Origin of the sequence: Pantoea sp. RIT-PI-b, assembly GCF_001187905.1 — a bacterium.
Classification (GTDB): Bacteria; Pseudomonadota; Gammaproteobacteria; order Enterobacterales; family Enterobacteriaceae; genus Pantoea; species Pantoea nemavictus.
Genome location: NZ_LGIS01000020.1, coordinates 1 through 57,671 on the forward strand (window position 1 = coordinate 1; position 57,671 = coordinate 57,671).

A 57,671-nucleotide genomic window follows, 5' to 3' on the forward strand; every position below is an offset into this window, starting at 1 on the left:
AGATTCCCGTAAAAATTTATGGCAAAATGCGGAAGCAGGCATAGTGGCGATCTTATTTTTTGTTGGCGCAATAATTAGATCATTTTTCCACTGTGCCTGCTTCGTTTTTGTGGGGATTCATCAGCCCTACGTGTAGGGTGCGCATTTATGCGCACCTGGCTGTCATCCTTATCCTATGGTCATCAAACTCGCATTACCGCCCGCTGCGGCGGTATTGACGCTCAGCGAACGCTCAATCAATAAACGCTCCAGCAGCAGATTGGTTTCGCCGCGCGCGAAGCCCTGCACCGAGACAATCGCGCCATCGCGTGCCGCCACCTGCTCGCACAGGCTGCGCAGTTGGTCGGCATCACCGTGATAAATCACCGCATCAAACTCGGCCGCCAGCGCATCCTTCACCAGCTTGACGTGCGCCTGCACCTCCGCCGGTAACGACTGGCGCAGCGCACGATGCAGTTCATCATCCTGCCATAGCGCCTGGCTGCCGACGCTGGTCACCGCAGCCAGCTGGATCAGCGCATCTTCTTCATTATCTGCCATGCACAGCAAATGTTCGCGCGGCAGCAGGGTGAAGGTATTGCGTTCACCGGTTGGACCCGGCAGCAGACGCACGGTGCCGGCCTGCGCCAGCTCGTCGTAACGCTGGCACAGCGCCAGCAGTTCAGGTTTATCTTTTGCCCACTGCTGCAGCGCCTGATGCGCGCGCATCAGTTCTGCGCGCACCGAGCTGTCGACCGGACGCTCAGCATCCTGGCGATCAAAGGTGGTGCGCAGCGCACCGTCTGGACGATTGGCCAACAGGCGATAGAGATAGAGCGGACCACCGGCTTTCGGCCCGGTACCGGACAAGCCTTCGCCGCCGAACGGCTGCACGCCGACCACCGCGCCGACCATATTACGGTTGACGTAGAGGTTGCCGACTTTGGCGTTCGCTGTCACCTGCGCGATGGTTTCATCAATGCGCGTATGTACGCCGAGCGTCAGGCCGTAACCCGAGGCATTAATCTGCTCAACCAGCTGCGGCAGCGTGCTGCGCGAGAAACGCACCACGTGCAGCACCGGGCCAAACACCTCTTTATCCAGATCGCTCACCTTATCCAGCTCAATCAAGGTTGGCTTGATAAAGGTGCCGCTGTTCCACTCTTTGCTATCCTGTGGATTCTCCTGCGCTGCCTGGTAGACGTTGAAACCTTTATTGCGCAGCGCCTGAATGTGACGTTCGATATTGGCTTTCGCTTCGGCATCAATCACCGGACCAATGTCGGTCGACAGACGTTCCGGGTTACCCATGCGGCACTCGGCCATCGCGCCACGCAGCATTTTCAGCGTGTGGTCAGCCACATCATCCTGCACGCACAGCAGACGCAGCGCCGAGCAGCGTTGACCGGCGCTATCAAACGCCGAGGCAACGATATCCACCACCACCTGTTCGGTCAGCGCCGACGAATCGACGATCATCGCGTTCATGCCGCCGGTTTCGGCGATCAGCGGCGTTGGGCGACCCTGCGGATCCAGACGACCGGCCAGATTGCGTTGCAGCAGCGTGGCGACGGCGGTTGAGCCGGTAAACATCACGCCACGCACGCGCTCGTCGCCGGTCAGTTGTGCTCCGACGGTTTCGCCCTGGCCCGGCAGCAGTTGCAGCACACCCGCTGGCACGCCAGCATCCAGCATAATTTGTACCGCCTGCGCGGCAATTAACGGCGTCTGCTCGGCCGGTTTCGCCAGCACGCTGTTACCGGCCGCCAGCGCGGCAGCAATTTGTCCGGTGAAAATCGCCAGCGGGAAGTTCCATGGGCTGATGCACACCACCGGGCCGAGCGGACGATGGGTTTCATTATCGAAATCATCGCGCACCATGCCGGCGTAGTAGTAGAGGAAATCGACCGCTTCACGCACTTCGGCGATGGCGTTGTTGTAGGTTTTCCCGGCTTCACGCACCAGCAATCCAATCAGCTGCTGCATCTGGCCTTCCATCGCTTCGGCAGCACGCTCGAGAATGGCGGCGCGCTCCTGCGGTGGCGTGGCGAACCAGATTGGACCGGCGTTCACTGCCGCATCCAGCGCGTCCGACACTTCGGCTTCGCTCGCATCACGTACGCTGCCCACCACGTCCGCTGGCGCGGCAGGATTGAGTACCGGGCGGCTAACGCCTGCACCTAATTCACCTTCGACCAGCGGCTGCGCGATCCACGGCTGGCTGGCACTGTTGAGCAGCGCACTAGACAGCGATGCCAGTCGATGTTCGTTGGCCAGATCGAGACCGGCAGAGTTGGCACGCTTCGCGCCATACAGGTCGCGCGGCAGCGGAATTTTCGGATGTGGTAAACCGATCGCGCCTTCGGCAGCGCCCATCTTCTCCACGGCGGCAACCGGATCGGCCACCAGCTCATCCAGCGGCAAGGTGTTATCGGCGATGCGGTTAACGAATGAGGTATTGGCACCGTTCTCCAGCAGACGACGTACCAGATAGGCCAGCAGCGTTTCATGGGTGCCGACCGGTGCGTAGATACGGCACGGACGATTAAGTTTGCCGTCAGCGACTTTGCCCACCACCTGCTCATACAGCGGTTCACCCATGCCGTGCAGGCACTGGAATTCATACTGGCCGGGATAATAGTTGTTACCCGCCAGCTGATAAATTGCCGCCAGCGTATGCGCGTTGTGGGTGGCAAACTGCGGGTAGATCAGGTTTGGCACCGCCAGCAGTTTGCGTGCACAGGCCAGATAGGAGATATCGGTGTAAACCTTGCGCGTATAGACCGGATAACCTTCCAGGCCGTCGATCTGTGCGCGTTTGATTTCGCTATCCCAATAGGCGCCTTTTACCAGGCGGATCATCAGGCGGCGGCGGCTGCGTTGGGCCAGGTCGATCAGCGAATCAATCACAAACGGGCAGCGCTTCTGATAGGCCTGAATCACAAAGCCAATGCCGTTCCAGCCTTCCAGTTCCGGCTCGAAGCACAGCTTCTCCAGCAGATCGAGCGACAGCTCCAGACGATCCGCCTCTTCGGCATCGATGTTGATACCGATGTCATAGGAGCGCGCCAGCAAGGTTAACGATTTGAGGATCGGATAGAGCTCGTCCATCACGCGCTCATACTGCGCGCGGCTGTAGCGCGGATGCAATGCCGACAGCTTAATCGAGATGCCCGGACCTTCATAAATGCCGCGCCCGTTGGAGGCTTTGCCGATGGCGTGAATCGCCTGCTGATACGACACCAGATAGGCTTTGGCATCGCTGGCGGTCAGCGCCGCTTCACCCAACATGTCGTAGGAGTAGCGGAAACCTTTCTCCTCCAGCTTGCGCGCATTGGCTAGCGCTTCGGCGATGGTTTCGCCGGTGACAAACTGCTCGCCCATCAGGCGCATCGCCATATCCACGCCTTTGCGGATCAGCGGCTCGCCGCTCTTGCCAATAATGCGGTTAAGCGAGCGCGACAGATTGGCTTCGTTATGGGTGGACACCAGACGACCGGTAAACAGCAGGCCCCAGGTTGCCGCGTTGACAAACATCGACGGGCTGCGACCGAGGTGCGACTGCCAGTTACCGTTACTGATTTTGTCGCGGATCAGCGCATCGCGCGTTGGCTTATCCGGGATGCGCAGCAGGGCTTCCGCCAGGCACATCAGCGCCACGCCTTCCTGTGACGAGAGCGAGAACTCCTGCAGCAGGCTTTGCACCATGCCTGCGCGGCCGGTTGCACCTTTCTGATGCCGCAGCTTATCGGCAAGGCTATAAGCCAGCTGATGGGTTTTCTCCGCCAGCGGGGCAGGGAGACGCGCCTGTTCCAGCAGCATCGGCACCGCATCCGTTTCCGGACGACGCCATGCGGCGGTGATCGCCGAGCGGCTCACCGACTGCGGTAAAATGTGTTCGGCGAAATCGAGGAAAGGCTGCAGCGCCTCTTCTGGCACGCCTTCATCACTGGCGGCATCGATCAGCAGTTGCGGAATTTCTGGCATGGATTCACCGGCTTCCAGCTGCTCCAGATAGTTAAAAATCGCCTGCTTGATCAGCCAGTGTGATGTGCGGTCAAGCTTCTGTGCTGCCAGTTTAATGCGATCGCGGGTGGCCTCATCCAGCTTCACCCCCATGGTCGTACTTGCCATGATGTCCTCGTCCTCGAAATAGTGGTTCAACGCTTGCGTGGCAGCAATATCACCCATGTTGCAACTTTGTGCAACCGTGTTAAATGTGACCCAGGCTGCACGTTTTAAACCGCTCCATCTGTTAACACGATAAAAGCGGCATGGAACTTGCTGCAAGAAGCTCGCCAATGTTGCAACCGGCGTCTACAAGACGGCTCTTGTTTACCTAAAGGTGCAACTCAAACTGTGAGCAAGTGCAACCTATCAGCACGCGATACGCGAAGTGAGGTGAAACCGGTGTGACAGCTGTGTTAAATGCATTGTGCGCGCCGCACCTTTGCGGCAGGATACCGCGCCTTAAGGGAAATCGCTTTCTCTGGATGCGGTTCAACCTTGTCGCTACCCCGTTCCGGTGGCGCAGGTTTTAAAAGATTTCTCTTGATGGATTAAATAATAAGTGGAGAGACTGATGAGTGTAAGCACACCGATGTTGGTGACTTTTGTAGTGTATATCCTTGGGATGGTGTTAATAGGATTCATTGCCTATCGTGCGACCAAGAGTTTTGACGACTACATTCTTGGCGGCCGCAGTTTAGGCAGCGTGGTCACCGCGCTCTCTGCCGGTGCGTCTGATATGAGCGGATGGTTATTGATGGGCCTGCCGGGCGCCATCTTCCTTTCTGGTATTTCTGAAAGCTGGATCGCCATCGGCCTGATTATTGGTGCATGGCTGAACTGGCGCATCGTTGCTGGCCGTCTGCGCGTGCAGACCGAACATCATGATAACGCGTTAACCCTGCCTGATTTCTTCTCCAGCCGCTTCGAAGATAAAAGCAAGCTGCTGCGTGTGATCTCGGCGGTGGTGATTCTGATCTTCTTCACTATCTATTGTGCTTCTGGCGTAGTGGCCGGTGCGCGTCTGTTTGAAAGCACCTTCGGTATGGATTATCAGACCGCGCTGTGGGTGGGTGCTGCAGCCACCATTCTGTATACGCTGGTGGGCGGTTTCCTCGCGGTGAGCTGGACCGATACCGTGCAGGCGAGCCTGATGATCTTCGCGCTGATTTTGACGCCGGTGATGGTGATTATCGCGGTAGGGGGGGTGGACCATTCACTGGCAGTGATCGAAGCCAAAAGCCTCGAAAATCTCGACATGCTGAAAGGCTTGAACTTTGTTGCGGTGATATCGCTGCTCGGTTGGGGCCTGGGCTACTTTGGCCAGCCGCATATTCTGGCGCGCTTTATGGCGGCGGATTCACACCATACCATTCGTAACGCACGCCGTATCAGCATGACCTGGATGATCCTGTGCCTCGGCGGTGCGGTGGCGGTCGGTTTCTTTGGTATCGCTTACTTCCAGAACCATCCCGACCAGGCGGCGGGCGTGAGCCAGAACGGCGAACGTGTGTTTATCGAACTGGCGCGTATCCTGTTCAACCCGTGGATTGCCGGTATTTTGCTGTCGGCGATTCTGGCGGCGGTAATGTCGACCCTGAGCTGCCAGCTGCTGGTGTGTTCCAGCGCGTTAACGGAAGATTTGTATAAAGGCTTCCTGCGTAAAAATGCCAGCCAGAAAGAGCTGGTGTGGATTGGGCGCTTGATGGTGCTGGTGATTGCGTTGATCGCTATCGCACTGGCGGCGAATCCGGAAAACCGCGTACTCGGCCTGGTAAGCTATGCCTGGGCGGGCTTTGGTGCGGCCTTTGGTCCGGTGGTGCTGTTCGGCGTGTGCTGGAAGCGTATGACGCGCAACGGTGCGCTGGCCGGCATGGTGATTGGTGCGCTGACCGTACTGCTGTGGAAAGATTATGGCTACGCGGAGCTGTACGAAATCATTCCAGGCTTTGCCTTCGCCAGTATCGCCATCGTGGTATTCAGCCTGCTGGGTCGTGGCCCCTCTGAGGCCGCGCAGCAACGCTTTGCCGCCGCAGAAGCGCAGTATCAAAGCAAATAATCTATAGGGTCGCCATTCATGGCGACCAGGTGCGCATAAATGCGCACCCTACGAATTCAGCAACGTTTCGTTGTAAGGTCGCCATTCATGGCGACCAGCCCAAATATTCCCCCTCTGCAAACCGCAAAAGCAAAATTAATTTCACGCAGTGACTTGTATTTCTCCCTTCGATAATGATAATCGATATCGTTCGCACTTTACGTTTTTTTACCTAAGTTTTACCCTTCTTAAAATTCAAGAGGTTGGTGATGTTCGTTCCGTTTCTCATCATGCTGCGCGAAGGTCTGGAAGCAGCGCTCATCGTCAGCCTGATTGCCAGCTATCTTAAACGCACCCAGCGCACCCAATGGTTCCCGGCGATGTGGGCGGGGGTATTTATTGCCGCCGCGCTGTGCCTGGCACTCGGCATCTTCATTAATGAAACCACCGGCGAGTTCCCACAGAAACAGCAGGAGCTGTTTGAAGGCATTGTTGCCGTGGTTGCTGTGGTGATCCTTACGTCGATGGTGTTCTGGATGCGCAAAGTCTCGCGCAATATCAAAGCCACGCTGGAAAAATCGGTGGATAACGCGCTGCAGAAGCGGGGCGGCAGCGGCTTTCCGCTGGTGCTGATGGTCTTTCTGGCGGTGGCGCGTGAAGGGCTGGAGTCAGTGTTCTTCCTGCTCGCCGCCTTTACGCAAGACGTCGGCTATGCGCCGCCGATGGGTGCGGTACTCGGTCTGGCGACCGCCGTGGTGCTGGGCATGCTGCTTTACTACGGCGGCATTCGCCTCAATCTGGCGCACTTCTTCCGCTGGACCAGCCTGTTCATTCTGTTTGTTGCCGCAGGACTTGCCGCCGGCGCTATCCGCGCTTTCCACGAAGCCGGTTTATGGAATCATTTCCAGGACGTGGCGTTTGATCTCAGCAACACGCTCTCAACCCATTCGGTATTCGGCACGCTGCTGGAGGGTATTTTGGGTTATCAGGAGACGCCAAGCGTGAGCGAAGTGGCGGTGTGGCTGATCTACCTGATTCCGGCACTGCTGCTGTTTTTCTTCCCGGCGCGTCCTTCGGTCAACGCGGCACGCACCACACGCTGAATTCAATCAGGCGCGATTGCGCGCCTGTTCTTCCATGTAACAGGGATATCACTATGACGATTCGCTTCCGCCGCAAGGCGCTGTTGGTTGCTATGCTGGCGCTTTCCGGTGCCGCTGCTGCTGCCGTCCCGCAAGTCACGGTAACGGTGACCGACCAGCAATGTGAGCCGATGTCGCTCAATGTGCAGGCCGGTAAAACCCAGTTCATCATCAAAAATAACAGCCAGAAAGCGCTGGAGTGGGAGATTCTGAAAGGGGTGATGGTGGTGGAAGAGCGTGAAAACATCGCGCCAGGCTTCAGCCAGAAACTCACCGCGAATCTGGAAGCGGGGGAATATGACATGACCTGCGGCCTGCTCAGCAACCCGAAAGGTAAGTTGGTGGTCAGCGGTGACGCGAAGAAAGCGGCGACCGGTAAACCGGACCTGCTGGAGCTGGTCGGCCCCATCGCTGATTACAAAGTCTATGTGATGAATGAAGTGAAAGCGTTGGTAACCGGCACTAAAGCGTTTACCGATGCGGTGAAAGCCGGTGACATCGAGAAAGCGAAAGCGCTGTTCGCGCCAACGCGCGTGCATTACGAGCGTATCGAGCCGATTGCCGAACTGTTCTCCGACCTGGATGGCAGCATCGATGCGCGTGAAGATGATTTCGAGAAGAAAAACGAAGATCCGAAATTCACCGGCTTCCATCGCCTGGAGAAAATCCTCTTCGCCGATAACACCACCAAAGGTGCCGAAGCGTTTGCCACTCAGCTGAACCAGGACGTGCTGGATCTGCAAACCCGCATCAGCGAGCTGGCGTTCCCGCCAGCGAAAGTGGTCGGCGGCGCGGCAGGTCTGATTGAAGAAGTGGCTTCCAGCAAGATTTCTGGCGAAGAAGATCGTTACAGCCGCACCGATCTGTCTGACTTCCAGGCCAATATCGATGGCGCGCAGAAAATTGTCGATCTGCTGCGTCCGCTGCTGCAGAAAAATAACCCGCAGCTGCTGGCGAAAGTGGATGCCAACTTTAAGAAAGTGGACGGCATTCTCAGCAAGTATCGCACCAAAGATGGCTTTGAGTCGTACGAAAAACTGACCACCGCTGACCGTAACGCGCTGAAAGGCCCGATTACCACGCTGGCGGAAGATCTCTCCCTGCTGCGTGGAACCTTAGGTCTCGATTGATCATGAGTAATAAAAATGACGCGGCGCAGCCGTCGCGTCGTCGCTTATTGCAGGGATTAGGCATGCTGGGCGGTGCGGCCGCCCTCGGCGGCGGCTGTCCGTTCCATAGCGCAGCCGCCGACAGCTTCTCTCCCGGCACGGTTACGCCTAACTCGCGTCAGCAGGCGCAACCCTTTTACGGTGCGCATCAGGCCGGCATTATCACGCCGCAGCAGACGTCGATGATGCTGGTGGCGTTTGATGTTTTGGCGAGTGATAAGGCCGATCTTGAGCGACTGTTTCGCTTACTCACCGAGCGCTTCGCCTTCCTGACCCAAGGCGGACCGGCGCCCGCGGTGACCAATCCGCAACTGCCGCCCATGGATTCGGGCATTCTCGGGGCCGATATCGCGCCGGACAACCTCACCATGACCTTGTCGGTTGGCGCGTCGCTGTTTGACGAGCGCTTCGGCTTGAGCAGGCAAAAACCGGCCCAGCTGCAGACCATGACGCGTTTCCCCAATGATTCGCTGGATGCAGAACAGTGCCACGGCGACCTGTTATTGCAGATCTGCGCCAACACGCAGGATACGGTGATCCATGCACTGCGTGACATCATCAAGCGCACACCTGATTTGCTGGCGGTGCGCTGGCGGCGCGACGGTTTTATTGCCGACCACGCCGCACGCAGCAACGGCAAGGAGACGCCGATCAATCTGCTGGGATTCAAAGACGGCACCGCTAATCCCGACACCCATAATCCGGCGTTGATGAACCAGCTGCTGTGGGTCACCGACGAGCAGCAGGAGCCGGCATGGACGCGTGGCGGCAGTTATCAGGCGGTGCGCATCATCCGTTTCCACGTCGAGATGTGGGATCGCACGCCGCTTGGCGAGCAGCAAACCATTTTTGGCCGCGAGAAGTTATCCGGCGCACCGCTCGGCATGAAAAACGAGCATGACGTACCGGATTACAGTAAAGATCCCGATGGTGATTTGATTGCGCTGGATGCGCATATTCGTCTCGCCAATCCGCGTACGCCACAAACCGACAGCAGTTTGATGCTGCGGCGCGGTTACAGCTATTCCAGCGGCATTACCGGTTCGGGTCAGTTGGATATGGGTTTATTGTTTGTCTGTTATCAGCACGACTTAGCCAAAGGCTTTATTACCGTACAGCAACGTTTAAATGGCGAAGCGCTGGAAGAGTATATTCGCCCGATTGGCGGCGGTTACTTTTTCGCCTTACCTGGCGTCGTGGATGAAAAACATTATCTCGGACAACCTTTACTGCAAGCCTGATTAATAAATGCACAACGCCTGCGTGCCAGATTGCGCCGCAGGCTTTTTTGTTACGCATTCCTTAAACTTTCCCCTGGTTGTAGCCGCTTCCGAATGTTCCTAAAAAGTTTGGTTTATCCCCAATAAACCATCCTTTTGATAATTATAATAAATTTAATTTAAGGTAAACGCGCTCAGGCTTCGCTTATCTTTTTTTCTTTGCGGGGAAGTAAAATTACTGTTGCAAACCACCGCAAATATGATGCACTTTATTCATAAGCGTTGTCAGTTGTGTGGCTAAGCCACTGGAGTTCGCGCATGATTCGTTCCTCGCTGGGACAGTTAAATAGTTTCAACACACGCAGTACACTGCGGGGGATTTCTTCCCTCAAAAGCAACCTCTCTTCATTTAAAACTTCGTTCTCGTTCAATCTCAGTTTCTTTACCGGTGCGCGCCTGCGTTTCGGCGCTGATGCACACCATTCTCAATGGCTCGAAACGGCTTACAAGGAAGCCAGATAAACCTCTAAAGCGTTCAAGTCATCGCCGCGGGTGATCCCGCCGCGATAAATGAAACCAACTGTAAGGTGCCACTATGGGAAGACAGAAAGCAGTGATCAAAGCACGTCGTGAAGCCAGACGCGTTATTCGTAGCGACTCTCGCAGTCACCGTCAGCGTGAAGAAGAATCGGTCACTTCGCTGGTGCAGATGGGTGGGTTGGATTCGATTGGTATGGCACGTGATGCACGTGACCGCGGGCCGATTGAAGCCAGAAATGAAGCTCAGGCACACTATCTCCATGCCATAGAATCGAAACAGCTTATTTTCGCTACCGGTGAAGCCGGCTGCGGAAAAACCTGGATTAGCGCAGCCAAAGCGGCTGAGGCCCTGATCAATAAGGACATCGAAAGGATTATTGTGACGCGCCCGGTTCTGCAGGCGGATGAAGATCTCGGTTTCCTCCCCGGAGACATTTCCGAGAAATTCGCGCCTTATTTCCGACCGGTTTATGACGTTCTGGTTAAACGTCTCGGCGCTTCCTTTATGCAATACTGCCTGCGGCCCGAAATCGCCAAGGTAGAGATCGCGCCCTTCGCATACATGCGCGGACGTACCTTTGAAAATGCTGTGGTGATCCTTGATGAGGCACAAAACGTCACCGCCGCACAGATGAAGATGTTCCTGACGCGCCTGGGTGAAAACGTGACGGTTATCGTCAACGGCGATATCACCCAGTGCGACCTGCCGTCCCATGCTAAATCGGGTCTTGCCGATGCGTTAGCGCGCTTCGAAGAAGATGAGATGATTGGCGTGGTGCGTTTCGGCAAAGAGGATTGCGTCCGTTCAGCGCTGTGTCAACGCACGCTGCACGCTTACAGTTAACCGTTTGATTGAGAATGTAGCTAAGCAAAACCCGGCGCAAGCCGGGTTTTTTTTATCGCTAAAAGCGAGTTTGACCATTATTAGTCATTTATTCTCAAAAACAGCTTTTACTAAATAAAGCCAAAGCATTCTGGCAATTATAAATTCATTTTTTTATTTATTAGCCACTGCGCATTGTTATCAATAATCCAAGCTGGGTTGTGATATTACACTCTTAAAGAGTAAAGATATTTACAAACAGTATTTCTTGATGATTTTGGCGAGTTTAATGGTTTTTTCTTGTTTATGGTTCTCTTTTTAATCAAATAAAAAACAACAACCAAGACCGATCTTGTACCACTCCAAGACCCATCCGCTATAACTTAATTCAAGGGAAGTGGCCACCCACCTGCAGTAGCGATGCATCGAATTAAATTAACTCAACGACGCTTTTCTATTCAGGAATAGTTAATATGAAAAATCCATTGATTTTATCTGCGGTAATCGCAGTCTCATCGCTAACAACCTTTGCTCACGCTAGCGATGGTACGATAAATGTGACGGGAACGATTTCAGATACAACCTGTACCATCAATGCCGGTAGCGTATCCATCGACGTCGATTTCGGCACCGTTTCTTCAAGAGCTTTTACCGGTCCGGGTTCTACCGCCGGTATTGAACCTATTAAAATTGATTTTGATTCTTGCCCTGCATCAATTACCAGCGCCGCCGTTAGCTTTGATGGCACCAGCGATGCGGTTAACAGTAATTTATTTGCGCTAACCTCCGCAGCTCCAGCGACCGGTGTCGCGGTCGGTCTGTATGAAGCTGATGGTGCGACTGAGATTCCTTATGGCTCAACGTCACGATCCGTTCCTCTGACGACAACCGGCGGCACATTAAGTTATTTCGCCAAATATGTGCAAACTACCACGCCAATAGCGGCAGGTAGCGCTGACACTGTGATTAACTTTACCGTTAAATATTAATCGCTTTATTGAGGTGCAGGATGCTTATTACGCATCCTGCACAGGCGTCATATCGGGTAAGCAGGATATAACCTATGTTAGTAAAAACTTTTCGCTATGCAGTGGGCGCGCTGCTATTGATTAGCGGCATCGCCCACGCTGGCGTTTCGCTTGGCGGCACGCGTGTGGTTTATGAGGCAGCAAAAAGCGAGAGCAATATCTCTGTTAAGAACTCAGAGAAAAAAAGTTTTCTGATTCAATCGTGGGTTGAAACAGAGGATCATATTAAGACCAATGCATTTATTGTCACACCGCCGCTTTTTCGCTTAAACGGTGAACAGGAAAATGTGTTGCGTATTATTAAATCTAATGTGCCACTGCCACAAGATAAAGAGTCACTTTTTTGGTTGAACGTTAAAGCGATCCCTGCATCAAATAAAAATAGCCAGAATGAAGTGTTAATTGCGGTCAAAACGCAAATAAAGTTATTTTATCGACCAGTGGCATTAACAGGCGCTGCCGCTGATGCTTATAAATCGCTGAAAATAACACGCACAGGCAATCAACTTATTGTAGAAAATCCAACTGGCTACTTTGTCTCTTTTTATAGCTTAAGTGTTGGCGCGAACAACATAAAAGATCCGGGCTACATCGCACCGAAAAGTAAAAAGAACTATGTCATTCCTGCAGGTGCAGCGGGGAAAGTGAGTTGGAAGGCGATTGGCGACTACGGAAATATCACGGCTGAAGCCACATCAAAATAGTGATGTGCCATGAGCGTTGACACGACTGCAGCGACCCGTGGTGGGTATTAAGTGGAGATAATAATATGCGAGTGTTATATGTTTCGAAAACAGTAACATTACAGCTTATTTTTTTGCTAGCACTCAGCTCAGATATCTATGCAGAAGAGTATTTTAACCCTGCAGCACTGGAACTGAGCGATGCTGAGCGAGAGTCCGTAAATCTGGATCTTCTGTCAAAAAATAATACGCAATTGCCCGGTCGTTACCGTGTCGGTGTCAATGTTAATGAGAAGTTTATTGCAGCGCAGGACATTAACTTTATTTTGCTCGGCCATCAATTGCACCCAGAATTAACGGTGAGTGACTTGCAGCGTTACGGTGTGAAAATTGATGCCTTTGCGGCATTGAAAACCCTTAGTGCCGAACACCCTATCGTTGAGATGAGTCATTACATTCCCGACGCCAGCACACAATTTGATTTCAATACTCAGCAACTGAATATCAGTATTCCTCAGGCGGCACTCAATCAAACCTCACGCGATTATATTGATCCCAGCGAATGGGACCGAGGCATACCCGCACTGCTCCTGAACTATAGTGCCAATGCTGCTAACGCTGTGAATAAAAATCATGCCGCCTCAAATAATTCTCGCTTCCTAAATCTGAGAAGTGGGGCTAACTGGGGTGCATGGCGCTTAAGGAATTATTCAACCTGGTCTGATAATAACAGTGCGCAGCAATGGAATACTATCAGTACCTATGTTCAGCGTGACATCCAACCGTTAAAGTCGCAGCTTATTGCCGGTGACAGTTTCACTCCTTCTGATATTTATGACAGCGTACCATTTCGCGGTATTCAGTTGCTGTCTGACGACAATATGTATCCCGATAGTCAGCGCGGTTACGCGCCGGTAATACGCGGCATTGCACAATCAAATGCTCAGGTCTCAGTGAAGCAGAATGGTTATGTGATCTATCAAACCTATGTCGCACCAGGCGCGTTTGAAATTACCGATCTCTATCCCACCGCTACCAGCGGCGACCTTGAAGTCATGGTTAAAGAGGCTGATGGAACAGAACGCGTTGCGGTGCAGCCTTATTCCGCCGTACCGATTATGCTGCGTGAAGGTCGCGTGAAATATGGCATCTCTGCCGGTACCTTTCGCTCGACCTCAGCCTTAGCACGCGAACCTATTTTTACTCAAGGCAGCGTGATTTATGGACTTCCCTCTGCAACATCCGTTTATGCCGGCGTGATAGCGTCGCCCTCATACCTGTCAGGAATGCTGGGGGTAGGTCATGGATTGGGTGATTGGGGATCGTTGTCTTTCGATGTGTCTCAAGCCGAAACCCAATTACAGGGAGCATCGGAAAAGAAGAGCGGGCAGTCATTTCGCGTCCAATATTCAAAAGATATTAATCGCCTGGGAACCAACTTCACCCTGGCAAGTTACCGCTATTCCACTCAAGGCTTCTATGACTTTAAAGAGTCAAATGAGATCAATGCTGAGGCATCGAACGATGAGCGTCTGCAGGCATACAGCAATAAACGCAGCCGAACTCAGGTTAATATCAACCAGCGAATATTTGATGCCGGCAATGTTTTTATTACGGGCCTGCAGCAGGATTATTGGGGGCGTAAGGGTTCTGAACGTAGCGTAAATATTGGCTGGAATGCCAGCTTACAAAATATTTCCTATGGGTTGAGTTACGGCCTGAATAAGACGCCGTTAGCAAAGGGTACAGAGCAATTATTTGCCTTCAATGTGCAAATTCCCCTCAGCAAGGGTTTGTCCAACAGTCGCCTGAGTTACTCGGTTGATACCAGCGATCGCGGTCGTACCGCCCAGCGTGTTGGCATCAGCGGCACGGCGCTGGAGCAAAACAACCTTAATTATGATCTGCAACAGAGCTATGCCAGCCAGGGAACCGGCTACGGCGGCAATACATCCGTGAATTATCGTGGCACTTATGGTCAGGTGAATGCGGGATACAGTTATGGACGTGACACGCGGCAAATCAACGTCGGCGCTCAGGGCGGTGTGGTGGCGCACCCCTGGGGCGTTACGTTATCTCAACCCTTAGGCGAGACGATGTTGCTGGTGCGCGCACCGGATGCAGACGGCGTTTCAGTCCAAAATCAAACCGGTATCAACACGGACTGGCGTGGCTACGCTGTGGTTCCCTACGCCACAAGCTATCGAAAAAATCGTATTGCGCTTGATCCGGCAACGTTCAAACAGGGTGTTGATATTGACACCACCGTAGCGACAGCCGTTCCGACCCAAGGTGCCGTGGTGGTCGCCAATTTTGCGACACGCGTGGGACATCGCACCTTAATCACCCTTACTCAAGCGGGGCGGCCAGTGCCGTTTGGCGCGGAAGTGAGCTATCAGGCAGACAATGCTAAACCCGTTATCAGCATCGCCGGCACGCACGGTGAGACCTATTTAGCCGGTATGCCTGATGAAGGGGTGCTGATGGTGAAGTGGGGAGATCAACCGCACCAGCAATGCCAGGCTGCTTTCACAATCGAGGTAAAGGAAGATGAGCCGATTCAGTATGGCAGCGCCGTCTGTAGTTAACGCCATCAAGGAGGAAAAAATGAAGTCACTTCTTCACTGCTTGCTTTTATTATCAGGTTTATCAATGTTCGGCAGCAGTTGGGCGGCCTGCACCTCAGCCCCAGCCTCACTTAATGTGGCGATGTCCGCACCGATAGCAGTAAGTTCACTTACGCCAATTGGCACGGTTATTAGTACAGGTTCCGTCAATTATCGCGTGACCTGCAGCGGAGTCGGCGCGAATACCGCCATGCTGCGCTCTGGTTTGAATACGGATTATGGTGCTTCACCCGTGCCTGGCGTGAGAAATACCTCCCTTGCCGGGGTTGGCATCCGCTGGACCAATACCAACAATGGAACGCCTTTCGTCTGGACCAACTATTCGATGTCGGACGGTAGCGTTCAACGCGGATTAAACATTACGGGTGCGCGCGAGATGTCAGACCTTTTTGAATGGGTTAAAACCGGACCTGTTGCATCGGGCAGCATCAGCACATGGGTGCTCAATTATAACTGGCGGACAGGCACTGCCGGCGCGCAGACGCGTTTATTGACGGTTAATTTACCGGCTATGACGATTCCGGTTGCCACCTGTTCACTGACGCAAACCGTAATCCCGGTCAATTTGGGCAATAAAATACCGCTAAAAACGTTCAGCGGGCCGGGAAGTGTCTCTTCGCCCGAAGGGTTCAACATCCCGTTAATCTGCGATCCTCAGGTGCCCGTGACCGTACAATTCACTGGCACGCCAGCAGCAGGATTGCCAACGGTTCTGGCACTTAGCGCGGATAGTGTGGCGACCGGATTGGGCGTTCAGCTTGCCTATCATGATGTCCCTGTTACGCTTAATTCGGCGCTGGCTGTGGGTGACAGCGGAGCGGCAGGCGGCGTATACGACATTCCCTTTACGGCGCGTTTTTATCAAACGGCTGCCATGGTTACGCCGGGGTTAGCCCGGGCAGTCGCTACATTCACCCTGACTTATAACTAGCAGCGCCAAAGTGGACGGCTTGATTAACGTCACTCAGGCATGGAGCTAAACGAGCGGGAGAAAATGTCGTAAAAAAACCCGGCATAAGCCGGGTTTGTAGGGTGTTTCACTGCTCAGCCATCAATTATCATAAACATCTGATGCAATGGCGAGAGCGAGTGCTGCTTACAGCTGAGACAGCGCGTTTTGCTCTTCCAGCTGATCAACCCACTGCACGTTGAGCGGTGCAAACTCACTGTTCACACCTTCCATCACCGAGCTATAAGCCATATCCGCCGGGCTAATAGACAGTTCAACGCGTGCGTCCTCTGCCTGCGCTGCCATCAGCAGCGCATCGGCGTCAGCCAGCAGCAGCGAAGGCTCAGGCTGCATCAGCAAACTGCTGAAGGCATTCTTGCTGAAGGTGAAGCTTTCACTGTAGGCATCGCCCACTTTGATCATCAGGCTGTTAACACCATCAGGGAAGGTGGCAGGCGTGCCCCACTTACCATAGATGTTGGTATCGGCGCGGCCATAAAACTCGCCGTTGAGATAGATCTCGACGGTGGTGCTAGGCTGCGCAGTGCCATTAATCACAAAGCTGGTGGCCGCGGTAGCGCCGCCATCGGCAACGATGCCATTGGTGCTGAAGAGCGTATCGATGCTGAGATCGGCCGATGGACCGGTGCCCGGCACTGGCGTTGGGGTTGGCGCAGGAGTCGGTTCTGGCGTCGGCTCTGGCGTTGGCTCAGGGGTCGGTTCCGGGGTAGGCTCCGGTGTTACCACCGAAGATGGCTGCACATCGATAGTGAATGGCTGACTGAACTGGCCGCGTGAAGCGATTTTCAGCTCGTTAATACCCGTCGCCAGCGTTGGCTCGTAGCTCCATTTGCCCTCTGCATCAGCGGTGATCATGGCAATTTCGCGACCATTCACATACAGCTGCACGATGGCACCTGGCACCAGCGTGGTGCCGGAGATCAGTACGCTGTTGCCATCGGTGCTGCCATCAGCCGGAATGCTGGCTTTGTCGCCGCCCAGATTGTTGACCGCAGTGATTGCTACCGCAGGTGCAGGCGTGGGTTCCGGTGCTGGCGTTGGCTCTGGCGTAGGTTCCGGCGTTGGCGCAGGTGCGACTGGTGTACCGGCAGGTTGCACATCAACAGTAAAGGCTGGGCTCCATTGACCACGGGAAACCACCTTCAGTTCATTGTTGCCGTTGGTCAGGTTAGCGTCATAGCTCCATTTGCCCTCGGCGTCGGCGGTAACCATCGCAATCTCGCGACCATTAGCGAACAGCTGCACGGTGGCGTTAGGCTGAGCATTGCCAGAGATACGCACGCTGTTGCCATCGGTTGCGCCACCCGCTGGCACTGCTGCCTGCTCGCCGCTGAGGTTATTGATGCCGGTAATGACTAAACCGGTTGGCGTTGGGGTTGGGGCAGGCGGCGTCACGGGATCAGGCGTGACAATCGGACCCGGGCCTGGCGTCGGTTCTGGCGTTGGCTCAGGTCGGGCCGGTTCAACGGGTTTCATCCAGACCACAAAGCTGTCACTGGTCTGGCCCTGTGACATCACGCGGAACTCTTGCGCGCCCATATTAAGCGGCATGGTCGGGGTGTAGGTCCAGTTGCCGGTGGCATCAGCATCGACAACGCCAATAGCTCGCCCATGCGCATAGATAAACACCATGCTATTCGGTGCTGCGGTTCCGCTCAGTTTTGGCGTGGTGTCGTGGGAAGTACCTAAGAATGAGATAGATTTTTCAACGTCGCCGCTGTTATCCAGCACGGACGTAATGGTGGGTTTTACAAAGTGTGTGGTCATAAAGTTCCCTTTCGAGATAAGTCGAGCCGTCGGCTCAGGGGAAAGCACGCCCCGCAGGGCGTGCTGGTATCACGAAGATGATTAGCCTTGCGTCAGTGACTGATGCTCGTCTAACAGTTCAATGTTGAGTGGCTGGTTGGCCGCCATGTCGCTGGAGAGCGCATCGTGCAGTGAGGAGTGCGCCATATCCGCTTCGCTGATGGTCAACGCCACAAACTCGTCCTGCTCATCATTCACCGTTTGCGCGGCGAACAGCATCGCGTCGCCATCGGCCAGCAGAGATGAGATTTCAGGCCAAGGTGCATCGTCTGAGGTTTTGATGTTCAGAACGTAGCTATCGCTGGATTTTCCATCTTCATCGCGCGCAACGAAGCTGTGGGTGCCAGGCTGCAATGATGTTTCAATGTTGATGGTCCAGGAGCCGTTCCAGTTGCTGGTGGTGGTCGCAATCAACTGATTGTCCTGGTCATACAGTGAAATCAGCTTGTTAGGATTGCTGTTGCCATAGAACGTTGGGGTTGCATCATCCGTGAAGCTACCGGAAGGACGAATCCCGCGATAATCACCCGCATCGTCAAAGGCGAACATGCTCGGCGCAGGGTCGAGATCGCGGATATTCACGGTGAAAGTATTACCTGAAATCCCGTACTCATTGGCTGCCGAGAAGTCCCATTGACCCGGTGACAGCGGTTCGTCCGGCGTAAAGCGCCAGTCGCCATTGCTGTCTGCAAGCGCTGTTCCCACCACATTTTTTTCACCATCCAGAATGGTTACGATAGAGTGCGGGCGAGCCAAATAGCCGTAGAGTTCTGGTTGTGCGTCATCGGTCCAACTGCCGGTGTTAACCAGCCATGGCATGGTGCTTACACTGTCATGTACCACTGCGATACTTGGCACGTTGCTGTACTGCTCAATGTTTTCTGGCTCATCGATAGGTAACGCTGCCTGCTCTGGCTGTTCCGGCAGCACCGGCTCTTCCAGCTCCAGAAGATAGGTGAAGAAGAATGCCTCGCTCCACTGACCATTGGATACGGCGAAGTACGTGTTTTCACCCATTAGGGCCGTAACGCGGTGGCTCCAGTTGCCATCAGCATCTGCAGTGACAACGATCGGCAGACTTGAGCCAGAGTTATAAATTTCAACGCGTGCGTGAGGTTGCGCAGAGCCATGCAGAATAAAGTCTGTCTCAGCCGAGGCACCGCCGTTCTCGATCAGCTCACCATCCGCATAGAGCCCGGTAATCACTGGCGCATCTTCCAGCGTCAGGTAGAAATCCTCGCTAGGTACACCGTTTTCTACCACATGAATCGCGTTCAGACCTGGATTGAGGCTGACTTCGGCCTGCCAGATACCGGTCATTTCCGCACGCACGCTGCCGAAAGGCTGGCCATCAACGTACAGGTGGATAATGGCGTTCGGCGCTGAAACACCACGCAACAGCGGGGTGGCATCATCGGTTACACCGTTGTGAGACAGCATCCAGTTAACGCCTACATCATCATAGGCCGTGTGAATCGCCGGTGCGGGTGAACCCTGAACGGTAACTGATACCGCATCGCTAAACTGACCATCAATACCGATTTTCAGGCTATTTTCACCGTCGAACAGTGCGGTGGCGAAGGTCCAATCTCCTGCGCCGGAAACCTCAATCGTGGTCACAGGCTGATCATTGATATAGAGGGTGACCAGCGAGCCCGCCGGTGCTTTGCCGCTGAATATTGACTGGCGTTCTGCTGTGGTGGTGTTGCCTTCCCAAAATTCGCTGTGATAAACGATGCTCAGCTCGGGTTCGACTGGCACCACAATCGGTTGATAGGTCAGTTCAAAAACGTCACTCTCTGCACCATTTGATTTAACCACGATGCGGTTCACACCTTCGGTCAGCCTTGGGGTGAAGTACCAGAGCCCGTTTCTGTCGGCATAGGTATCATCAATCATGACGTCGTTGACCCAAAGCTGAACTCGCATACCCGCTTCCGCACGTCCACTTATTTGCGGGGTGGCGCTTTGCGTCGTGTCGCCATTGTGTACCTGGGTAAAGTCATCGGCAAAGACTGACCAGATTTCAGGCGCTGGCGTGGTTACTGGACCTTCAACTGGCTGATACTCAACAACAAAGGCTTCACTTGCTACACCGCGTGATACCGCGACAATATTGTTTTGGCCCTCAGTTAATGTTGCCCAATAACTCCATGAACCATTCTGGTTCGCTTGCAGGGTTTGAATCAGTTGATCGTTAATCCAGATTTCAATAGAGCCGAACGGCTGACTGACTCGGCCAATGATTCTCAGCGTATCGTCATTAGTCGTGTCACCATTTTGTACCTGGCCCGGATTGAACTCATCCGCTTCAATAGCAATGATCTCAGGTGCTGGCAAATTCAACGCTGGCAGGTTGACCAATACCGGCTCACTCTGCTGATTGCCAACACGCACGGTCAGCACGTTATCGCCTAACTGGAGATCAATAGGCATCCGCCAGTCACCCTGGAAGTTGGTAAATACGGTACCTATTTGGGTATCACCCAACCAGATTTGCACCCACTGATTTGCCGGTCCTTTACCGAATAAGCGCACGGCAGCACTTTCTGGAGCGTTATTAGGCTCAATGATTTGGCCAGTGGCTAAATCACGAATGGCGGTGATGGCCAGCTCGGGTTCGACCGGCACCACCAGTGGCTCATAGGTGACATTAAATGGCTCGCTGGAAACACCCTGGGCTTTCACCACGATCTGGTTCTGACCTTCGCTCAGCGTCGGCATGTATGCCCAATGACCTAAATTGTCGGCAAGGACGGTTTCAACGTGCTGGCCATTTATCCAGATCTCTACATGCGCGTATCGGGCCACATTATTACCCGTGATACGTGGTGTAGCGTCATCGGTGGTGTCACCATTAGCAATTTTGCCATAGCTATTTTCATCGGCTAGGACGGAGGTGATGAATGGCACCGGCACTGACGGCGCTGGCGGCGCATAGTGAATATCGAAAGGCTCGCTGGAAACGCCCTGGGATTTCACCACGATCTGGTTCAGACCTTCGCTCAGCGTCGGCGTGTATGACCAGTTACCGAAGTTGTCGGCATAGACAACATCAAGACGCTGGCCATTCAGCCAGATTTCCACCGCAGCGAAACTGCCGACGTTATTACCACGGATGTATGGCGTAGCGTCATCGGTGTTGTCACCGTCAGCAATCCCACCATGGTTATTTCCGTCGCCCCAAACGGAGGTGATGACCGGCACTGGCGGCGCTGGCGGCGCATAGTGAATATCGAAAGGCTCGCTGGAAACACCCTGGGATTTCACCACGATCTGGTTCAGACCTTCGCTCAGCGTCGGCGTGTATGACCAGTTACCGAAGTTGTCGGCATAGACAACATCAAGACGCTGGCCATTCAGCCAGATTTCCACCGCAGCGAAACTGCCGACGTTATTACCACGGATGTATGGCGTAGCGTCATCGGTGTTGTCACCGTCAGCAATCCCACCATGGTTATTTCCGTCGCCCCAGACGGAGGTGATGACCGGCACAGGCGGCGCTGGCGGCGCATAGTGAATATCGAAAGGCTCGCTGGAAACACCCTGGGCTTTCACCACGATCTGGTTCAGACCTTCGCTCAGCGTCGGCGTGTATGACCAGTTACCGAAGTTGTCGGCATAGACAACATCAATGCGCTGGCCATTCAGCCAGATTTCCACCTGAGCAAAGCTGCCGACATTGTTTCCACGGATGCGCGGCGTAGCGTCATCGGTGTTGTCACCGTTCGCAATGTATCCATGGTTATTTTCGTCGGCCCAGACGGAGGTGATGGCCGGCACTGGCAGTGCTGGCGGCGCATAGTGAATATCGAAAGGCTCGCTGGAAACACCCTGGACTTTCACCACGATCTGATTCAGACCTTCGCTCAGCGTTGGCGAGTAAGACCAATATCCTGCATTGCTTGCCTGGGTAGTGGTAATGAAGCGACCATTAATCCAGATTTCCACCTCGGCATAAGGTCCGGCATTATTGCCGTTGATATGCGGCGTGGCATCATCGGTACTGTCACCGTTAGCAATCTGACCATGACTGTTTTCATCAGCCCAGGCGTTCACGATGACTGGAGCCGGTGTGGCCGCAGGATCATAGTGAATCTCGAACACCTCACTGGCATTGCCATGCGTTTTCACCACGATCTGGTTCAGACCTTCGCGTAGCGTCGGCGTATATGACCAGCTGCCGTTGATGCTTGCCGCAGTCGTATCGACCAGTTGACCATTTAGCCAAATTTCCACCACGGCATAGCTACCGGCGCGGCCACTAATCCGTGGAGTACTGTCATCGGTGCTGCCACCGTTAACGATCTCACCATGGCTGTTTTCATCTGCCCATGCGAAGTGGATTTCTGGCAGAGTCAGGCTAGCCTCAGGCGCATTAACGATCCACGGCTCGCTGCTGGCGCTTTCCGATCGCAGCGTCAGGCTGTTTTCACCCGGTAACAGATCAACCAAATAGGTCCAGTTGCCCGCTGCATTAGGGGTTACGTGGGTAATAAAGGTGTTACCTGACCATAGCGATAGCGTGACACCCGCGGGGCCGGTGCCGCTTATGCGGGCCTGCTGACCGGAGAGGGAACCATCAGCATCAATGACATCATAAGTGTTGCCATCAATTATTAACGTAATCGCCAGCTCTTTTTCCGAGGAAGGCGTGTAGTGAACCTCAAAGATTTCGCTGGAAACGCCCTGAGATTTGACCATGATCTGGTTAAGGCCTTCGATCAGCGTCGGTGAGTATGTCCAGTCACCCGCACGGTTAGCCATGATGGTTTCAACGTGCTGACCATTGACCCAGATCTCAACAAGTTTGTAACGACCAGCATTAACGCCATAGATCTGCGGGGTGGCATCATCGGTGTTGCCACCGTTAATAATATTTTCCAGGGTATTTTCATCAGCCCATACTGCGGCGATCTCTGGTACGGGTAGTTCCGGTGCCTGGACAGTGATCATCACCGGCTCCGTGCGCTCACCAGCAATACGCAATGTGAGCGCATTTTCACCGTACGGCAGCGTCACGATAGTGTTCCAGATTCCCGCATTGCCCGCCGATACGCTTTTAAGGAACGTGCCGCCTGACCAGATTTCAATCCTTCCTGATCGTGGACCGGTACCGGATAACAGAATATCGGTGCTGGTGGCGGAGCCGTTAGGATCAATAATCTCTCCTGTTTGAACTTCGCTCATGCGAACAATCGCCAGCGTGTAATCAACGGGCGGGGAAGGCGGATTGTATTGTACTTCTACGGTTTCACTCGATACGCCCTGTGACACGAGGTGAATGCGATTGACGCCTGCTGTCAGGGTTGGCGAATAGTGCCAGTTACCTAAATCATCGGCCTCGAAAGTATCCACACGTTGGCCATTAATCCACACTTCAACGGTCGCATTACGCTCGGCAATACCGGACATTTGCGGGGTGTTGTCATCGGTGCTTCCGCCATCGCCAATCAGGCCTGCGGTGTTCTCATCAGCCCAGATGTTCTGGATCTCAGGAGTCATGGGTTGTGGAGCAGGAATGGTGATCATTACCGCTTCGCTGCGCTCGGTGCCGTTACGCACGGTCAGCTCATGGCTGCCTGGAGGAATGGTCAGCATTTGGCTCCAGTTACCGTTCATGTCCGTGTAGACATAACCGATAAAATGGTTGCCGGCGTAAGCCATAAAGCGCTGATCGGCTGGACCCGTACCGCTCAACTCCACCCGATTACCGGTGGCCGCGCCGTTCGAATCAATCACTTCGCCGCTTATCACATCACGCATGAAGGTAATGGCCAGCTCCGGTATTACCGGCTCAACCGGCTCAGCAGCCGGCTCATAGAACACTTCCCACGGCTCGCTCTCTTCGCCGTTGGTGATTACGGTAATAACGTTGCGGCCTTCCTGCAGAGGCAGATTGAGCGACCAGTTTTTATTGTCATTGGCATAAGTGGTTGCGACTTCGATGCCATTAATCAGTACTTTCACTTCTGCACCCGGCAGAGCATAGCCGCGTACGATAGGGTCGGCATCGCTGGTCGTTGCAGCTTGATCAATCATTTCCCATGCATAGCTGACTTCGTCGTCATAAATTTCCTGAATTGACGGACGCGTTTCTATGGGGGCTTCAATGCGGGTAAAGTGGAAACTATCGTTAAGGTCAGTTCCCGGGACGACAACTTTGATCTCAATTGAACCTAAATCAAGGGTTGTGAAGTGTGCTTCCCAATTTCCATTGATGTCGGCGCGAGTGAGGACGCGTCTTTCGTTGATGTAAACAAAGAAATTTTCGTAAGGCCGGGCTGTGCCATACACAGAGAAAAAGCCACTATCAGAGATGCTATTTTCTGTTAATTCATTATTCATGTCAGTGACACGGTCAATGGAGATGAAACGCTCACTCTCATTTAAAGGTGCCATGTCGTTTAAGGGTAGTGCACTATTTAACTGAATGACTAAGTCACGATCTTTATTGTTGTTCAATCCATTCATCCTTTTGACGGAGATTAACTTTTGCACGCTGTGCCGCAGCCGGTTCCCTGCGTGCAGACTAAAATCCCCGGCATTATCGAATAGCCAATTTCAATTCCAACAAGATGGGTCTTTGTTTGATGTTTGAGTGATTCAGGTAATTGATATATATGGTTATATTGGCGTGATAGGTATAACTACGTAAATATGGGCGTAGTTAACAAATATAATTAATGATTGATTATTTTGGGGGGTGTTCCTGGTGTTGATCAGCCATATCCTGGTTTGATTGTTTAGTGGCTTAAAACGATATAAAAAAGATATTTGTGTGTCTTTTTTTAATTTAAAGAATGCGTTTTTGATGTGCGGTTTAGCAGTCTTGTCTGCTTGTCTTTACTAATTTAAATAAATGTAAATGGCCGGCGTAATAAAATGATGGCACAAATCAGTAAATGTTATGTATTGGCAGGTATTTCGGATGGGAGCCATTACGTCTTGCGTAAGATGTCACTTGCGGATATTCGTCGTCACTTGGCTATGGGGCATTCTTAACAAACCTGGTAAATAATCAGAAAACTCATTAAGAGTTATGCCGACGCGCGGAAGTCAATATGCGGGGCGGGCAATCAGCGCGCTGCCCATCCTTTTCAAGATCAACGTTAATCAGCATCCAATGACAATGACGATGACAAATCACGCAGCGCGTTAGCTTGTTCACTGAGTGATTTGGCTTTCGCTTCGAAGGTTTCAACTGCATCCGCGCCGGCCGCGAAACGCGCTGGTGGGTTCTCAAGCCCGGCAAGCTTTATCAGGGCCTCGGCTAATTTTTCCGGGTCGCCACCTTGTTTACCGTTCATGCCACGCCAGGCTGATTTCGTTGCCTGGGTTTCTGCGGCGTAGTCAGGGATGGACAATTCCGCATATTGGGTTGAGTCATCAGAAAGCAGTTCGGTGCGGAAGAATCCGGGCTCAACCAGCATGCTGTTAATGCCAAACTTCTTCACCTCCAGCGCCAGAGACTCCATCCAGCCCTCCACACCAAATTTTGCCGCACTGTACGCGCTGCAAAATGCGATACCCGTAATGCCCGCGGTCGACGATAACGTGATAATAAGGCCAGACCGCTGGCTTCTCATCGCCGGTAATACCGCTCGTGTGACGTTCATAGGGCCAAAGAGCAGCGTTTCCATCTGGTTACGCACCTGGCTCTGGCTCAGCTCTTCAAAAAATCCGGCGTAAAAATTACCGGCGTTATTGACCAGCACATCGATCCGGCCGAACTGTTCAGTAACAGTTGCCACTGCCTGTTCAGCGTCGGCAAAGCGGGTGATATCCAGTTTGAGAGTGATGAGTGAATCATGTTCACCGAGTGCACTGGCGACTTTTGCTGGATCGCGCCCTGTCGCTACCATGGTGTGGCCAGCGGCCAAGGCTGCTCTGGCAATATCCAGACCCAGGCCGCGACCGGCCCCCGTAATCAGCCAAACTTGTTTATCTGTCATTAATGTCTCTCCAGATAGGGTTCAAAAAACGGTGATGGCCGTTGCGTTGATTTTTACGTGCTTGCTAAGCGGTTAGCTGCTGGCCAGATTTTGGCGAAAGAAAGGGGGCAAGCTGACGGGCGGCTTAGCCCGCCTAGGGTTTTGCTCATTGTCCGACTCCTTCAGGGATACGATGACGGCTTCACGACGGGGGAAAGATAACGTGTCGTTTCTGTCAGTCATCGTACTGCCTGCAGGATTAAGTGATTAGACGCTTAATTTTGCATAAGCTTAGAAGGCTATTTTCTTAATCCTGACCTGGACGGTGAGAACTAGCGCCTGCGGTAGCGCAGGGCGTCCAGCACCAGCTGGAAAGCGGGGGAGTGCTGCCGGCGGCTGGGATAATAAAGATGATAGGCCGGTCGGGGCGGGCACCAGTCAGCAAGTACCCTGATCAGCTGCCCCTTCTCAAGCAACGCTTCAACGCTATCCTCAGGAAGATAAGCGAGTCCGATCCCATCCAGCGCGGCCTGCAGCATCATATTGATGGTGCTAAACGTCCCGCGACCGTTAACACGAACCTTGATTTCGTTGCCGTGCTGATAAAATTCCCATGCATAAAAACCGCCATGCGTCGGTAACCGTAAGCGGATACAGCTGTGGGCATTGAGATCGCGCGGAGTCAGTGGCAAGGGTTTATCAGCAAAATAAGCGGGTGAACCTACAACGGCAAAGCGGGAGTCTGCTGCGAGAGGGACAGAGATCATATCTTTATCGACCTGCTCACCGAGCCTTACGCCAGCATCATAACGTTCGGCGACAATATCTTTGAGGCCGTACTCACTGATGATTTCGATATTGATATCCGGATATTCCTGCAGCACCGGGGCAAGCCTTGGCCAGAGAAGCGTTTCGGCTGCATGCTCCACGGCGGTAATGCGTACTGTACCGGCTGGCTTTTCCCGCATTCCGCTTAGCGATGCAATTTCATATTCAATATCATCGAAATGTGGACCGATACGGTTGAGCAGGCGCTCGCCGGCTTCCGTCACAGACACACTTCTGGTGGTACGTGTCAGGAGGCGCAACCCTAAATGCGCTTCAAGCGTTCTGATGGTGTAGCTCAGAGCGGATTGCGATACGCCCAGCTGAGCCGCGGCTCTGGTGAAGCTTTGCTCGCGCGCAACGGCGATAAAAGCCTGATAATCGCTGATATTCTTCCGGCGCATTGATAACCCTGCTTTGTTAATCAGCGCTGAATATACCATTTAATAATTTTATTCAGCGTGCTGATATTATTGATGGCTATGAATTAAAGCGTCATCACCCGATAAATAACGTTATTGAAGAATTTATGTCCCCTCTGTAACGCCAGTACGCCTATTTCCCCGATTGTGAAAGTCCGCGATGATGCGCCTCCGTTACGTTCCGGCCATAACGCATTGAGGTTACGTCCAGCTATTTGGCTTGCCTTTTTTCATTTGCAGTTCTTCCACAAGGGTATGTTATGCAAAATAAAAGCTCACTGCTTTTACTCGCGCTGTCTGTCGCCGTTTTCGGCGTGATCACCACCGAAATCGCCATCATTGGCCTGTTACCGAAACTGGTCTCACAGCTGCACGTGACGCCCACGCAGGTCGGCTTCCTCGTCAGTATTTATGCCATCATCGTGGCCATCACCGGACCGTTTATTACCCTGATGCTGTCAGGTTTTAATAAGAAAACGGTGCTGCTAAGCATTCTGGTGGTGTTCATTATTTCCAACCTGATCTATGCCACCACCGACGTGTTTAATCTAATGCTGCTATTCCGTATTCTGCCGGCGCTGGCGCATGCGGTTTTCTTCGCCGTTGCGCTGGTGGTGGCCGCCAGCTCGGTGCCGAAAGAAAAAGCCGCTGGCGCAGCCGCAAAAGTATTTGCCGGGGTGGCGATTGGTCTGGTGCTGGGCGTTCCGCTGAGTTCACTCATTGCAGATCATCTTTCGCTGGCGGCCGCGTTCTACTTCGGCGCCGCTGCCTGTGTAGTGGCTTTCGTTGGCGTCTTGCTTTTCATGCCTTCAATGCCGGCGAAACATAAGGTGTCTTATGCCAGCCAGGTTTCCGTGCTGCGCAATGGCAAGCTGTGGCTGACCATCTCCACCGTTACGCTGGTGTTTGCCGCGATGTTCTCCGGCTTCAGCTACGTTGCTGATTATCTGGCGCGGGTGACGCATCTCAGCAATAACGCCATCAGCGCAATGCTTATCCTGTTTGGTCTGTGTGGTTTCACCGGTAACTTTGTCTTCAGCAGCTTGCTGCAGAAAAACGTGGTGAAAACCACCCATGTCTATCCGCTGCTTTACACGCTGGTTTTCCTGCTGGTGTGGTTGCTGGGCTTTTCGCCGCTGGCGATGTGTCTGCTGACCGTATTCTGGGGTGCATTTCACTCATCCGGGCTGGTGGTCAGCCAGACCTGGCTGATGCGTGAAGCCAGCGAGGCGCCAGAGTTTGCCAACAGCCTGTACATGTCATTTTCTAACCTGGGGATCACGCTTGGCTCGCTGACGGGCGGATGGTTTATTGCCCGCCTCGGTACCCATTCTGTGGTGCTCAGCAGCGTGATCTTTGCTCTGCTGGCGTTCGCCAGCATCGTCATCAAGCACCGCGCTGATGTGAAAACGGCACCTGTTGCGCAAGAGCTGGCGTAAGCATAGCCGCATTAATGTAGAACTTATGGAACATCTGTTCGGAACAGACAGGTGTTCCCTAACCTGCTCACGGCACCCATCATGGAGGTGTCTACTGAAAGGAGCAAAATATGGACAAATTGTTTACCTCATACCCGCTCGGTGACATCACGCTGAATAATCGGGTGGTGATGGCACCGATGACACGTTCACGGGCAAGGGCGGGGGATACCGCTGACGAGCTGACGGCGAAGTACTATCAGCAGCGGGCCTCGGCGGGCCTCATTATCACCGAAGGGGCGCAGATCTCCGTGCAGGGTCAGGGCTATCTCTTCACGCCGGGCATTTATAATGACGAACAGGTGAAGGGCTGGGAAAAAACCACCCGTGCCGTGCACGCGGCGGGCGGCAGGATTTACCTGCAGCTCTGGCACGTGGGGCGCATCTCTCATACCAGCCTGCAGCAGGATGGCCAGCTCCCCGTCAGCGCTGTTGCCGTCAGGGCAGAAAATTCAACCTGCTATGCGCGCGATGAGCAGGGAAATGCCGGTCCGGTGCCAGTGTCTTCGCCGCGTGCGCTGACCCCGGCAGAAATCAGCGCTGTGGTTCAGGACTACGTCAACGCGGCAAAAAATGCCATCCGCGCGGGCTTTGACGGCGTTGAAATTCATGCCGCCAACGGCTATCTGCTGGAGCAGTTCATTAACGGCGGACTGAACACCCGAACCGATGAGTACGGCGGCCCGCAGCATGAAAACCGTCTGCGCTTCGTGCTTGAGGTAACCGACGCGGTATCGCAGGCCATTGGCGCAGATAAAACCGGCATCCGGCTGGCGCCTTTTGGTCGCCTGTTTGATATGCACGCCTTTCCGGGTGAAGAGGAGACCTGGCTGCTGCTGGCTAAAAAACTCAGCAGCCGTTCTCTGGCCTATGTGCACCTCAGCGATCAGCAGACGCTGGGTGAGCAGGCGATCCCCGCCGGTTTCATTGAGAAATTCCGCGCCGCTTATGACGGCACGCTGATCATCGCCGGCGGCTTTGATAAGGCGCTTGCCGAAAGCTACCTGCAGCAGGGCAAGGCCGATCTGATTGCATTCGGGCGGCCTTATATTGCCAACCCGGATCTGGTGGAAAGGATGGCGAACGGCTGGCCACTGAGTGAAGTCAACCGGGCTACAATGTACGGTGGTTCGGAAGAGGGCTATACCGACTATCCTGCGTACCAGGAACTCGCCTGATCAGTCGAGCGCGCCGTCTTCTGCCGCCTGAACCAGCGTGTCCACGACATAGCGGATTTTAGGCAGCAGTTGACGGCTTTTTGGCCAGAGCGCGCTGATGGGCATCTCTCCACCGGAGTGGCCCGGCAGAACTTCCTGCAGTTCGCCGCTTGCCAGATAGTCACCGACCAGCCATATCGGCAGCTGCGACAGACCACATCCCGCCAGGGTGGCGGTCAGCATCGCATCCCCGTCGGCAAATTCATGGGTGGCAGGCGGTATGAACCGTGTTATCTCTCCCTCCACGTCCTTCAGCAGCCAGGAAATGGGCTGATTGCGGCGAAACCCGACCACGCACTGGTGTTCGCTTAACGCGTCCGCCGTGACCGGCGTGCCATGATAAAGCAGGTAGTCGGGTGAGGCGCAGATCACCAGTTTCTGGGTGGTCAGCCTGCGGGCGACCAGACCGCTGCTGTCGGCCAGCTCACCAATGCGGATAACCAGATCAATGCCTTCCTCGATAAGATCGACAAACCGCTCGCTGAAGGTCACCGTCAGGGCGAGCTCAGGATAGTTGCGCGTAATCTGCAGCAGGACGGGCAATATACGCTGCCGCCCGAAGGCGGCGGGTAAATCCACGCGGAGTCTGCCGGCGGGCTGGCAGATATGAGACGTCAGCTCGGCCTCCGCCTGCTCCAGAATATCAATGGCGTTCTGGCAGCTGTTCAGAAATCGCTCGCCGTCCGGCGTCAGGCTGAGGCGGCGCGTGGAGCGCTGAAAAAGCTTAAGGCCGAGGCGATCCTCAAGCCGGCTGACGCTTTTGCCTACCGCAGATTTGGTCAGCCCCAGACGCTCAGCGGCAGCGGTAAAGCTGCCCAGCTGCGCCGTGGTGACAAATGCGGTGATCCCGCCCAGATGATCGGTTTTTCTCATGGTTTATCTTCGTGTCTCTGACAGGTTTGCCTGGTTTACCGACGCTACCATACACCGAATGTCGTCGGTTAATTATAGAATCTATGTCTACACAGATCCGATTGAAAGCGGATTTATCATCATGGGGAAAACAATCATAGTGATTTCCGAACTTACTGTTTCGCCACGTAACCACTGAAACGAGGCTAAGGAAATCTTCATGAAAGACGCGAACATCCCTCTGTCACTGCTGGATCTGGCTCCGATTACCGAAGGCCACAGCCTGGCTGACGCTATCCACAACAGCGTGCGTCTGGCCAGAGCGGCTGAAGACGCCGGTTATCATCGCTTCTGGATGGCCGAACATCACAATATGGTGGATATCGCCAGCGCCGCCACAACGGTGATCCTGAGCCACATTGGTGCCCGCACCGATAAAATCCGCATCGGCTCGGGCGGCATAATGCTGCCGAATCACGCGCCGCTCGTCGTCGCTGAGCAGTTTGGTACGCTTGAAACCCTTTATCCGGGCCGCGTGGATCTGGGGCTGGGACGCGCGCCCGGTACCGATCAGGAAACGCTGCAGGCGCTGCGGCGTGAGAGTCGGGCAAGAGGTCTGGACTTCCCCGACATGCTGGAAGAGTTGCAGCATTTTCTCGCCGAGCCGCGTCCCGGCCAGCGCGTGACGGCGGTACCGGGCGCCGGACTGCGTATTCCGCTCTGGCTGCTGGGTTCCAGTACTTTCAGCGCTCAGCTGGCGGCACAGAAAGGTCTGCCGCTGGTTTTCGCCTCTCACTTTGCGCCCGATGCCATGCTGGCGGCCATTGATACCTATCGGGCCGGTTTTAAGCCGTCAGAAACCCTCAATGCGCCTTACGTCATGGTGTGCGTAAACGTTGTGGCGGCGGAAACGCAGAAAGAGGCAGACCGGCTGGCCACCACCGAGTTGCAGAAGTTCGTCAACCTGGGACGCGGCGTAGATATGAAGCTGCCCAAACCCGTTGATGACATGAATGCGCTTTGGCACCCGACTGAGGCGCAGCGGGTGCTGACTCAGTTACGCGAATCGATATGGGGCACGCCTGACGCGGTGCGTGCCGGACTTGAGGATCTGGTGCGCCGCACCGGCGCGGACGAAATCATGGTGAACTCCTGGATCCACGACGCCGATGCGCGTATCCGTTCGCATCAACTGATCGCGGGCTGCTGGAATAGCTGAGGAGGGGGAGCTGTGCCTGCGTCAGCCTCACAGCAGCGTTAGCTGAGCGGTAAGTCAGTAATTTAATTCAGTCGCTATCAAACATTAATCTCTCAGGAGAGCGTTATGACACCCACTAAAGGTTTTAAGCACGTCGGCTTTATCACCCGTAAAAAAGGACAAAGCTTTGAAGAGTTCGTAAAGCACTGGGATGAGGTTCATACAGAAATTGCCCTGCGGCTGCCGGGGCTACGCGGCTATGTTCTGAATCCTGTGGATCGCGAAAAATATCCTGACTCACCCGTCGATGGATTTTCAGAGTTATGGTTTGACTCGCTTGAAGACGCAATCGCTGCGTTCAGCTCCCCGACAGGTATCGAAGCCTATGAGGACGTGCCCAATTTCGCCGACCACGTCGCCGTTACTTACATTACTGAAATCAGAAAGCGTTAATGTTTATCGTACTGCTGATAATGGACAGGGAAGGGTGAGGCGCAACGCTTACTTTTGCTTAAAAGCAGTAAGGAGAGGGTCGTCCCTGACAGGTTCTCCGGCCGGTATACGTTCGCACGTTACCGATGAGGTCATTCGCTTCGTCGTTTTCCGGCCGGAGCCGGACTACTTCCTATGGCATCAGTTCGTTAACGGTTAGTTCAGCGCTCAGTTCAGGCCCGCAAGGGTCTGCAGATACGGCACCTGCTTTTCGGCGACCTCGGGTGAATCAAAACTCATCAGCCAGTCTCTGGCTTTATAGATCTGCTGCAACCGTAAGGTGCTGTTCTCCGATTTCGCCATGCGACCAAGCTGCGCGAAAAGTGATGCAATGCTGATCTCTTTCTCGCACAGCGCCAGGCTCAGTGCCGCTTCGCCAATAATGGCGTGACCTTTCTCGTGGTTTTGAAATAACACAGAAATTCCTCCATTAGTACGAATGAATAATAACCTCACCCGTGACTGTAGACGTTAGCGGGGGAATCGCACGGCGCTTAATCCTAAAAGCTCAGGATTTACCGTAATTAATCAGCACTATTATGTATGCGGCGAAATTCAGTTGGCGTGAGAATGAATCGTTGCGTAAACGCCCTGCTGAAAGATTCGGGTGAATTAAAACCATTGCGCTGCGCCACGGTGCTGAGACTGTCTGCGGTTTGCAGGAGTTCTGCATACGCTTTTTCCAGACGCTGATTGCGGATATACGCAATCAGCGTTGTCCCTTTAACACGCCGAAACATTCTCTGCAGATGCCATTTTGTATAGCCCGATCGAAGGGCGATCTTGTCAATGGTGAGAGGTTCACTGAGACGGAGATTGATCCAATCCGTCAGCCCTTCAATAATTTTCTGTGAATCAACCACGGGATGTTCTCGCTTCTCAAATAAATTCCATCAATCTGCACTGAGATTAACTGGCTGATAAATATTTAGATTAAATGCGGATGAGCCCTCATTCCTCAGAGGCGACCGGCTGTGTAAGGGATATGCAAAAGTGTGATCTACCTAAATGTAACCTATAAAGTAATCGATTACATTCGTGCTTTACCTAAATGTAATCGATTACTTTTCTCTGGGAAGGTTCACCATGTCGACATCACAAAGTACCGACGTTGTTATCACTCAGCACCGGCTTTTGGTTCCCCGGCTCTCTCTCATGATGTTTATGCAGTTCTTCATCTGGGGCAGTTGGTCAGTCACGCTCGGACTGGTGATGACGCAACACAACATGTCGCTGCTGATCGGCGATGCGTTTTCGGCCGGTCCGATCGCCTCCATCCTCTCACCGTTTGTACTGGGAATGCTGGTAGACAGGTTCTTCCCGTCGCAAAAAGTGATGGCGGTGATGAACCTGGCGGGGGCGGTGATCCTGTGGTTTGTGCCCTCTGCGCTGGCGGCTGAAAACGGTACGCTGCTTATCGCGCTGCTGTTTGGCTACACGCTGTGTTTTATGCCGACCTTAGCGCTGGCCAATAACATCGCCTTCCACAGCCTGAGCAACAGCGATAAAAGTTTTCCAGTGGTCAGGGTATTCGGCACCATCGGCTGGATTGTGGCCGGCATCTTTATTGGTTTCACCGGCATTTCTGCCAGCACCTCGGTCTTTATCGTTGCGGCCATCTGCTCTGTGGCGCTGGCGATTTACAGCCTGACGCTGCCACATACGCCGGCACCGGCGAAAGGTATGCCACTGAAAGTGCGCGATCTGTTCTGCGCAGATGCCTTCGCACTGCTAAAAATCCGCCACTTTTTTGTCTTCGCACTCTGCGCCACGCTGATCTCTATTCCGCTCGGCACTTATTACGCCTATACCGCGTCATGGCTGGCCGATGCCGGTGTAAGCAACGTCAGCACCGCCATGTCGTTTGGTCAGATGTCTGAAATCTTCTTCATGCTGGTGATCCCGCTGCTGTTCCGCCGTCTGGGCGTGAAATACATGCTGCTGGTCGGCATGCTGGCCTGGTTTGTGCGTTACGCGCTGTTCGCCATGGGCATGGGCGACGAGGGCCGTGCGCTGATCTATCTCGGTATTCTGCTGCACGGCATCTGCTACGACTTCTTCTTCGTGGTGGGCTTCATCTACACCGACCGCATCGCGGGCGAAAAGGTGAAGGGGCAGGCGCAGAGCATGGTGGTGATGTTCACCTACGGCATCGGCATGCTGCTGGGCTCGCAGATTTCCGGCGCGCTGTATAACCGCCTGATCGCCGGCCAGGCCAGCGCAGAAAACTGGGCAACTTTCTGGTGGATCCCCGCCGTTGCGGCGGCGGCGATCGCCATTCTTTTCCTCTTCACCTTTAAATATCGGGATGAAGCGGCTTGATTAACTGGAGGTGTACGTGAAAACGTTAAAAGGACCGGGTATTTTTCTGTCGCAGTTTATCGGACAACAGGCACCGTTTAATTCGCTGGAAGGTCTGGCGCAATGGGCGTCGGCACTGGGTTACAAGGCTTTGCAGATCCCCTGCAATCATCCGGCGATTTTTGACCTGGATCGGGCGGCAACCAGCCAGACCTATTGCGATGACGTCAGCGGATTGCTGGCAACCTACGATCTTCAGGTGAGTGAGTTATCAACCCATCTTGAAGGGCAGCTGATTGCCGTGCATCCGGCGCATGACGTGGCCTTCGATGGCTTCGCGCCGGCGCAGGTGCGCGGCAATAACGCCAGGCGCACGGCATGGGCGATTGAGACGGTGAAAAAGGCGGCGGCGGCATCGGCGAAGCTGGGGCTGCGCGCGCACGCGACCTTTTCGGGTTCGCTTGCCTGGCCCTATCTCTATCCGTGGCCGCCACACAATCCGGCGCTGCTGGAAGAGGCGTTCGCCGAGCTGGCGCGCCGCTGGCTGCCGGTGCTGGATGAGTTTGATCGTCATGGCGTTGACGTCTGTTATGAACTCCATCCGGGCGAAGATCTGCACGATGGCGTGACCTTTGAACGTTTTCTTGCTGGCGTGAATCATCATCCACGCTGCAACATTCTGTTCGATCCCAGCCATCTGCTGCTGCAGCACATTGATTATCTGCAGTTTATTGATATCTACCATCAGCGCATCAAAGCATTCCACGTAAAAGACGCCGAGTACCTGACTAACGGGCGCAGCGGCGTGTACGGCGGCTATCAGCGCTGGATCGATCGCGCCGGCCGCTTCCGTTCCCTGGGCGATGGCCAGGTCGATTTCAAAGGGATCTTCAGCAAGCTGGCGCAGTACGACTACGATGGCTGGGCGGTGCTGGAGTGGGAGTGCTGCTTAAAAGAGAGCGAAACCGGCGCGCGTGAAGGCGCCGAATTTATTCAGCGTCACATTATACCGGTGGCCGATCGCGCCTTTGATGATTTTGCCGCGCAGGGCGACCAGCAGGCGAGCGTGCGGGCACAGCTGGGTCTGGAACAGGGGAGTGTTAAATGATCAACGTAGGCATTATCGGCACCGGCTTTATTGGCCCCGCGCATATTGAAGCGCTGCGCCGCCTCGGCAACATCAACGTGGTGGCGATATGCGATGCCAGCCAGAGTGGCGCTGCCGCGCGTGCGGCAGAACTCAATGTGCCGCACGCCTACAGTGACGTGGCGACGTTTTTACAGCATGAAGGTCTGCACGCGGTACATAACTGCACACCGAACCATCTGCACGCCGCGATCAACCGGCAGATCATTGGCGCCGGTAAGCATGTGTTCTCGGAAAAGCCGCTGTGCATGACCATGGATGAAGCGCACGAACTGGTGGAACTGGCTGAAAAGGCGGGCGTGGTGCACGGCGTCAGCTTTGTCTACCGCCAGTTTGCCATGGTGCAGCAGGCGGCGAGCATGGTGCGTTATCAACAGCTGGGGCGACTGTTCTCGGCGCAGGGCAGCTATCTGCAGGACTGGATGCTGGAAGAGACCGACTACAACTGGCGAGTGGATGCAGAGAAAGGCGGCGCATCCCGCGCGGTGGCGGATATTGGTTCGCACTGGTGCGATACCATCCAGTTCGTCACCGGACGCAAAATTGTTGAGGTGATGGCCGACTTGTCGATTGTCTGGCCGACGCGCAAGGCCAGCCTTGCCGGTGCTGCCACCTTCGGCGCGCAGGGTGACGAAACGCAATATGAATCGCGCCCGGTGACCACCGAGGACATGGGCTTTGTGCTGTTCCGGTTTGACGACGGTAGCAAAGGCAGTTTCAGCGTGTCGCAGGTGTCCGCCGGGCGTAAAAATCGCCTTAGCCTGGAAGTTAACGGCAGCCTGGGCGCGCTGGCCTGGGATCAGGAAACGCCGCAGCAGCTGTGGCTGGGACATCGCCATAAGGCTAACCAGCTGTTGTCGGACGATCCCGCGCTGATGAATCCCGATGTGGCGGGCCGGGCGCGTTTTCCCGGCGGACACATTGAAGGCTGGCCGGATGCGTTCCGCGCGATGATGCAGCAGTTTTATCAGGCGGTGGAGCAGGGCAAACCGCCCGCAACCCAGGCGGCTGGGTTTGCCACCTTCCACGATGGGGCGCAGGTGATGGCGATTGTCGATGCCATTGTGCAGAGCCATCAGCAGCAGCGCTGGGTGCGCGTCAGCGCCTGACGCTTAGCCCGAACGGCAGCGCGCTGGTCGGGCTAACTTATTGTTCACGCAGATTTATGGTAGCCTGCGTGTCATCTGATTTCGTATGAGTTGCTGCCATGTCCATTCAAAAAATCGCTCGTCTGGCGGGCGTTTCCGTCGCCACGGTGTCACGCGTGTTGAATAACAGCGACACGGTTAAAGACAAAAATCGCGAGAAAGTGCTGCAGGCGATTAAAGAGAGCAACTACCAGCCCAATCTGCTGGCGCGCCAGCTGCGTACCGCCCGCAGCTCGATGATTCTGGTGATGGTCTCCGACATCTCGAACCCGTTTTGTGCCGAGGTGGTGAAAGGTATCGAAGAAGAGGCGGAGAAGAACGGCTACCGCATTCTGCTGTGCAACTCCGGCTCAGATATCGAGCGCTCGCGTTCCAGCCTGCAACTGCTCTCCGGCAAAATGGTCGATGGCATCATTACCATGGACGCCTTCAGTAAATTACCGGAATTAAGTCATCTAATAGCCAGCACGCCGTGGGTGCAGTGCGCCGAATATGCCGATGCCGGAGAGATCTCCTGCGTGGGCATTAACGACAGCGATGCGTCGCAGGAGGTGGTGCGCTATCTGGCGGATAAAGGGCGAAAACGTATTGCGTTGATCAATCACGATCTCAGCTATAAATATGCCCGCCTACGCCAGCAGGGGTATCTGCAACAGCTGGAACAGCATCAGCTGGCGTGGCAGGCAATCGGTTATGCCAGCGAGCTGAGCTTCAACGCCGGTAAACACGCCATGATGGCACTGCTAGCCGGTGAGGAACGCCCGGATGCGGTGTTTGCGGTGTCAGACACGCTGGCGGCTGGGGCGATGGCGGCGATTCAGGCGGCAGGACTCAGCGTGCCTGAGGATATTGCCGTGGCTGGCTTCGACGGTACCGAACTGGCCGAGATGGTCACGCCGCCGCTGACCACGCTGGCGCAGCCTTCACGCGACATTGGCCGCCAGGCCTGCAGGCTGGTGCTGCACAAAATTGACCAACCAGATTCCGCACCGGAACGGGTGATTATGCAGGGGCACCTGATTGAGCGTGCCAGTGCCTAAAACAGCTTAGTGCGGCAGCGTTTGCAGCGCTGTGCGCAGGTTGCGCAGCGAGGTGGTGATTATGCTCCAAGCATCCTTGGGTTTGTCATGTTCGATGATGAACCATTTCACCCCGCTAGCCTTTGCCGCAGGCAGAATTGCTGACCAGTCCAGCAGACCTTCACCCAGTGGCGCGAAGTTCATTTCATCATCACGGATACCGATCGAGGCATTGTCCTTGGCGTGGATGGCGTAAATCCGGCCCGGATATGCCCGCAGAAAACGCACCGGATCCTGACCACCGCGCGATACCCAGGCGGCATCCATCTCCAGCTTCAGATTTTCACGCGAGGTGTGATTCAGGATGATTTCCAGCGCGGTTATGCCAGCATACTTTTTCATCTCAAAGTTGTGATTATGATAGCCCAACTGTATGCCGTCGTGGCGCAATCTGGCGCCCATTGCGTCCAGGCGCTGGGCATAATCTATCCAGCCTTGTGTGCTGTCTGGGCGATCTTCCGGTTCAATCCACGGCACGATGATGGTGCGGTTGCCGACCGATTTATTAAAGGCAACGGTCTGCGCATAATCGTTTTCCAGGGCAGCGAGCTGAACGTGCGATGACGTGACGGTGAGGTGATTTTCCTCCAGCAAGGCGCTGAGTTGTTTAGCGCTTAGGTCATGGGTGCCGACGATTTCAACATGTTTAAAGCCAGCTTCATGCGCCATCGCAAACTGCTTCTCGGCCGGACCAACGTTGCGCAGGGTATACATCTGCAGGGCAATTTCGTTATCCACCTCAGCGGCCGCTGCAGAAAACGAGCAGAGCGCAGCAGACGCCACCAGGCAACTACTGATGAGTAATCGGGCTAACATAGTCTCTCCATAAAGTTAAAAGTAATCGATTACAAAGCTACAATAGAAAGTAATCGATTACTTTTAAATCGCGCTGAGTTTTTGCAAAAATGTGATGGAGTTCAAATCAGCCTGATTGTGACGACATGGCGTTGTGAAAGAGTGCAACTGGTAAAATTTTAACGATTGATAAGGGAGAGAATTCGCAGAACGGGATGGCTTAAGCACGCCCAGCTTCAACGTTTTTGAAGAGAATAGGCAAAAAAAAGTCTGAACGTAAGTTCAGACTCTTCTTTAGAATGTGGCGGTGAGAGGGGGGATTCGAACCCGCGCACAATTCTTTCTAACCTATTGAATATATTATCAATCATTTGACGATCCTTTAGCGCGTGCATTATACGTGCATTGTTCATAAAAAAGAGGCGTTATTCGCTGCCAGTTTTGACCCCTGGCCGAGTCAATTGACCGTCATAGCCAGATAGGGATGAGCCGTGATTTCTGAACAGCATATCCGGCCCTTTGTGACCCATTTGTTTGCACAGCCAGAAAAGGTTTACTCCGGCGCTGATAGCCTGACAGTGTTCGACACGCATCCTCTTCATCATCCACTGTCGGCTTACGACTCCTTCAGTCGGGGAGTTGCGTGATGGTTGAGTTGCAGCATCAACGACTGATGTCCCTGGCAGAGCAGCTCCAGATGGACAGCCTTATCAGCGCCGCGCCGGCACTGTCGCAGCAGGCGGTCGAGCAGGAGTTGAGTTATATGGACTTCCTGGAGCACCTGCTGCACGAGGAAAAACTGGCGAGACATCAGCGTAAACAGGCAATGTATACGCGCATGGCAGCCTTCCCGGCAGTGAAAACCTTCGAGGAGTATGACTTTACCTTCGCAACGGGAGCCCCCAGAAACAGCTTCAGTCGCTGCGCTCACTGAGCTTTATCGAACGCAATGAGAATGTCGTGCTTCTCGGCCCATCGGGCGTGGGGAAAACCCATCTGGCTAGCGCGATGGGCTATGAAGCTGTGCGAGCGGGCATCAAAGTTCGCTTTACGACGGCCGCAGATCTGCTGCTCCAGTTGTCGACGGCGCAAAGGCAGGGACGTTACAAAAATACGCTGCATCGTGGTGTGATGGCCCCGAAGCTGCTCATTATAGATGAAATAGGTTACCTGCCGTTCAGCCTGGAAGAAACCAAACTGTTCTTCCAGGTTATCGCGAAACGCTATGAGAAGAGTGCAATGATCCTGACCTCAAATCTGCCGTTCGGACAATGGAATCAGACGTTCGCTAGAGATGCAGCACTGACATCAGCAATGCTTGATCGCATCTTACATCACTCACATGTTGTGCAAATAAAAGGAGAGAGTTATCGGTTGAAGCAGAAAAGGAAAGCCGGAGTAATAGCTGAGGCTAATCCGGAGTAAAACGAGGATCAATATTGGACCGTTAGTGTTGGTGAAAAGTGGATAACTTATAAACCGATATTGACATCGCTACAACAGCACGACCCAGAAGGTTGATTATGCGCTGCGGCCATCACGTAAGTTTGCGGATATCGCGATATTCAACTGGCTGACAGTTGGAGGTCAGGCGGAGAACAGCATCGACATTTATGGTCTGTACCAGATACAGGCAAAAATTGATGCCAAAGACGTCCGCCTTGGTTACTGCGATTACACCTTTGACGATGAAGATGTATCTCTGGGCTCGCGCATGGAAACCATATGCGATGCGGCTGGGATGAGCGTCTTCTGGGATGATGGCGTTCTCTCGTTCACGCTGGATGAGAACGCGATCGAGCAGTGACAGTCTTCAACCGCTCCAACACGGTTGATAGCGGATATTCCCTTAGCTACGAGATGTCTCTGCCGGGCGATTACGACGGCGTGGAGATTCAGTATCGCGACCCGGTCACCAACAAACAGGCATTTGTCCGCTACCGTGTCCGCAATAATCAAATCGAGCTTGGGCAGCCCACCAAGGCGAAGAAGTTCGAGATGATGTATATCTGCGATTCATTCCAGGCGGATTACCGCGCACAGAAAGAATGCAGGCGATTGCTGTACTCGCGCATGAGCATGGCGATTACCGCGCTGGCAAATGGAGAGTGGGTGAACGTAGGCGATATGGTTCAGGTGCCGGACACTTACGACACCAATCAGCAGGCCGGTTACATCGTGTCGCGAGTCGGTAATTACTTCGAAACCAGTGAGCGCATCAACTTCTCTGGTTCGATGTATGTCGTCATCACTGACTCGCTTGGCAATACATCATCTCGATATGCAGCCGCTCCGATCGACAACACTGCTTTTGGCTTTACGGCTGCAGCTCCGGCTATGGAGCTAAACATATTTGACGGTTATGACGTTCAGTCACCATTCCGGTATGTCATTACCACAATGGAAGAGCTTGATGCTACGCGTTGGGTCATCAGTGAGAAACAGCCCAACAGCGACGGAACTACGGCACTAAAACTCGCGGAATACAGCGACCTAATTTATCCCTGACAGAACTTAATCCAATCAGGCCAGCCATTGAGCTGGCTTTTTTTATGGGAATAATATGGCTACGCAACCTACTACCAACGCTGTGCCGAGTGAATCGCGGCGCGACCTGAAATTCAATGCAGGAAAAATCAATGAGTTTGTAACGTCGCTGGCTCTCAAGTATCAGGATCGCTTCGGCGCCGATCATTACACTATCGAAGGCTTACGCTGGCTGGCACAGCAGGCCATCGCAGAATTTGGCTGGATTTCTGTAGGCACCTTTCAAGCAGGCGCGACACTGACACTGCCAAATCAGATCCTAAAAGACACGACAGATGGTGAATATTACCGATGGAATGGAGAATTGCCTAAATCGGTTGCTGCCAGGTCGACTCCTTTAGGAAGTGATGGTATTGGAGTAAATTCGTGGATAGCTGTAGGTGATTCAGCGCTAAGGTCATTGATCGCTTCTAGTGATGGCGCATCTGCAATCGGTACAGAGTCAGGTGAAAATTCTCAGTATGAATTAAATTCTTTGCATAAATCAGTTGATACCATCCCTTCTAGATTTAGTATCGCATACTCTGAAGATATTATAGGGACAGATTATGCTCAGGGGTTATCTGAGTCAGATAAGTTCTGGTTCATTGGTTACGACAATAACCACCTTGGGCACGTAAAACGCATACTTAAATCAGATTTCAGTAGTATCGACATTGGAACCATTACGTCTTCACATTTGCAAGGTATAGCTGTTATAGATGACGACACTATAATGGTCGGCGGAAATAATGATGGGGGAGAACATCAGGTACAGTTTTGTAAAAGGAAAATCAACAACACTATCTACTCCTGGATTTAGGAAAGACTATCCTTTCTGTTGGGATGGTGAGTATATCTACCAGATGCAGAATGTTGATACAAACGTTTCAACTGCTGAATTTGGATACTTGGCTATATTAAAACCTGGTGCGGGTGTAATAAGACGATCTGAGATGTTCAGGAAGTATATCAGACAATGCTATATACAGGGCATTACAATCCATAATGGAGAGTTAATATTCTTTGCAGGAGGGTCATTCTCAGGTGATCAAATAGCTAACAGAAACATCGCCACTCTATATAAAACATCTTATCAGGCACGTTAATTGAGGCTAAGCAATTTTATAAAACTAGCTTCGTTGCTAACTTTTGTTCAACGCAAGTATACGAAAATCAGGGTGTCAGTTGTGTAAATAATACTTTAACTTTATCATGCTATATTTCTGAAAAGTTGAATTTATTGGTTGAGGATAAGTCTTTATCAGGCAAGGAGGTGGAGGCAAGTTAGAGCCTAAATGAGATTTTTTACTATGGCATAGTTGAGGTAGGTATTGCAGATTCACAGCTTTCAACTGGAGGTATTCAGTTAGTCGTAAATACAATGGTTGATAATAGCAGGCTAATTCAGGTCATATCTTCTGATACACCAAACCTGCAATCAATAATTGGAATGCAATATGGCATTCTGGAGATTATGAAAATTATAAATTATAAATTATAAATTACAGGGCTGTTTGCAAGTTTTACTATGACTCAAGTGACCTTGCATCACCAAAATCGGCAATTTGTTATGTATATGAAACTCCGCAACGCCTTTCTTTTTTCATAAGCTAAGCAGGTTAACATCGCCAGCTCTATATCAATCTACTGCTTAAGCAGTGGTAGGTATTATTCCAGTGTCAGGAATTCTTAATTTGAATAAGCTGGTTGTGGAAATCACAAATACTAGCGCAACAAATCCAATAGTTAGAGATGTGTATGATACAGATGATATGAATCATTTATCATCACACTCTCTCACTGTGTTGACTATATCAGGCTCAAGTAGTATCGCATACAGGATACTTGCGACTGGCATACAAGTTACAGCAGTAAGCGGATCTCCATTAATAAGATTTGTCACCAGCTCTTATTATGGAAAGGGTCACTAAATGACCCTTCTTAAAAATGGTATATTGGTAATAATACGACAGATTAACAGGCAAATCAGGAAGGTTGTAACGGAGGAAAGAATTGCTAAAGTCGCACCATGCTTGACAACATTTTCATTGCTTATTAATCTCCATACAAACGGCATGACGAGCATGTGACAAAGGTAAACGCCAAAGCTGTACTTTGAAATGACGGTAGAGACCGCAGGTGGGCTTTTGCACTTTAAAAGTGAAATATAAACACCTGATGACATTACTATGATGTTTGGCATGAAATATGATTGATAAATTTCCTTTGGTACTCCATCTTTACTTGCCATATATGTAAGAAGGATAGTTGAAAACAAACCGCCTATCATTAATAAAATGCCATACCGAAGTTTTAACCTGATAGAGTGCTCTTGCAGAAAGAAGCCCAGTAAAGCGAACCCTGCCCACAGAGATATGACGTCAAGCTTTAAAATGAAAAAAACATTGCCAGTCAAATAACCGTAAGACTGAATGAATGGCAAAACTGAAAACCATGAAAACCACATGCATAGCGCATAAATAGTTATATGTGTGTTTTTTGCTATCAACCTCAGTAACGGCATCATAAGATAGACGCTGATTATTGCATATAAAAACCACAAGTGAAAATATGCAGGATATTTCATTATTAGCCAAGGCTCAATATACACGTTGGGGTTCGCATGTGCTGGATCGAGATAGTGAAAGTTCCTAGCAAAAAAAATGTACGCATAAGACCAGAATAACAATGGTATAAGTATTTTAGATGCTCTCTTAAGAAAAAAAGTTTTTAATGGCTCTTCTTTGTTAATTAATAGTGCGCCTGACAGCATAAACAACACTGGTACGCACCACCTGGAAGCACTAATGATGATATTAAATTGCATCCAGTTGTCAGTCCATTCTTTAAAAGGCGATGCAACTGTGTGCAATAGCACAACGGAAAAAACAGCGACGGATCTGATTAAATCTGCATTTCTATTAAACACATTCACTGCGACACCTTTATAATATGCAAACTAAATATTACGTGGGAATGCCATTAGTATATGAAATTCCATATGATGTTGATAGTATTATCAAATCAATAATCATGTAAAGTTGTTTGTAGGTTAGTTGCAATCAAATATCCCAAAAATAAATATCTTAAATTTAATGGTATGGATTAGTCATGCAGACGCAAGGATGCTAGCTATGGTTTGCTCATTGCTCGGTTAGACCATTTGAGCCGTTTCTTATCCCATTACTCCCGCGCAGGCGTACGGTAAAGCCTCCACAATAGTAGGATGCATGGACATTTAAGTTTGTGACCTTGCCTTTGATGCGGCGCGTACCGTAATAGGGCAGGCGGTAATTGTCATGCTGGAAGAGGGAATTCAAATCACCAATGATTCACTGGTCGAATACCTTGCGGGCATGTTTGAAGATGCGGAACGGAGTGGCGGAACTTGCGATGTATCTCTTTGGGGTCAGCAAGCACTGATTAGCGCCTGCTGTAATATGATTATGCCTGTGGCTGGCCAACTGGGCCTTTACTCATTGGGCCGCCCGGTACGGGCTGCTCGGTTTGTACATTAGGGCGCCCATCCGCTCCAATCGGTCGCTCCGAGTGATAGCATCCTGATAAAGTCATCAGGCTGGCAATGATGAGCATCCCACCTAAAACTCTTTCCATACAATCACATCCCCTGTAATGGCAACCAAGCGTTGCTATTTAATCGTAGATTTCCCTTCCGCGTTGTCAAAAAACGAGCAGTCAGAAAAATAAAATTCGTTATCCGCCAATCGCTTTACAAAAACCTCTTCCGTTCCGCCTTGATCAGTTCTACCGATCGATATTACTGTATTTATATACAGCACCTATCAGGGAGGGAGATTACCATGCCTCGCGACTACGAAATCATGATGGCTTTCAAGCAGGCTATAAAACGAGATGCATCAGGCCGCTTCACTATCAGCACGCTCGACTTTGTGAGCGAACTGGAGCGGCTCAACTGGCATTACACGCTTCGGGCAGCCAATAGTTGGATCGAGATGCACACTACGACGTTCCGCGACATCTCAGTCGCAGATGATGAAGAACGCACGTTTCAGGTGTTCAATCCCAATGGTGGCGAGTAATGTTTGCGCTCGTTGACGTGAACTCGTTTACGCCAGCTGCGAGACGGTTTTCAGGCCAGACTTGCGCGGTAAGCCGGTTCTGGTGCTGAGTAATAACGACGGCTGTGTCATTGCCCGTAGCGCCGAAGTCAAAGCGTTGAAAATCCCAATGGGAGCGCCTTACTTCAAGCTGAAGGATGAAATCAGGCAACACAAAATTCACGTGTTCAGCAGCAACTATGCGCTGTACGCCGACATTTCGAACCGGGTTATGACAACGCTGGAGCAAATGGCGCCGTCAGTCGAGGTCTACTCAATCGACGAAGCATTCATGGACCTGACCGGCGTTCGCAATTGCCGGGTTCTGGAAGATTTCGGGCGTGAGGTGCGAGAGACGGTAAAGCGTAATACTCACCTGACCGTAGGCGTCGGCATTGCACAGACTAAGACACTGGGCAAGCTCGCCAACTACGCTGCCAAAAAGTGGACACAGACCGGTGGAGTCGTTGACCTGTCGAATGTCGATCGGCAGCGAAAGCTGATGGCTCTCGTTCCCGCAGAAGAGGTATGGGCGTTGGACGGCGCATCAGCAAGAAGCTCAACGCTATGAGTATCATCACCGCTAAAGACCTGTCAGAGCAAACCACCTACATTATCCGTAAACATTTCAATGTCGTACTTGAGCGCACGGTACGTGAGCTGCGCTGCGAGCCATGCCTCGAACTGGAAGAGTTCGAGCCAACAAAGCAGCAGATCGTTTGCTCTCGCTCGTTCGGCTCACGCATCACCGAGTACATGGATATGCGTCAGGCGGTTTGCTCCTATGCAGAACGCGCTGCCGAGAAGCTAAGAAGAGAGCGTCAGTATTGCAGTCAGGTAGCTGTATTCGTCAGAACCAGCCCTCATGCCGAGGGATAGGTGTTCTACGGCAATCAGGCAATGGGCAAGCTGCGCACTCCGACTAATGACACGCGAGACATCATCCGCGTTGCCATGCAGGGACTCGACCACATATGGCGCGACGGGTGCCGGTATATGAAAGCAGGCGTGATGCTCGGCGACTTTTACAGTCAGGGCGTGTCTCTCAGCTCATTCTCTTTGATGAATTCAAACCACAGGCCAACAGCGAATCACTGATGCGTGTCATTGATGGCCTCAACCAGAGCGGGAAGGGTAAATTATGGTTTGCAGGACAGGGTATTCAGAAATCCTGGGAGATGAAGCGCGAAATGTTGTCGCCGGCATACACCACCAGACTATCAGACCTGCCCGTGGCGAAGTGACGTTCCTGCTTCAGCCGCTACAGTACATTTTATCTACCAGCGAAACTTCCAGCATGGTGGAGTTGAACGGCCGCAGGTGCATAGTCGATAAGCAGCGTTACTCGATAAACGGTGACACTGTGCTGATAGATATGTCGGGAATGTATGAGTGGGCGATGATCATGATTAAGCCGCGTCGAATCATTACCGATGATGGCGCATTCCTGATGGATGACCTGCTGAAAGATATTGCAGTGGTGGGGGAAGTGACGCATGAAATCTCGACAGTGCATGAGGATGACAGGCCGACGATTTAATTGGCAATGTGATGAAATATCTTGAACCAATTAGACACAAACTGAAAAGCCTCGGGCGTTAACCAGAGGCTTTTTCTTTGCATCCAAGATGTACGTGCATTTCACGTGCACTATTTTGTACTTTTATGTAGTTAGTTGTCTCGCTGTAATCTTTGGAGTCAGGTTACAAGAGGGGGTTATCCACGAAACGTCCTACTTAGTATGGCGGGTGAGGGGGAATTGATTCGCGACGCTCACCCTGCGGGCAGCGTCGCAGGCTCCGCTGTCCAACTGGCTGCGCCAGTTGTCGAACCCTGTCGGGGCTTCTCACCCCCTCTCTCTGCAGAATAGGCAAAAAAAAAGTCTGAACGTAAGTTCAGACTCTTCTTTAGAATGTGGCGGTGAGAGGGGGATTCGAACCCCCGATACGTTGCCGTATACACACTTTCCAGGCGTGCTCCTTCAGCCACTCGGACACCTCACCACATTTTTTTGCCAACCGCGCTGGGTCAACGGGGCGCTACTATAGGGAGATCGCTGAAAAGGGTCAAGCGCTATTTTCTCCTTTTGTTCTATCCGCTTAAGCTCTGAGCGGATTGCCTTTCCCCTGTTCAGAATGTCTGATTCTGTCATCAAACTATTCCTTTTCCGTCACAAAAATGTCACCGCATTGTCGCAGACTTGTCTGCGGAAACATTTGGTTATATCTATGGATAAGGATGCTTATAAATGAAACACATACCTCTCTTTACGGTTACGCTGCTGGCTTCTCTGGTCGCGACGTCAGCAATGGCAGAAGAGTCCAATTATTCACGCGCCGCCACCGGTGATGTGACCGAACACGGCGGGGCGCGTCGTCTTACCGGCGATCAAACCGAGGCGCTGAAAGCCTCATTAATCAATAGCACCGCGAAAAACGTGATTTTGCTGATTGGTGACGGCATGGGCGATTCGGAAATTACTGCGGCACGCAACCAGGCGCGCGGCGCTGGCGGTTTCTTCCCTGGCCTGGATGCATTACCGCTCACCGGCCAATATACCCATTACTCGCTGGACAAGAAAACCCACAAGCCTAATTACGTGACGGATTCAGCTGCGTCGGCCACCGCGTGGGCTACCGGCACCAAATCCTACAACGGTGCGATTGGCGTCGATGTTAATGGCAAAGATCAGGTGACGATTCTTGAGTTGGCGAAAGCCGCCGGTAAAGCCACCGGCAACGTCTCGACCGCTGAACTGCAGGATGCCACGCCAGCTGCGTTAATGGCGCATGTCACCTCGCGCAAATGCTACGGCCCGGAGAAAACCAGCGAGCTGTGCCCGGGCAACGCGCTGGAGCAGGGCGGTAAAGGATCGATTACTGAACAGATGCTGAAAACCCGCCCAGATGTCACGCTGGGCGGCGGTGCGAAATCCTTTAGCGAAACCGCGAAAGCCGGCGAGTATCAGGGCAAAACCCTGCGTGAACAGGCGCAGGCGCTGGGCTATCAGTGGATTGATAATCTGCAGGACATGAATGCCATTCAACAGGCCGATCAGAGCAAACCGGTTTTGGGTCTGTTCGCCGATGGCAACATGCCGGTGCGCTGGCAGGGACCAAAGGCCAGCTATCACGGCAACATTGATAAACCGGTGGTGACCTGCGAGGTGAACAAAGATCGTCCGGCTTCCGTGCCGACGCTGGCGCAGATGACCAAAAAAGCCATCAATCTGCTGAGCACTAACGACAAAGGTTTCTTCTTGCAGGTGGAAGGTGCATCGATTGATAAGCAGGATCACGCGGCCAATCCGTGCGGTCAGATTGGTGAAACCGTCGATCTGGATGAAGCGGTGCAGGAAGCGCTGGCGTTTGCGCGCGAGCACGGCGATACGCTGGTGGTGGTGACCGCCGATCACGCCCACAGCAGCCAAATCGTGGAAAACGGCACCAAAGCGCCCGGTCTGACGCAAGCGGTGAATACCAAAGATGGCGCGGTGATGACCATCAGCTACGGCAATTCAGAAGAGGATTCGCAGGAGCACACCGGAACGCAGGTGCGCATCGCAGCGTACGGTCCGCATGCGGCGAACGTGGTGGGATTAACCGATCAGACCGATCTGTTCTTTACCCTGAAGGACGCAATGGGACTTCAGTAAGGTGTTAAAACGGTCGCCATAAATGGCGACCCTACGATTTTCGTAGTGTGCGCATTGATGCGCACCTAAAATCACAATCCACGTTTCGCCATCAGGCGCGCTAAATCCACCAGACGATTAGAGAAGCCCCATTCGTTGTCGTACCAGGCGAGGATTTTCACCAGATTGCCGCCAATCACCAGCGTCGAAAGCCCATCAATAATCGATGAACGGGCATCGCCCTGATAATCGCTCGATACCAGCGGCTCGTCGCTGTATCCGAGAATCCCCTTCAGCGGACCTTCTGCCGCCGCGGCTTTAAAGGCGTTATTCACCTCTTCTGCAGTGACATCGCGTTTCAGCGTCACGGTTAAATCGACAATCGATACCACCGGCACCGGCACGCGCAGCGAATAGCCGGTCAAACGACCATCCAGCTCAGGAATCACCCGCCCCAGCGCCTTCGCCGCACCACTGGAGTAAGGCACAATCGACAGCGCCGCCGCCCGCGCACCGCGCAGATCTTTCTCTGGCTGATCGTGCAGCACCTGGCTGTTGGTATAGGCGTGCGTGGTGTTCATTAACCCGTGCTCGATACCAAATGCCTGATGCAGCACCGCCGCCGCCGGCGCTAAGCCATTAGTGGTACAGCTGCCGTTACTCACCACAAAGTGCTGCTGCGGATCGTAGCGTTGATCGTTAACGCCCAGCACAATGGTCAGGTCGTCATTTTTACCGGGCGCGGAGATAATCACGCGTTTGGCGCCGCCGCTGGTGATATGCACGGCGGCTTTGTCGCGCTCGGTAAAGAAGCCGGTGGCTTCAATCACGATATCGACGCCGACATCCTGCCAGCGAATATTGGCCGGATCGCGCTCGCTGAAGACGCGCACAGATTTGCCATCAATACGCAGTTCGCCTTCACCCGCTTCTACTTCAGCGGGCAAGCGGCCGAGCAGCGAGTCGTGTTTCAGCAGATGGGCGAGGGTTTTGCTGTCAGTGAGATCGTTAATGGCGACGATTTCAATATCGTCGCTGCCGAGTGCTGCGCGAAAAACGTTACGTCCGATACGGCCAAAGCCGTTAATGCCGATCTTAGTCATGATTGACTCCTTTTCCGATTATGCTGGAGTCACTCTAGGCCGATGGCGCGTTGGCGTAAACGCCAAATAACGATCACTTTACGCCAACTTTTTGCAGTGAAAGCGCTGGCGATATTCGCCTGGCGTGAGATGCAGCTGACGTTCAAAGCAGCGACGTAGATTGATGCTGCTGCCAAAGCCGGTCGCCAGCGCGATGCGTTCAAGCGTGTCATGAGTTTGTTCTAAACGCTCACGCGCGGCGGCGAGACGCGCTTCTGCCACATAGCGCGCGGGCGGTGCGCCGGTTTCGCGGGTGAAAACGCGGGTGAAATTACGCGGACTCATGGCGACGCGCTCGGCCAGCTTCTCCACCGCCAGGTCCTCGGCGAGGTTGGCGCGGATCCAGCGTTGCAGTTCACTGATTGGGCCGATGCCGCTCGGCGATTGCAGATGGAAGCGGCTGAACTGCATCTGCCCGCCGGGACGGCGCAGATACATCACCATGTCCTGCGCAATATTGCGCGCTACGCTGAAGCCGCAATCCGCTTCCACCAGCGCCAGCGTCAGGTCAAAGCCGGAGCTGACGCCGCCGGAGGTCCAGATCGGACCATCCTGAATATACAGCGGACCGCCCTCCACCTGGATCTGCGGAAAACGCGCTTGCAGGGTATCGAGCAGGCGCCAGTGCGTGGTGGCGCGGCGACCCTCCAGCAGGCCCGCTTCGGCCAGCAGCATCGCGCCGCCGCACACCGAAACCACGCGGCGCGCCTGCGGTGCCGCCAGCTTAACGAAATCGACCACCATATTGCCCTCTTCAGCGCTGTCGCCGCGTCCGGTGATCATAATGGTGTCCCAGGCGGTGCGCGGATCAACGTCCGCCAGTTTTAGGTCGGCTAACAGGTTGAGGCCGGATTGACCGTGGATCACCTGATGCGATTGGGTGGTGGCGAGGCTAACGCGATAGCGTGGTTGATCGACGCCCGCCGGTAAATGCTGATTGGCGCGCATCAGGATATCGGCGATGCCCGCCGCTTCGAACAGCATGCCGCCGTCGGGCACAATAATCAGAAAGGTTTTCATGGCGTAAAAAAGACACTTTAACGAAATAAGCCAAAGTGTCGCATGAAGTCAATCTTTTGCACAATCTGTAGCGGCGCAATTTATTGCGCAATAAATTGCGCCGCTACGGGATGATGAGGTTATCAATATCGATTAGACAGCGGAATTATCCGCCACACCAATCCGCCACTGCTCCGGCGGTAGAGTGCCATTCACCGCAAAATCCCCAACGATGCGATCTTTGTAAATACGTGGATTGTGTGACGAAAGGGTACGTGCATTGCGCCAGAAGCGATCCAGCGCCAGCGGTTTCAGCGTCGCGGATGCGCCTAACGCATCGAACAGCGTCGAGCTGGCATTAAGCAGCAGATCGCTCACCACATTGAGCGACTGCGAGACTTCCAGCTCGGCAATCGCCACCGCCTGGTTTTCCTGTTCCTGATCGCCGCTCAGGTGCGCATCAAACGCGCGTTGCACCGCGCTGGCGGCGTGCAGCACTATCGCGCCGCTGCTGTAGGCCGCACCGCGCAGGCGTCCAACCACCTGTAAAACCTGCGCATCCTGAGCGGCACGCGGCGCATTACCGTTACTGTAAGTGCGCGTGCGCGCAGCCACCTGCTGCGCCACTTCACCGCTCTGCGCGCGGCCAATGCCGGCCAGCGTTGCCAGATGGATCAGCTGGTAGAACGCCGGTGAATAGCGGAAATGCACCTCTTCGTTGAGGTCATCGGCGCCGATGGCCACCTTGTCGAAAATCGCCGTGCCGCTGGCGGTCAGCGTCTGGCCAAAGCCATTCCAGTCATCCAGCACCGTCACGCCAGGCGCGTTGCGCGCAACGGTAACCGACACGCCTTTGCCATTTTCATCGGTGATGCCAACGTCGATCCAGTCCGCATACAGCGAACCGGTGGTGTAAAATTTCCGGCCGTTTAGCTGCCAGCGGTCGTCGTGGCGCTCGATGCGCGTAGAGAATTCAGACTGGCGCGCATCGCCGGTTTCGCTCCACGCCGGGCCGACAATTTCGCCACGTCCCAGTCGTGTCAGCCACGTCTCCCGATAGCTGCTGCTGGCGCTGTTCAGCACATTTTCGACAAAGCCGAGATGACCGCGAATCGACTGCACCAGATTGGAATCCGCCTCGCCGAGTTCAATCAGCAGATTAAACAGCTCCGGCAGCGTGGCGCCAAGTCCACCGGCGCTCTCCGGCACCCGCAGCGCGGTGAAGCCACTCTGCTTTAGCCAGGCGATCTGCTCCAGCGGCAGTTGACGCTGCAGTTCACGCTCAATCGCGCCTGCACGGATTTTCTCAAACAGCGGACGAAAGCGCTCCGCCAGCTGTTCATAACGGGATGACGGACCCGCCCCCCAACCTGATTCGATTTGCGACATGACGCGGCTCTCCAGCAAAGAAATTTGCCTTCACTATGTCATCGCCGTCGGGCGCTAAATAATGCTTTTTCTCACTAAGCTATTTCACTGGCTAGCTATCAAAACGCTATTTCACTATGTGGAACAATAAATCCGCTTTCGCATATTCACTGCCGATATTGTTATTTGCCGCGCTGATTATCTGTGCTCTATTCAAACGCTATTCCAAAAAGCACCCATTAAATTTCCAGATAATATCATTTCACGCGGAATAGGTCCGCGGGGGAAATAGATGATTGGCTTGCATTAGGGAAACGGTAGAAAAATGATCTCAAAGCCCATTCAGCGATTAATCATTCCAATAATGGCGGCACTCAGCGGTGCGGCGCTGCTGCATAACGCCAGCGCCGCGACCTCGGCACCGACAAGCAGCGACGGTACATTAGTCTATCTGCACGAGCAGGAGCCGCCTTGCTTGTGGGGCGGATGGGTGCAGCAAGCGTATTTGTCGCGTCAGGTATTTGATTATTTAGTCAGTTATGACAACGGACAAATTCGGCCGTGGCTGGCTTCCAGTTGGAGTGAATCCGCCGATCGTAAAACTATTACTTTTCATTTACGTCATGACGTGAAATTTACCGATGGCGATATATTTAATGCCGATGCGGTGATAGCGAATTATCCAGCGTGGCAAAAAGGAATTGGCTGGCACGGATTCACTTATATGACCGGATTTACCAAAGTCGATGATTATACCGTGGCGCTGCATTTATCTGAGCCCAATCCGGAAATATATAATGTGCTGGCAAATGGTCATTATGGTTTTCAATCGCCGGATTCGCTGGCGCATAACAGCAGCGAACAGAAGTGTTTACGCCCGGTGGGTACCGGCCCCTGGAAAGTGGCGCGCTGGGTACGCGGCGATGGTATCAGCTTTGTGCGCAACGATGATTATCGCTGGGCGCCGCCGAATGCGCACCACAACGGCCCGGCCTATATCAAACATCTGGAGTGGAAATTTGTGCCGGATGCCACCACGCGCTGGGGCGCGCTGGTCAGCGGCGGTGCGGATGTCATCTATCAGCCGCCGTCGGCGCAGTGGCAGGCACTGCAGCACCAATATCAAACGCTGTCGTATGTCGCCACCGGGCGGCCGCAGGCCTTCTCCTTTAATGTGCAGCGCGGTCCGTTCACCGATCGGCGCGTGCGTCAGGCATTTGCCTACGCGCTGGACCGCAAGCAGATCGTCAAAACCGTATTTAAAGGCGCGGTGCCGTATGAGGGCAACGGCTCGCTGAGTAAAAGCACGCCGCTCTATCTGAATGTTGACGATCGCTACTCGCTGAACATTGCCAAAGCCAATCAGCTGCTGGATCAAGCGGGCTGGACCGGGCGCGATGCCGCCGGTTATCGCACCAAAGACGGTCAAACGCTGGATGCCCGCTTGCCATTTATCCAGGCGATTATCGACCAGGAGGGCGCGCTGATGCTGCAGGCGGTGCAGGATCAGGTCAAGCGCGTCGGCATCAAGCTGGATCTGATTCCGCTGACGCAAACCGAAGGCTTTGCCGGTGCGCGTTCGCGTCCGGCGGATAAGGAAATCAGCTTTGGCTACTGGGTGTGGCCATCGCCTAATATCCTCGACATCGTCTACAACCATGCGCTGAACGGCGCGTTCAACGGCAACAACACCAGCTTTTTCAACAATCCCGAGGTGGAAGCGCAAATCCTTGATGCACAGCGCGAGCCCAATCCCCAGCTGCGCCAGCAGAAGTTCGACGTGCTGCAAAAGTGGTTTGACGATCAGGCGATTGCCATCGGCGGCTACAACTTCACCTACAACGTCGCCATCGCCCATAACATCCGCGGGCTTTGGCAGGATCAGGGCAACGGATTGCTGAACTTTAACGATGCGTACTTCGTGCAGGAGAAGCCATGAGTGAATTAACGTCCGCGCCGCAGAGCAGCGCTAGCCGGGTTGAGGATCGGGTCGCAGCGCGCAGCCGCAGCGTGACACTGTTGCGCAGCGTAAGCGTGCGCATCGCCTCGGCGCTGTTTGTATTGTGGGGCACCATCACCGTGACCTTTTTGGTGCTGTCGGTGCTACCGGGCGATCGCGCCACCATCCTGCTGAATATCACCTCCGGGCAGGTGATTGAACGCACCCCGGCGGAGCTGGCGCCCATCAACGCGCAGTACGGTTTCGATAAGCCGATCGCTGAGCAGTATCTGCACTATTTCTGGCAGCTGCTGCACGCCGATTTTGGTTTCTCGTTCGAGTTACAGCGCCCGGTGGTGCACATCATCGCCGAGCAGCTGCTGCCGACCTTTACGCTGGCGATAGCCGCGCTGCTGCTGGCATGGATGATCGCCATTCCGTGGACGCTGCTTACCGCCGGGCGCCATCGTCGTCTGGCGGCGTTTGGCTCGGCGCTGGAAACCATCATGGCCGGATTGCCGCAGTACTGGATTGGCATCCTGCTGCTGATTGTCTTCGCCATCGGGTTACGCTGGTTCCCGGTGGTGGGCGGCACCAGCCTGCTGGGTACGGTGCTTCCAGCGATCACGCTGGCGATTCCATTGGCGGGCTTTCTTGGTCACGCGATTCGCGACGAGTTTGAGCGCAGCATGCAGCAACCGTTTGTGCTGTCGGCGCGGGCGCGCGGCATGAGCCTGGCGGGCGTGCGATGGCGTCACGTGTTGCGCCACGCGCTGATTCCCGCCATCACCTTAAGCGGCTGGGCGATTGGCAACCTGCTGTCGGGTGCGGTGCTGGTAGAAGCGGTGTTTGCCCGCCCGGGACTCGGCAACGTGCTGGTCAATGCGGTCAGTAACAAGGACTTCGCGCTGGTCTCCGGCATCGTGATTCTTATCAGTTTCCTCTACATCGTGATTAACCTGGTGGTTGACCTGATTTACCTGATCGTCGATCCCCGTCTGCGAGGTCGTGTATGACGACTCATCTCACTGCATATGCTGGCGCGCAGACACAACGCGCCCGCTGGCAACTGCCGCTTTCGGTGCTGCTTTCCGCCGTTGTGGCGCTGTTCTTTATTCTCGCGGCGGCGGTGCCCGGCGTGTTGGCGACGCACGATCCGTTCGCCACCGATCTCTATCGTGCGCTGCAAGCGCCTTCGTGGACCAACTGGCTCGGCACCGATGATATTGGCCGCGATCTGTATAGCCGCATTATCTGGGGCACGCGCCAGTCGTTGCTGATTGGTATCGGCGCCATGGCCATCGCGCTGTTCGGCGCCATTGTGTTGGGCTTCAGCGCCGCGCTCGGTCCGCGCTGGCTGGCCGAGCCGGTGAATCGCCTGCTGGAGATTTTGCTGGCGTTTCCCACCCTGCTGCTGGCGCTGCTGTTTGTCGCCTTGCTGGGGCCGTCCGCCAGCAGTTTGCTGATCTCGGTGGGCATTGGCACCGCGCCGGGCTATGCGCGTTTAGTGCGGGCGCAGGCGCTGCAGGTGAAGCAATCCGGCTACGTCGAAGCGGCGCGTGCGCTTGGTCATCCGTGGCATCGGCTGTTTCTCCAGCACATCGCACCCAACGTGTTCCGACCGCTGTTCTCGCTGGTGGCGCTGGGCATCGGACAATCGGTGGTGTGGGCATCCGGCTTGTCGTTTCTCGGTTTAGGCGTGGTGCCGCCGTCGCCGGAGTGGGGCGCGCTGCTTGAAGCCGGAAAAATTAATGTCACCGTGGCGTGGTGGCTGGAAGTGTTGCCGGGCATTGCGATTGTGCTGGTGGCGCTGTCGTTTACGCAAATTGGCCGCTACATCCAGCAGCGAGCTGAAGGAGAGAAGCGCTAATGAGCCATAACGTGATTGAAGTCCGTGATCTGAATATCTGGGCGCGCGCTGAGAACAGCGCGCCGCGCCATATTGTGAAGAACGTTAGCTTTGCGCTGCAACGGGGCCAATGTCTGGCGCTGGTCGGTGAATCAGGTTCAGGAAAAAGCGTCACGGCGCGCGCGCTGGTGGGACTGGCGGGCGATCAGCTGCAGGTGCAGGCCGACACGCTGAACCTCAATGGTGAGACGCTGCTTGGGCGCAGCGACGGCTGGTGGCGACGCGTGCGCGGCAGCAAAGTCGGTTTTATTTTGCAGGATGCGCTGGTGTCACTCGATCCGCTGCGACCGGTGGGTAAAGAGATTGCCGAAGCGCTGGCGCTGCACGGCTGGGGTAATGCCGCCAGCCGTCAGCAGAAAGTGCACGCGCTGCTGGAAGAGGTCGGCGTGCCGCAGGCGGCGTATCGCGCCAGCCAGCGACCGGGCGAGTTGTCTGGCGGCCTGCGCCAGCGCGCGCTGATCGCCTCGGCGATTGCGTTGCACCCCGAGGTCCTGATCGCCGATGAACCAACTACCGCGCTGGATGTGACGGTGCAAGCGCAGGTGCTGGAGGTGCTGCGGCAGATGCTGGATCGCGGCACCAGCGTGATTCTGATCAGTCACGATCTGGCGGTGGTGGCAAAAGTCGCCGATCAGATTCTGGTGATGCAGGGCGGTGCGATTGTGGAAGCGGGCGCCGCGCAGCAGGTGCTACAGCAGCCGCAACATCCGTATACCCAGGGTTTGATCAACGCCATTCCCAGCGAGCACACCAAAGGGCAGCGCCTTTCCGGCAGCGCCCCCGGCGCACCGGCACCAGCGGTGGCGAAATCGGCGGAAGTGCTGCTGGAAGCGCGCCATATCGTGAAGCGTTTTCGCGGGCACAGCGCGGTAGCCGATGTTTCGTTTACCCTACGACGCGGCGAAACGCTGGGCATTGTGGGTGAATCGGGTTCTGGCAAAACCACCTTGTCGCGCATCGCGCTGGCGCTGGAAACGCCGGACAGCGGCGAGGTGCGGTTTGCTGGCCAGCCGTGGAGCCACGCGTCCGCTGCCGCTCAGCGCGCGATTCGCCGCCAGATTGCCGTGGTGTATCAGGATCCGCTTTCATCTTTCGACCCGCGCTGGCGGGTAGCCGACATCCTGCTGGACGCGATTGCCTTAGATCAGCAT

40 protein-coding genes, 1 tRNA gene and 3 pseudogenes (1 of these 44 running past the window's edge) are annotated in these 57,671 nt (G+C 53.8%); 29 read left to right on the forward strand and 15 right to left on the reverse strand.

The window, feature by feature from the left end:
* Window positions 1-168: 168 nt before the first annotated feature.
* Window positions 169-4,113 (reverse strand): trifunctional transcriptional regulator/proline dehydrogenase/L-glutamate gamma-semialdehyde dehydrogenase, encoded by a 3,945-nt coding sequence (gene putA, locus AC790_RS12565; RefSeq protein WP_049852272.1) that lies wholly within the window; start codon window positions 4,111-4,113, stop codon window positions 169-171.
* Window positions 4,114-4,561: 448 nt separating this feature from the next.
* On the opposite strand from putA, the gene putP reads away from it, so the two are divergent.
* From putP to AC790_RS12610, 10 genes are all read left to right on the forward strand, one after another.
* The gene (gene putP, locus AC790_RS12570; protein ID WP_049851992.1) at window positions 4,562-6,046 is read left to right on the forward strand and encodes a sodium/proline symporter PutP; all 1,485 of its coding nucleotides are present in this window, start codon (window positions 4,562-4,564) and stop codon (window positions 6,044-6,046) included.
* Window positions 6,047-6,294: 248 nt separating this feature from the next.
* Entirely contained in the window at window positions 6,295-7,128 is an 834-nt protein-coding gene (efeU, locus tag AC790_RS12575) for an iron uptake transporter permease EfeU (protein WP_049851993.1), read from the forward strand.
* 53 nt (window positions 7,129-7,181) lie between these two features.
* Window positions 7,182-8,297, forward strand: a complete 1,116-nt coding sequence (efeO, locus tag AC790_RS12580) for an iron uptake system protein EfeO (protein WP_007893715.1) — start codon at window positions 7,182-7,184, stop codon at window positions 8,295-8,297.
* Window positions 8,298-8,299: 2 nt separating this feature from the next.
* Window positions 8,300-9,577: an iron uptake transporter deferrochelatase/peroxidase subunit gene (gene efeB / locus AC790_RS12585; protein WP_049851994.1), complete on the forward strand. Its 1,278-nt coding sequence runs from the start codon at window positions 8,300-8,302 to the stop codon at window positions 9,575-9,577.
* Window positions 9,578-9,874: 297 nt separating this feature from the next.
* Window positions 9,875-10,078, forward strand: a complete 204-nt coding sequence (locus AC790_RS24215) for a hypothetical protein (protein WP_007893713.1) — start codon at window positions 9,875-9,877, stop codon at window positions 10,076-10,078.
* A 73-nt stretch (window positions 10,079-10,151) separates the two neighbouring features.
* Complete coding sequence (gene phoH, locus AC790_RS12590) at window positions 10,152-10,940, forward strand: phosphate starvation-inducible protein PhoH (protein WP_007893712.1); 789 nt, start codon at window positions 10,152-10,154, stop codon at window positions 10,938-10,940.
* A gap of 452 nt (window positions 10,941-11,392) precedes the next feature.
* Window positions 11,393-11,908 carry a fimbrial protein gene (locus AC790_RS12595; protein ID WP_049851995.1) on the forward strand — a complete coding sequence of 172 codons (516 nt, stop codon included), beginning with the start codon at window positions 11,393-11,395 and terminating at the stop codon, window positions 11,906-11,908.
* Window positions 11,909-11,982: 74 nt separating this feature from the next.
* Complete coding sequence (locus AC790_RS12600) at window positions 11,983-12,651, forward strand: molecular chaperone (protein WP_049851996.1); 669 nt, start codon at window positions 11,983-11,985, stop codon at window positions 12,649-12,651.
* A 65-nt stretch (window positions 12,652-12,716) separates the two neighbouring features.
* Window positions 12,717-15,218 (forward strand): fimbria/pilus outer membrane usher protein, encoded by a 2,502-nt coding sequence (locus AC790_RS12605; RefSeq protein WP_049851997.1) that lies wholly within the window; start codon window positions 12,717-12,719, stop codon window positions 15,216-15,218.
* A gap of 19 nt (window positions 15,219-15,237) precedes the next feature.
* Window positions 15,238-16,188, forward strand: a complete 951-nt coding sequence (locus tag AC790_RS12610; RefSeq protein ID WP_161804879.1) for a fimbrial protein — start codon at window positions 15,238-15,240, stop codon at window positions 16,186-16,188.
* A gap of 165 nt (window positions 16,189-16,353) precedes the next feature.
* Here the strand turns inward: AC790_RS12610 and AC790_RS24720 are convergent, their stop codons facing one another.
* The 4 genes from AC790_RS24720 to AC790_RS12630 all read right to left on the reverse strand — a co-directional run bounded on the left by AC790_RS24720 (window position 16,354) and on the right by AC790_RS12630 (window position 27,196).
* Window positions 16,354-17,994 carry a hypothetical protein gene (locus AC790_RS24720; RefSeq protein WP_049851999.1) on the reverse strand — a complete coding sequence of 547 codons (1,641 nt, stop codon included), beginning with the start codon at window positions 17,992-17,994 and terminating at the stop codon, window positions 16,354-16,356.
* 81 nt (window positions 17,995-18,075) lie between these two features.
* Window positions 18,076-24,075, reverse strand: a complete 6,000-nt coding sequence (locus AC790_RS12620) for an Ig-like domain-containing protein (protein ID WP_049852000.1) — start codon at window positions 24,073-24,075, stop codon at window positions 18,076-18,078.
* Window positions 24,076-25,145: 1,070 nt separating this feature from the next.
* Entirely contained in the window at window positions 25,146-25,988 is an 843-nt protein-coding gene (locus AC790_RS12625; RefSeq protein ID WP_049852001.1) for an SDR family oxidoreductase, read from the reverse strand.
* Window positions 25,989-26,299: 311 nt separating this feature from the next.
* A complete protein-coding gene (locus AC790_RS12630) occupies window positions 26,300-27,196 on the reverse strand; it encodes a LysR family transcriptional regulator (RefSeq protein WP_049852002.1) in 897 nt (298 codons plus the stop codon).
* 278 nt (window positions 27,197-27,474) lie between these two features.
* Between AC790_RS12630 and AC790_RS12635 the strand changes: the two genes are divergently transcribed.
* Window positions 27,475-28,653 carry an MFS transporter gene (locus tag AC790_RS12635; RefSeq protein WP_049852003.1) on the forward strand — a complete coding sequence of 393 codons (1,179 nt, stop codon included), beginning with the start codon at window positions 27,475-27,477 and terminating at the stop codon, window positions 28,651-28,653.
* Between the two features lie 110 nt (window positions 28,654-28,763).
* A complete protein-coding gene (locus AC790_RS12640; RefSeq protein WP_049852004.1) occupies window positions 28,764-29,870 on the forward strand; it encodes an alkene reductase in 1,107 nt (368 codons plus the stop codon).
* On the opposite strand, the gene AC790_RS12645 is transcribed toward AC790_RS12640, so the two are convergent.
* Window positions 29,871-30,782 carry a LysR family transcriptional regulator gene (locus AC790_RS12645; protein ID WP_049852005.1) on the reverse strand — a complete coding sequence of 304 codons (912 nt, stop codon included), beginning with the start codon at window positions 30,780-30,782 and terminating at the stop codon, window positions 29,871-29,873.
* 199 nt (window positions 30,783-30,981) lie between these two features.
* Between AC790_RS12645 and AC790_RS12650 the strand changes: the two genes are divergently transcribed.
* Together AC790_RS12650 and AC790_RS12655 are read left to right on the forward strand one after the other, a co-directional pair.
* Entirely contained in the window at window positions 30,982-31,980 is a 999-nt protein-coding gene (locus tag AC790_RS12650) for an LLM class flavin-dependent oxidoreductase (RefSeq protein ID WP_082204285.1), read from the forward strand.
* Between the two features lie 105 nt (window positions 31,981-32,085).
* Window positions 32,086-32,412 (forward strand): EthD family reductase, encoded by a 327-nt coding sequence (locus AC790_RS12655; RefSeq protein WP_007886456.1) that lies wholly within the window; start codon window positions 32,086-32,088, stop codon window positions 32,410-32,412.
* A 207-nt stretch (window positions 32,413-32,619) separates the two neighbouring features.
* On the opposite strand, the gene AC790_RS12660 is transcribed toward AC790_RS12655, so the two are convergent.
* Both AC790_RS12660 and AC790_RS12665 read right to left on the reverse strand, forming a co-directional pair.
* Window positions 32,620-32,868 carry a hypothetical protein gene (locus AC790_RS12660; protein ID WP_007886457.1) on the reverse strand — a complete coding sequence of 83 codons (249 nt, stop codon included), beginning with the start codon at window positions 32,866-32,868 and terminating at the stop codon, window positions 32,620-32,622.
* 107 nt (window positions 32,869-32,975) lie between these two features.
* Window positions 32,976-33,314, reverse strand: a complete 339-nt coding sequence (locus AC790_RS12665; protein WP_049852006.1) for a helix-turn-helix domain-containing protein — start codon at window positions 33,312-33,314, stop codon at window positions 32,976-32,978.
* A 223-nt stretch (window positions 33,315-33,537) separates the two neighbouring features.
* Here AC790_RS12665 and AC790_RS12670 point away from each other — a divergent pair, with 223 nt between their 5' ends.
* The 4 genes from AC790_RS12670 (at window position 33,538) to AC790_RS12685 (ending at window position 38,087) form a co-directional block, all read left to right on the forward strand.
* Window positions 33,538-34,773, forward strand: coding sequence for an MFS transporter (locus tag AC790_RS12670; protein ID WP_049852007.1), 1,236 nt, complete (start codon window positions 33,538-33,540; stop codon window positions 34,771-34,773).
* A gap of 16 nt (window positions 34,774-34,789) precedes the next feature.
* Window positions 34,790-35,860 carry a sugar phosphate isomerase/epimerase gene (locus tag AC790_RS12675; protein WP_049852008.1) on the forward strand — a complete coding sequence of 357 codons (1,071 nt, stop codon included), beginning with the start codon at window positions 34,790-34,792 and terminating at the stop codon, window positions 35,858-35,860.
* Complete coding sequence (locus tag AC790_RS12680; protein WP_049852009.1) at window positions 35,857-37,008, forward strand: Gfo/Idh/MocA family protein; 1,152 nt, start codon at window positions 35,857-35,859, stop codon at window positions 37,006-37,008. Before AC790_RS12675 ends, AC790_RS12680 begins: the two co-directional genes overlap by 4 nt.
* Window positions 37,009-37,106: 98 nt before the next feature.
* A complete protein-coding gene (locus AC790_RS12685; protein ID WP_049852010.1) occupies window positions 37,107-38,087 on the forward strand; it encodes a LacI family DNA-binding transcriptional regulator in 981 nt (326 codons plus the stop codon).
* Between the two features lie 6 nt (window positions 38,088-38,093).
* Here the strand turns inward: AC790_RS12685 and AC790_RS12690 are convergent, their stop codons facing one another.
* Window positions 38,094-38,942 carry a sugar phosphate isomerase/epimerase gene (locus AC790_RS12690; protein ID WP_049852011.1) on the reverse strand — a complete coding sequence of 283 codons (849 nt, stop codon included), beginning with the start codon at window positions 38,940-38,942 and terminating at the stop codon, window positions 38,094-38,096.
* A 404-nt stretch (window positions 38,943-39,346) separates the two neighbouring features.
* Window positions 39,347-39,490, reverse strand: a pseudogene (locus AC790_RS25125) (integrase); the annotation flags it as partial.
* Between the two features lie 74 nt (window positions 39,491-39,564).
* Between AC790_RS25125 and istB the strand changes: the two are divergent.
* The 3 genes and pseudogenes from istB to AC790_RS24885 all read left to right on the forward strand — a co-directional run bounded on the left by istB (window position 39,565) and on the right by AC790_RS24885 (window position 42,270).
* Window positions 39,565-40,346, forward strand: a pseudogene (gene istB / locus AC790_RS24225) (IS21-like element helper ATPase IstB).
* 378 nt (window positions 40,347-40,724) lie between these two features.
* The gene (locus AC790_RS12710; RefSeq protein ID WP_049852013.1) at window positions 40,725-41,429 is read left to right on the forward strand and encodes a host specificity factor TipJ family phage tail protein; all 705 of its coding nucleotides are present in this window, start codon (window positions 40,725-40,727) and stop codon (window positions 41,427-41,429) included.
* Window positions 41,430-41,484: 55 nt separating this feature from the next.
* Window positions 41,485-42,270: a hypothetical protein gene (locus AC790_RS24885; RefSeq protein WP_049852014.1), complete on the forward strand. Its 786-nt coding sequence runs from the start codon at window positions 41,485-41,487 to the stop codon at window positions 42,268-42,270.
* A gap of 1,107 nt (window positions 42,271-43,377) precedes the next feature.
* Here AC790_RS24885 and AC790_RS12720 read toward each other — a convergent pair.
* Window positions 43,378-44,385 carry an acyltransferase gene (locus tag AC790_RS12720; protein ID WP_049852015.1) on the reverse strand — a complete coding sequence of 336 codons (1,008 nt, stop codon included), beginning with the start codon at window positions 44,383-44,385 and terminating at the stop codon, window positions 43,378-43,380.
* A gap of 886 nt (window positions 44,386-45,271) precedes the next feature.
* Between AC790_RS12720 and AC790_RS12730 the strand changes: the two genes are divergently transcribed.
* The 3 genes and pseudogenes from AC790_RS12730 (at window position 45,272) to AC790_RS24890 (ending at window position 47,069) form a co-directional block, all read left to right on the forward strand.
* Window positions 45,272-45,511: a hypothetical protein gene (locus tag AC790_RS12730; protein WP_049852017.1), complete on the forward strand. Its 240-nt coding sequence runs from the start codon at window positions 45,272-45,274 to the stop codon at window positions 45,509-45,511.
* Window positions 45,511-46,773 (forward strand): annotated as a pseudogene (gene umuC / locus AC790_RS12735) (translesion error-prone DNA polymerase V subunit UmuC). The gene AC790_RS12730 and the pseudogene umuC overlap by 1 nt, the downstream one beginning before the upstream one ends.
* A gap of 119 nt (window positions 46,774-46,892) precedes the next feature.
* Window positions 46,893-47,069, forward strand: coding sequence for a hypothetical protein (locus tag AC790_RS24890; protein ID WP_161804880.1), 177 nt, complete (start codon window positions 46,893-46,895; stop codon window positions 47,067-47,069).
* Between the two features lie 375 nt (window positions 47,070-47,444).
* Here the strand turns inward: AC790_RS24890 and AC790_RS12745 are convergent.
* Window positions 47,445-47,532: transfer RNA gene (locus tag AC790_RS12745), tRNA-Ser, on the reverse strand.
* 245 nt (window positions 47,533-47,777) lie between these two features.
* On the opposite strand from AC790_RS12745, the gene phoA reads away from it, so the two are divergent.
* Entirely contained in the window at window positions 47,778-49,184 is a 1,407-nt protein-coding gene (gene phoA, locus AC790_RS12750) for an alkaline phosphatase (protein ID WP_049852019.1), read from the forward strand.
* Window positions 49,185-49,255: 71 nt separating this feature from the next.
* Here phoA and gap read toward each other — a convergent pair whose 3' ends face one another.
* The 3 genes from gap to AC790_RS12765 all read right to left on the reverse strand — a co-directional run bounded on the left by gap (window position 49,256) and on the right by AC790_RS12765 (window position 52,693).
* On the reverse strand, window positions 49,256-50,266 hold the full coding sequence (gene gap / locus AC790_RS12755) for a type I glyceraldehyde-3-phosphate dehydrogenase (RefSeq protein WP_049852020.1): 1,011 nt from the start codon (window positions 50,264-50,266) through the stop codon (window positions 49,256-49,258).
* A gap of 78 nt (window positions 50,267-50,344) precedes the next feature.
* Window positions 50,345-51,325, reverse strand: a complete 981-nt coding sequence (locus AC790_RS12760) for a GlxA family transcriptional regulator (RefSeq protein WP_049852021.1) — start codon at window positions 51,323-51,325, stop codon at window positions 50,345-50,347.
* Window positions 51,326-51,457: 132 nt separating this feature from the next.
* Window positions 51,458-52,693, reverse strand: a complete 1,236-nt coding sequence (locus AC790_RS12765; RefSeq protein WP_049852022.1) for an acyl-CoA dehydrogenase family protein — start codon at window positions 52,691-52,693, stop codon at window positions 51,458-51,460.
* A gap of 304 nt (window positions 52,694-52,997) precedes the next feature.
* On the opposite strand from AC790_RS12765, the gene AC790_RS12770 reads away from it, so the two are divergent.
* The 4 genes in view from AC790_RS12770 to AC790_RS12785 are tightly spaced (each overlapping or abutting the next) and all read left to right on the forward strand, a layout consistent with a single transcriptional unit that may run on beyond the window.
* Complete coding sequence (locus AC790_RS12770; RefSeq protein WP_049852023.1) at window positions 52,998-54,611, forward strand: ABC transporter substrate-binding protein; 1,614 nt, start codon at window positions 52,998-53,000, stop codon at window positions 54,609-54,611.
* Window positions 54,608-55,627, forward strand: a complete 1,020-nt coding sequence (locus AC790_RS12775) for an ABC transporter permease (RefSeq protein WP_049852024.1) — start codon at window positions 54,608-54,610, stop codon at window positions 55,625-55,627. The genes AC790_RS12770 and AC790_RS12775 overlap by 4 nt, the downstream gene beginning before the upstream one ends.
* A complete protein-coding gene (locus AC790_RS12780) occupies window positions 55,624-56,481 on the forward strand; it encodes an ABC transporter permease (RefSeq protein WP_049852025.1) in 858 nt (285 codons plus the stop codon). Before AC790_RS12775 ends, AC790_RS12780 begins: the two co-directional genes overlap by 4 nt.
* Window positions 56,481-57,671: the 5' portion of an ABC transporter ATP-binding protein gene (locus tag AC790_RS12785; protein ID WP_049852026.1), read on the forward strand. 432 nt of this gene lie beyond the right edge of the window; 1,191 of the gene's 1,623 nt are visible here — the first part of the coding sequence; its start codon is at window positions 56,481-56,483; the stop codon falls past the right edge of the window. Before AC790_RS12780 ends, AC790_RS12785 begins: the two co-directional genes overlap by 1 nt.

Bases quoted from the DNA above. Each gene is read 5' to 3' on its own strand.
- putA (WP_049852272.1), bottom strand. From the start codon at position 4,113: ATGGCAAGTACGACCATGGGGGTGAAGCTGGATGAGGCCACCCGCGAT.
- putP (WP_049851992.1), top strand. From the start codon at position 4,562: ATGAGTGTAAGCACACCGATGTTGGTGACTTTTGTAGTGTATATCCTT.
- efeU (WP_049851993.1), top strand. From the start codon at position 6,295: ATGTTCGTTCCGTTTCTCATCATGCTGCGCGAAGGTCTGGAAGCAGCG.
- efeO (WP_007893715.1), top strand. From the start codon at position 7,182: ATGACGATTCGCTTCCGCCGCAAGGCGCTGTTGGTTGCTATGCTGGCG.
- efeB (WP_049851994.1), top strand. From the start codon at position 8,300: ATGAGTAATAAAAATGACGCGGCGCAGCCGTCGCGTCGTCGCTTATTG.
- AC790_RS24215 (WP_007893713.1), top strand. From the start codon at position 9,875: ATGATTCGTTCCTCGCTGGGACAGTTAAATAGTTTCAACACACGCAGT.
- phoH (WP_007893712.1), top strand. From the start codon at position 10,152: ATGGGAAGACAGAAAGCAGTGATCAAAGCACGTCGTGAAGCCAGACGC.
- AC790_RS12595 (WP_049851995.1), top strand. From the start codon at position 11,393: ATGAAAAATCCATTGATTTTATCTGCGGTAATCGCAGTCTCATCGCTA.
- AC790_RS12600 (WP_049851996.1), top strand. From the start codon at position 11,983: ATGTTAGTAAAAACTTTTCGCTATGCAGTGGGCGCGCTGCTATTGATT.
- AC790_RS12605 (WP_049851997.1), top strand. From the start codon at position 12,717: ATGCGAGTGTTATATGTTTCGAAAACAGTAACATTACAGCTTATTTTT.
- AC790_RS12610 (WP_161804879.1), top strand. From the start codon at position 15,238: ATGAAGTCACTTCTTCACTGCTTGCTTTTATTATCAGGTTTATCAATG.
- AC790_RS24720 (WP_049851999.1), bottom strand. From the start codon at position 17,994: ATGACCACACACTTTGTAAAACCCACCATTACGTCCGTGCTGGATAAC.
- AC790_RS12620 (WP_049852000.1), bottom strand. From the start codon at position 24,075: ATGATTGATCAAGCTGCAACGACCAGCGATGCCGACCCTATCGTACGC.
- AC790_RS12625 (WP_049852001.1), bottom strand. From the start codon at position 25,988: ATGACAGATAAACAAGTTTGGCTGATTACGGGGGCCGGTCGCGGCCTG.
- AC790_RS12630 (WP_049852002.1), bottom strand. From the start codon at position 27,196: ATGCGCCGGAAGAATATCAGCGATTATCAGGCTTTTATCGCCGTTGCG.
- AC790_RS12635 (WP_049852003.1), top strand. From the start codon at position 27,475: ATGCAAAATAAAAGCTCACTGCTTTTACTCGCGCTGTCTGTCGCCGTT.
- AC790_RS12640 (WP_049852004.1), top strand. From the start codon at position 28,764: ATGGACAAATTGTTTACCTCATACCCGCTCGGTGACATCACGCTGAAT.
- AC790_RS12645 (WP_049852005.1), bottom strand. From the start codon at position 30,782: ATGAGAAAAACCGATCATCTGGGCGGGATCACCGCATTTGTCACCACG.
- AC790_RS12650 (WP_082204285.1), top strand. From the start codon at position 30,982: ATGAAAGACGCGAACATCCCTCTGTCACTGCTGGATCTGGCTCCGATT.
- AC790_RS12655 (WP_007886456.1), top strand. From the start codon at position 32,086: ATGACACCCACTAAAGGTTTTAAGCACGTCGGCTTTATCACCCGTAAA.
- AC790_RS12670 (WP_049852007.1), top strand. From the start codon at position 33,538: ATGTCGACATCACAAAGTACCGACGTTGTTATCACTCAGCACCGGCTT.
- AC790_RS12680 (WP_049852009.1), top strand. From the start codon at position 35,857: ATGATCAACGTAGGCATTATCGGCACCGGCTTTATTGGCCCCGCGCAT.
- AC790_RS12685 (WP_049852010.1), top strand. From the start codon at position 37,107: ATGTCCATTCAAAAAATCGCTCGTCTGGCGGGCGTTTCCGTCGCCACG.
- AC790_RS12690 (WP_049852011.1), bottom strand. From the start codon at position 38,942: ATGTTAGCCCGATTACTCATCAGTAGTTGCCTGGTGGCGTCTGCTGCG.
- AC790_RS24885 (WP_049852014.1), top strand. From the start codon at position 41,485: ATGGCTACGCAACCTACTACCAACGCTGTGCCGAGTGAATCGCGGCGC.
- AC790_RS12730 (WP_049852017.1), top strand. From the start codon at position 45,272: ATGCCTCGCGACTACGAAATCATGATGGCTTTCAAGCAGGCTATAAAA.
- phoA (WP_049852019.1), top strand. From the start codon at position 47,778: ATGAAACACATACCTCTCTTTACGGTTACGCTGCTGGCTTCTCTGGTC.
- gap (WP_049852020.1), bottom strand. From the start codon at position 50,266: ATGACTAAGATCGGCATTAACGGCTTTGGCCGTATCGGACGTAACGTT.
- AC790_RS12760 (WP_049852021.1), bottom strand. From the start codon at position 51,325: ATGAAAACCTTTCTGATTATTGTGCCCGACGGCGGCATGCTGTTCGAA.
- AC790_RS12765 (WP_049852022.1), bottom strand. From the start codon at position 52,693: ATGTCGCAAATCGAATCAGGTTGGGGGGCGGGTCCGTCATCCCGTTAT.
- AC790_RS12770 (WP_049852023.1), top strand. From the start codon at position 52,998: ATGATCTCAAAGCCCATTCAGCGATTAATCATTCCAATAATGGCGGCA.
- AC790_RS12775 (WP_049852024.1), top strand. From the start codon at position 54,608: ATGAGTGAATTAACGTCCGCGCCGCAGAGCAGCGCTAGCCGGGTTGAG.
- AC790_RS12780 (WP_049852025.1), top strand. From the start codon at position 55,624: ATGACGACTCATCTCACTGCATATGCTGGCGCGCAGACACAACGCGCC.